Annotated in this window: 51 protein-coding genes (2 of these 51 cut by a window edge); 20 read left to right on the top strand and 31 right to left on the bottom strand. The window is 67.4% G+C overall.

The annotated features are described in order from the left end of the window. A protein-coding gene (locus PV764_RS04245) for a MacB family efflux pump subunit (RefSeq protein ID WP_421116231.1) crosses the window boundary here: on the bottom strand, positions 1-737 show its beginning. 1,234 nt of this gene lie to the left of the window's left edge; the window shows 737 of its 1,971 coding nt (coding positions 1-737); it begins with the start codon at positions 735-737; its stop codon lies off the left edge, out of view. Next, a complete protein-coding gene (locus PV764_RS04240) occupies positions 734-2,002 on the bottom strand; it encodes an efflux RND transporter periplasmic adaptor subunit (protein WP_070427566.1) in 1,269 nt (422 codons plus the stop codon). Before PV764_RS04240 ends, PV764_RS04245 begins: the two co-directional genes overlap by 4 nt. Positions 2,003-2,174: 172 nt before the next feature. Between PV764_RS04240 and PV764_RS04235 the strand changes: the two genes are divergently transcribed. The 3 genes from PV764_RS04235 (at position 2,175) to PV764_RS04225 (ending at position 7,500) form a co-directional block, all read left to right on the top strand. Then, positions 2,175-2,903 (top strand): response regulator, encoded by a 729-nt coding sequence (locus tag PV764_RS04235; protein WP_019185902.1) that lies wholly within the window; start codon positions 2,175-2,177, stop codon positions 2,901-2,903. Further along, a complete protein-coding gene (locus tag PV764_RS04230) occupies positions 2,900-4,318 on the top strand; it encodes a sensor histidine kinase (protein ID WP_421116230.1) in 1,419 nt (472 codons plus the stop codon). The genes PV764_RS04235 and PV764_RS04230 overlap by 4 nt, the downstream gene beginning before the upstream one ends. A 209-nt stretch (positions 4,319-4,527) precedes the next feature. Continuing rightward, positions 4,528-7,500: a ligand-binding sensor domain-containing diguanylate cyclase gene (locus PV764_RS04225; protein WP_343312131.1), complete on the top strand. Its 2,973-nt coding sequence runs from the start codon at positions 4,528-4,530 to the stop codon at positions 7,498-7,500. Between the two features lie 6 nt (positions 7,501-7,506). Here the strand turns inward: PV764_RS04225 and rnt are convergent, their stop codons facing one another. From rnt to PV764_RS04150, 15 genes are all read right to left on the bottom strand, one after another. Continuing rightward, on the bottom strand, positions 7,507-8,094 hold the full coding sequence (rnt, locus tag PV764_RS04220; protein WP_046272216.1) for a ribonuclease T: 588 nt from the start codon (positions 8,092-8,094) through the stop codon (positions 7,507-7,509). 112 nt (positions 8,095-8,206) lie between these two features. Further along, positions 8,207-8,974, bottom strand: a complete 768-nt coding sequence (locus PV764_RS04215; protein ID WP_343312130.1) for a DNA-binding domain-containing protein — start codon at positions 8,972-8,974, stop codon at positions 8,207-8,209. Continuing rightward, a complete protein-coding gene (locus PV764_RS04210; protein ID WP_343312379.1) occupies positions 8,967-9,800 on the bottom strand; it encodes a DUF692 domain-containing protein in 834 nt (277 codons plus the stop codon). Before PV764_RS04210 ends, PV764_RS04215 begins: the two co-directional genes overlap by 8 nt. 25 nt (positions 9,801-9,825) lie before the next feature. After that, on the bottom strand, positions 9,826-10,200 hold the full coding sequence (locus PV764_RS04205) for a hypothetical protein (RefSeq protein ID WP_046272028.1): 375 nt from the start codon (positions 10,198-10,200) through the stop codon (positions 9,826-9,828). Positions 10,201-10,418: 218 nt separating this feature from the next. Further along, positions 10,419-11,126 carry a phosphate signaling complex protein PhoU gene (gene phoU / locus PV764_RS04200; RefSeq protein WP_019185895.1) on the bottom strand — a complete coding sequence of 236 codons (708 nt, stop codon included), beginning with the start codon at positions 11,124-11,126 and terminating at the stop codon, positions 10,419-10,421. Between the two features lie 65 nt (positions 11,127-11,191). Continuing rightward, positions 11,192-12,022, bottom strand: a complete 831-nt coding sequence (gene pstB / locus PV764_RS04195) for a phosphate ABC transporter ATP-binding protein PstB (protein ID WP_019185894.1) — start codon at positions 12,020-12,022, stop codon at positions 11,192-11,194. A gap of 19 nt (positions 12,023-12,041) precedes the next feature. Beyond that, complete coding sequence (pstA, locus tag PV764_RS04190) at positions 12,042-12,917, bottom strand: phosphate ABC transporter permease PstA (RefSeq protein WP_421116229.1); 876 nt, start codon at positions 12,915-12,917, stop codon at positions 12,042-12,044. Next, positions 12,917-13,885 carry a phosphate ABC transporter permease subunit PstC gene (gene pstC / locus PV764_RS04185; protein WP_421116228.1) on the bottom strand — a complete coding sequence of 323 codons (969 nt, stop codon included), beginning with the start codon at positions 13,883-13,885 and terminating at the stop codon, positions 12,917-12,919. The genes pstA and pstC overlap by 1 nt, the downstream gene beginning before the upstream one ends. A gap of 133 nt (positions 13,886-14,018) precedes the next feature. Next, positions 14,019-15,110 carry a phosphate ABC transporter substrate-binding protein PstS gene (gene pstS, locus PV764_RS04180; RefSeq protein WP_046272027.1) on the bottom strand — a complete coding sequence of 364 codons (1,092 nt, stop codon included), beginning with the start codon at positions 15,108-15,110 and terminating at the stop codon, positions 14,019-14,021. A gap of 302 nt (positions 15,111-15,412) precedes the next feature. Beyond that, positions 15,413-16,432 carry a phosphate ABC transporter substrate-binding protein PstS gene (gene pstS, locus PV764_RS04175; protein WP_046272026.1) on the bottom strand — a complete coding sequence of 340 codons (1,020 nt, stop codon included), beginning with the start codon at positions 16,430-16,432 and terminating at the stop codon, positions 15,413-15,415. 123 nt (positions 16,433-16,555) lie between these two features. Further along, positions 16,556-16,867 (bottom strand): hypothetical protein, encoded by a 312-nt coding sequence (locus PV764_RS04170; RefSeq protein WP_343312127.1) that lies wholly within the window; start codon positions 16,865-16,867, stop codon positions 16,556-16,558. Positions 16,868-16,943: 76 nt separating this feature from the next. Continuing rightward, positions 16,944-18,155, bottom strand: coding sequence for an OprO/OprP family phosphate-selective porin (locus PV764_RS04165; protein ID WP_026070196.1), 1,212 nt, complete (start codon positions 18,153-18,155; stop codon positions 16,944-16,946). 180 nt (positions 18,156-18,335) lie between these two features. Next, positions 18,336-19,010: an endonuclease III gene (gene nth, locus PV764_RS04160; RefSeq protein ID WP_070471806.1), complete on the bottom strand. Its 675-nt coding sequence runs from the start codon at positions 19,008-19,010 to the stop codon at positions 18,336-18,338. Further along, complete coding sequence (locus PV764_RS04155; protein ID WP_046272024.1) at positions 19,010-19,372, bottom strand: hypothetical protein; 363 nt, start codon at positions 19,370-19,372, stop codon at positions 19,010-19,012. The genes nth and PV764_RS04155 overlap by 1 nt, the downstream gene beginning before the upstream one ends. A 3-nt stretch (positions 19,373-19,375) precedes the next feature. Then, positions 19,376-20,134, bottom strand: a complete 759-nt coding sequence (locus PV764_RS04150; RefSeq protein WP_390328393.1) for an enoyl-CoA hydratase/isomerase family protein — start codon at positions 20,132-20,134, stop codon at positions 19,376-19,378. Positions 20,135-20,325: 191 nt separating this feature from the next. Here PV764_RS04150 and PV764_RS04145 point away from each other — a divergent pair, with 191 nt between their 5' ends. From PV764_RS04145 to PV764_RS04135, 3 genes are all read left to right on the top strand, one after another. Further along, complete coding sequence (locus PV764_RS04145) at positions 20,326-21,027, top strand: FKBP-type peptidyl-prolyl cis-trans isomerase N-terminal domain-containing protein (protein ID WP_046272022.1); 702 nt, start codon at positions 20,326-20,328, stop codon at positions 21,025-21,027. Between the two features lie 87 nt (positions 21,028-21,114). Then, a complete protein-coding gene (locus tag PV764_RS04140) occupies positions 21,115-21,918 on the top strand; it encodes a CoA pyrophosphatase (RefSeq protein WP_421116227.1) in 804 nt (267 codons plus the stop codon). Continuing rightward, the gene (locus PV764_RS04135; protein WP_421116226.1) at positions 21,915-22,805 is read left to right on the top strand and encodes a sulfurtransferase; all 891 of its coding nucleotides are present in this window, start codon (positions 21,915-21,917) and stop codon (positions 22,803-22,805) included. Before PV764_RS04140 ends, PV764_RS04135 begins: the two co-directional genes overlap by 4 nt. Positions 22,806-22,821: 16 nt before the next feature. On the opposite strand, the gene PV764_RS04130 is transcribed toward PV764_RS04135, so the two are convergent. Further along, complete coding sequence (locus tag PV764_RS04130) at positions 22,822-23,391, bottom strand: N-acetylmuramoyl-L-alanine amidase (protein WP_421116225.1); 570 nt, start codon at positions 23,389-23,391, stop codon at positions 22,822-22,824. A 57-nt stretch (positions 23,392-23,448) separates the two neighbouring features. Here PV764_RS04130 and PV764_RS04125 point away from each other — a divergent pair, with 57 nt between their 5' ends. From PV764_RS04125 to PV764_RS04115, 3 genes are all read left to right on the top strand, one after another. Next, the gene (locus PV764_RS04125) at positions 23,449-23,976 is read left to right on the top strand and encodes an alpha/beta hydrolase (protein WP_019185880.1); all 528 of its coding nucleotides are present in this window, start codon (positions 23,449-23,451) and stop codon (positions 23,974-23,976) included. 109 nt (positions 23,977-24,085) lie between these two features. Continuing rightward, the gene (rlmKL, locus tag PV764_RS04120; RefSeq protein ID WP_026070194.1) at positions 24,086-26,230 is read left to right on the top strand and encodes a bifunctional 23S rRNA (guanine(2069)-N(7))-methyltransferase RlmK/23S rRNA (guanine(2445)-N(2))-methyltransferase RlmL; all 2,145 of its coding nucleotides are present in this window, start codon (positions 24,086-24,088) and stop codon (positions 26,228-26,230) included. A 15-nt stretch (positions 26,231-26,245) separates the two neighbouring features. Further along, on the top strand, positions 26,246-26,782 hold the full coding sequence (locus tag PV764_RS04115; protein ID WP_019185878.1) for a GNAT family N-acetyltransferase: 537 nt from the start codon (positions 26,246-26,248) through the stop codon (positions 26,780-26,782). Positions 26,783-26,877: 95 nt separating this feature from the next. Here the strand turns inward: PV764_RS04115 and PV764_RS04110 are convergent, their stop codons facing one another. The 4 genes from PV764_RS04110 to PV764_RS04095 form a co-directional block, all read right to left on the bottom strand. Beyond that, positions 26,878-27,213 carry a DUF3325 domain-containing protein gene (locus PV764_RS04110; protein ID WP_390328040.1) on the bottom strand — a complete coding sequence of 112 codons (336 nt, stop codon included), beginning with the start codon at positions 27,211-27,213 and terminating at the stop codon, positions 26,878-26,880. Further along, positions 27,210-28,826, bottom strand: a complete 1,617-nt coding sequence (locus PV764_RS04105) for a PepSY-associated TM helix domain-containing protein (RefSeq protein ID WP_421116224.1) — start codon at positions 28,824-28,826, stop codon at positions 27,210-27,212. Before PV764_RS04105 ends, PV764_RS04110 begins: the two co-directional genes overlap by 4 nt. Continuing rightward, positions 28,823-29,182 (bottom strand): DUF3649 domain-containing protein, encoded by a 360-nt coding sequence (locus PV764_RS04100; RefSeq protein WP_235318833.1) that lies wholly within the window; start codon positions 29,180-29,182, stop codon positions 28,823-28,825. The genes PV764_RS04105 and PV764_RS04100 overlap by 4 nt, the downstream gene beginning before the upstream one ends. A gap of 83 nt (positions 29,183-29,265) precedes the next feature. Further along, positions 29,266-31,497, bottom strand: coding sequence for a TonB-dependent siderophore receptor (locus tag PV764_RS04095; protein ID WP_421116223.1), 2,232 nt, complete (start codon positions 31,495-31,497; stop codon positions 29,266-29,268). 390 nt (positions 31,498-31,887) lie between these two features. Here PV764_RS04095 and PV764_RS04090 point away from each other — a divergent pair, with 390 nt between their 5' ends. Next, positions 31,888-34,248 carry a TonB-dependent receptor domain-containing protein gene (locus PV764_RS04090; protein ID WP_019185872.1) on the top strand — a complete coding sequence of 787 codons (2,361 nt, stop codon included), beginning with the start codon at positions 31,888-31,890 and terminating at the stop codon, positions 34,246-34,248. Further along, positions 34,248-35,543 carry an aminotransferase class V-fold PLP-dependent enzyme gene (locus tag PV764_RS04085; RefSeq protein WP_019185871.1) on the top strand — a complete coding sequence of 432 codons (1,296 nt, stop codon included), beginning with the start codon at positions 34,248-34,250 and terminating at the stop codon, positions 35,541-35,543. The genes PV764_RS04090 and PV764_RS04085 overlap by 1 nt, the downstream gene beginning before the upstream one ends. Positions 35,544-35,603: 60 nt before the next feature. Here the strand turns inward: PV764_RS04085 and PV764_RS04080 are convergent, their stop codons facing one another. The 3 genes from PV764_RS04080 to PV764_RS04070 form a co-directional block, all read right to left on the bottom strand. Continuing rightward, a complete protein-coding gene (locus PV764_RS04080; RefSeq protein WP_421116222.1) occupies positions 35,604-36,896 on the bottom strand; it encodes a DUF445 domain-containing protein in 1,293 nt (430 codons plus the stop codon). Between the two features lie 113 nt (positions 36,897-37,009). After that, positions 37,010-37,885 (bottom strand): hypothetical protein, encoded by an 876-nt coding sequence (locus PV764_RS04075; RefSeq protein ID WP_046272016.1) that lies wholly within the window; start codon positions 37,883-37,885, stop codon positions 37,010-37,012. Positions 37,886-37,964: 79 nt separating this feature from the next. Beyond that, the gene (locus tag PV764_RS04070; protein ID WP_046272015.1) at positions 37,965-39,317 is read right to left on the bottom strand and encodes an aminotransferase class III-fold pyridoxal phosphate-dependent enzyme; all 1,353 of its coding nucleotides are present in this window, start codon (positions 39,315-39,317) and stop codon (positions 37,965-37,967) included. A 114-nt stretch (positions 39,318-39,431) separates the two neighbouring features. Between PV764_RS04070 and PV764_RS04065 the strand changes: the two genes are divergently transcribed. Continuing rightward, a complete protein-coding gene (locus PV764_RS04065; protein WP_421116221.1) occupies positions 39,432-40,934 on the top strand; it encodes an aldehyde dehydrogenase in 1,503 nt (500 codons plus the stop codon). 6 nt (positions 40,935-40,940) lie between these two features. Here the strand turns inward: PV764_RS04065 and PV764_RS04060 are convergent, their stop codons facing one another. Continuing rightward, entirely contained in the window at positions 40,941-41,567 is a 627-nt protein-coding gene (locus PV764_RS04060; RefSeq protein ID WP_421116220.1) for a hypothetical protein, read from the bottom strand. A 172-nt stretch (positions 41,568-41,739) separates the two neighbouring features. Here PV764_RS04060 and PV764_RS04055 point away from each other — a divergent pair, with 172 nt between their 5' ends. Beyond that, positions 41,740-43,017 (top strand): MFS transporter, encoded by a 1,278-nt coding sequence (locus tag PV764_RS04055; RefSeq protein ID WP_046272013.1) that lies wholly within the window; start codon positions 41,740-41,742, stop codon positions 43,015-43,017. Here the strand turns inward: PV764_RS04055 and PV764_RS04050 are convergent, their stop codons facing one another. From PV764_RS04050 to PV764_RS04035, 4 genes are all read right to left on the bottom strand, one after another. Beyond that, the gene (locus PV764_RS04050) at positions 43,018-43,479 is read right to left on the bottom strand and encodes a bacteriohemerythrin (RefSeq protein ID WP_019185865.1); all 462 of its coding nucleotides are present in this window, start codon (positions 43,477-43,479) and stop codon (positions 43,018-43,020) included. 70 nt (positions 43,480-43,549) lie between these two features. Next, positions 43,550-44,896 (bottom strand): diguanylate cyclase, encoded by a 1,347-nt coding sequence (locus PV764_RS04045; protein WP_421116219.1) that lies wholly within the window; start codon positions 44,894-44,896, stop codon positions 43,550-43,552. Positions 44,897-45,027: 131 nt separating this feature from the next. Next, positions 45,028-46,605: an MASE1 domain-containing protein gene (locus PV764_RS04040; protein ID WP_421116218.1), complete on the bottom strand. Its 1,578-nt coding sequence runs from the start codon at positions 46,603-46,605 to the stop codon at positions 45,028-45,030. A 185-nt stretch (positions 46,606-46,790) separates the two neighbouring features. Next, positions 46,791-48,077 carry an NAD(P)/FAD-dependent oxidoreductase gene (locus PV764_RS04035; RefSeq protein ID WP_421116217.1) on the bottom strand — a complete coding sequence of 429 codons (1,287 nt, stop codon included), beginning with the start codon at positions 48,075-48,077 and terminating at the stop codon, positions 46,791-46,793. A gap of 196 nt (positions 48,078-48,273) precedes the next feature. On the opposite strand from PV764_RS04035, the gene PV764_RS04030 reads away from it, so the two are divergent. The 7 genes from PV764_RS04030 (at position 48,274) to PV764_RS04000 (ending at position 56,191) form a co-directional block, all read left to right on the top strand. Continuing rightward, positions 48,274-49,032, top strand: a complete 759-nt coding sequence (locus tag PV764_RS04030; RefSeq protein WP_399621443.1) for a gamma-glutamyl-gamma-aminobutyrate hydrolase family protein — start codon at positions 48,274-48,276, stop codon at positions 49,030-49,032. Beyond that, positions 49,029-50,423, top strand: coding sequence for a glutamine synthetase family protein (locus PV764_RS04025; RefSeq protein WP_019185860.1), 1,395 nt, complete (start codon positions 49,029-49,031; stop codon positions 50,421-50,423). The genes PV764_RS04030 and PV764_RS04025 overlap by 4 nt, the downstream gene beginning before the upstream one ends. Positions 50,424-50,555: 132 nt before the next feature. Continuing rightward, entirely contained in the window at positions 50,556-51,662 is a 1,107-nt protein-coding gene (locus PV764_RS04020; protein ID WP_046272012.1) for a polyamine ABC transporter substrate-binding protein, read from the top strand. 164 nt (positions 51,663-51,826) lie between these two features. After that, positions 51,827-52,960, top strand: a complete 1,134-nt coding sequence (locus tag PV764_RS04015) for an ABC transporter ATP-binding protein (RefSeq protein ID WP_019185858.1) — start codon at positions 51,827-51,829, stop codon at positions 52,958-52,960. Beyond that, positions 52,957-53,868, top strand: coding sequence for an ABC transporter permease subunit (locus PV764_RS04010; RefSeq protein ID WP_019185857.1), 912 nt, complete (start codon positions 52,957-52,959; stop codon positions 53,866-53,868). The genes PV764_RS04015 and PV764_RS04010 overlap by 4 nt, the downstream gene beginning before the upstream one ends. Then, positions 53,865-54,710 (top strand): ABC transporter permease subunit, encoded by an 846-nt coding sequence (locus tag PV764_RS04005; RefSeq protein ID WP_019185856.1) that lies wholly within the window; start codon positions 53,865-53,867, stop codon positions 54,708-54,710. The genes PV764_RS04010 and PV764_RS04005 overlap by 4 nt, the downstream gene beginning before the upstream one ends. Positions 54,711-54,826: 116 nt before the next feature. Next, complete coding sequence (locus tag PV764_RS04000) at positions 54,827-56,191, top strand: NAD-dependent succinate-semialdehyde dehydrogenase (protein WP_019185855.1); 1,365 nt, start codon at positions 54,827-54,829, stop codon at positions 56,189-56,191. A gap of 185 nt (positions 56,192-56,376) precedes the next feature. Here PV764_RS04000 and PV764_RS03995 read toward each other — a convergent pair whose 3' ends face one another. Then, positions 56,377-56,705, bottom strand: partial view of a magnesium and cobalt transport protein CorA gene (locus tag PV764_RS03995; protein ID WP_019185854.1) — the 3' portion only. The gene runs 670 nt beyond the window's last position; only the last 329 of its 999 coding nucleotides appear in the window; the start codon falls outside the window, past its right edge; it ends in the stop codon at positions 56,377-56,379.

Genomic DNA, 56,705 nt, shown 5'->3' with positions numbered 1-56,705 from the left:
GTGGGCTGGCGCTGCGCGCGGTAGCGCGGTGCATTCGGATTGGTGCGGTCGGCAATGATCTCGCCGTCGCGGATTTCGATGATGCGCTGGGCGTGTTTGGCCACGCTCATGTCGTGGGTCACGATGATGATGGTGTGGCCTTCGGCATGCAGCTCGCCGAGGATGCCCATCACTTCTTCGCCGGATCGGGTGTCCAGCGCGCCGGTCGGCTCATCGGCCAGGATCACCTCGCCACCGTTCATCAGCGCCCGAGCAATCGACACGCGCTGCTGCTGGCCACCAGACAACTGGCCGGGCTTGTGGTTCATGCGGTCGCCCAGGCCGAGCCGCTGCAGCAGCTGTTCGGCGCGTGCGGTGCGCACCGGGCCGGGGCTGCCGGCGTACACGGCCGGCACGGCGACATTGCCGCGCGCATCCAGATCGCCGAGCAGGTGGTAGCGCTGGAAGATGAAACCGAAATGTTCGCGGCGCAGTTCGGCCAGTTCGTCCGGCTCCATGCGGCCGGTCTCGCGCCCGGCGACCTGGTAACTGCCACGGGTCGGCCGATCCAGGCAGCCGAGGATGTTCATCAGCGTGGACTTGCCCGAACCGGACTGGCCAACGATGGCCACCATCTCGCCGGCGGCGATGTCCAGGTTGACATCGCGCAGCACTGCGATGGTCTCATCGCCCGCCGGAAACTCGCGGCGCAGGTCGCGCAGCCGCAGCAGCGGCGTGCCCGTCGAGGCGCTGCTCATCGGCGCGGCCCGCCCATGCCGGGGCCGCCGATCCGCACCGTGCTGCCGCCGCGGTTGCCGCCACCGGTGCCCTGCAGGCCGCCGCCTTCGCCGACGATCACCTTGTCGCCCTCGGCCAGCCCGGACAGCACCTCGGCATTGGCGCCGTTGTTGATGCCGATCTTGACCTTGCGCGGCGCCGGCATGCCATCGGCATCGGCCACGCGCACCATGTACTGCCCGTCGCGGGTCTTCGGGCCGAGTGCAACGGCCGGGATGATCAGCACGTCCTTGGCCTGCTTGAGCATCACCGAGACCTGCGCGGTCATGTCGATGCGCAGCGTGCCGTCGGGATTTTCCACGTCGAACAGCGCGTTGTAGTACACCGCCGTGCTGGAGCTGGAACTGGACGAGCTGGAGCTGCTCGAGCTGTCGTTGGCGATCGAGGCCGGCGCCGGATTGATCTGGCGCAGCGTGGCGTGGAACTTGCGGTCCGGCTCACCCAGCGTGGTGAAGTACACCGGCATGCCGGCCTTGATCTTGACCACGTCCGCTTCGGAAACTTCGGCATTGACCGTGACCAGGTCCAGGCGGGCCAGCATCACGATGGTCGGCGCGGTCTGGTTGGCGTTGACGGTGCGGCCTTCTTCGGCGACCACGGCGACCACGGTGCCGTCCATCGGCGCGGTGATGCGGGTGTAGGCCAGGTTGGCACGGGCGGTGCCCAGTTCGGTTTCGCGGCCCTTGATCTGTGCATCGAAGGACTGGATCTGGGCACGCGCGGTCCTGAGCTGGGCGTCGGCCGCATCGAACTCGGCGCGCGAAGTGGCCTCGGCGGCGAGCATCTGCTGCTGGCGGGCGAACTCCAGCTCGGCTTCGCGCAGGCTGGCCTGCTGCACCGCGCGCTGCGCCTTGACCTGGTCCAGCGAGGCCTGGGCATTGAGCACCTGGTTCTGCTGGGTGGTGGCGTCGATCTCGGCGATCAGGTCGCCTTCCTTGACCGTATCGCCGAGCTGGACTTTCAATGATTTGATCTGGCCGGAGGCCTGTGCGCCGACACTGACCAGCTTGTAGGCGTCGATCACGCCGGTGGCTTCCACGGTCTGTTCGATGTCGCCGCGGCTGACCGGTGACGTGGCCAGGGTGGGGGCGGCCGGCTTTCGCAGCATCCATGCCACAATCGCGGCGATCAGGATGACGACCACGAGCAACAGCAGCAGACGGGCACGGCGGGTTCTGGGCAATCGGGGCTTCACGATGATCGTCAACTCGGCAGGCCGGTGCATCGGCGTTGTCAGCATTGTGAAGATCGTTCACCGCCGGCTCAATGCTCGCCGTGTACCAAGATGTATCCCTGCGGTGCACAGCGCGTTTCGTTATGTATCTGCATGACCCTTTGAAACAGACGTACGCAAACCAGGAGATGCGGTTCAGCTCCCGACAGGGGATGATCACCGCATGGAGACTGCCAACAGCATGCATAGACTGCTGATCGTCGATGACGACAACGATATCCGCCAGCTGCTCGCCGAGCAGCTCGGCCGCGCCGGTTACCTGGTGAGCACTGCCGGCGATGGCCACGGCATGCGCCAGCTGCTGGAGCGCGAGCACGTGGACCTGATCGTGCTCGACCTCAACCTGCCGCGCGAAGACGGCCTGACCCTGTGCCGGGATCTGCGTGCGCGTTCGAGCACGCCGGTGATCATGTTGACCGCGCGGAGCGAGCCGATCGACCGCGTGCTGGGCCTGGAGATGGGTGCCGACGATTACCTGGCCAAGCCGTTCGAGCCGCGCGAACTGCTTGCCCGCATCCGCAACGTGCTGCGTCGCACCGAGGCGCTGCCGGCCAACCTGGAGCCGCTGGCGATCCGCCGCGCGCGCTTCTCCAGCTGGATATTCGATCTGGAACATCGCCACCTGGTCGATCCCGACGGGCGGGTGGTGGTGCTGTCCGGCGCCGAGTTCCGCCTGCTGCGGGTCTTCGTGGGGCATGCCAACAAGGTGCTGTCCCGCGAGCAGCTGGTCTCGCTGAGCAGCGGCCGCAACTACGAGTCGCAGGACCGTGCGATCGACCTGCAGGTCAGCCGCCTGCGCAACAAGCTGGCCGATGACGGGGGCAGCGATGGCCTGATCAAGACCGTGCGCAACGAAGGCTATGTGCTTGCGGCGGCGGTCACCCTGGAATGACACGCCTGCGCCGTTTCTTTTCCTCGATGGTGGGACGATTGTTCGTCATCCTGCTGCTGGGCATGAGCGTGGCCGCGATCGGCGCGACCATGCTGGCCAGCACCAAGCGCCAGCAGGAATTTGAACGGCAGAACCTCAACCGCATCGCTGATCGCCTGCAGGGCTTCGTGAACCTGCTCGACGGTAATCCGGAACTCCGCGAGCGCCTTCTCGGCAGTGGCGGGCCGAGCGTGCGCCAGTTGCCGGAAGGTGCGCGCATCGGCCGGCCGGACGCGGCGTTGATGGAGATCCTCGATGACCGGCCCGGGCCGGTGGCGAGCAGCCAGGTCGCCTTCACCTCCTTCCGCTCCTGCCTGCCGCGGCTGCCGGAACTGCTGCCGCCGCCGCCGCGCGACAAGGAAAAGATGCGGCATCCGCCGCGTGAGCGTGACCCGTCTTTCATTCCGCCCAAGTGCCGTGTGGTGACCCTGCAGCTGAGCGATGGCACGCCGCTGCGGCTGGCGCTGGATTCCCCGGCGGTTGCGCATAACGGCGTGCTTGCCGTGGACCCGCTGTTCCTGACCCTGCTGGTGGTGGCGATCGCGATCCTTGCCTACATCGTGGCGCGGATGGCCAGTGCACCGCTGCAGCGCTTGGCTGATGCCGCCGCGGCGCTGGGCGATGACCTGCAGGGCGCGCCGATGCCGGTGACCGGCCCGTTCGAGGTCCGCCGCGCCGCGGAGGCGTTCAACGCCATGCAGAAACGCCTGCAGCGCCACCTCGGTGAACGCACCCAGATGCTGGCGGCGATCACCCACGACCTGCAGACCCCGGTGACCCGCCTGCGCCTGCGGCTGGAGAACGTCACCGACGAGACCCTGCGTGAGCGCCTGATCGGCGACCTGGGCGCGATGCAGGCACTGATCCGCGAAGGCCTGGAGCTGGCCCGCAGCGCCGAGAGCGCCGAACAGCGGGCCGCGCTGGACCTGGATTCGCTGCTGGAGAGCATCGTGGAAGATGCCGCCGAGGCCGGTGGGGATGTGCGCTTCGAGCAGCCGAGTGGGGCGGTACTGATGCTGCGGCCGCTGGCGATGCATCGCCTGTTCTCCAACCTGGTCGACAACGCGGTGATGTATGGCCAGACCGCACGGGTGCGCGTGAAGCAATCCGGGCAGGACGTCGAGGTCCGCATCCGCGACAGCGGCCCGGGCCTGGCCGAGGACGAACTGGAAGCCGTGTTCGACCCGTTCGTGCGGTTGGAAACCTCGCGTTCGCGCCAGACCGGCGGGGCCGGGCTGGGGCTGACCATCGCCCGCGCACTGGCCGAGAAGGATGGGGCAAGCCTGCACCTGCGCAACCATCCGCAGGGCGGGCTGGAGGCCATCGTGCGCTGGAGCTCGCCGGCGCGGGCCCCGGCCGGATCCCGCGGCGGCTGACGCCGGCTCCCCCAAAACGCAAGGATTTGCCTACTATGGGCATCTCTTTCCAGCGTCTCCCCCATGAGAGCGTACGACTCTGCCAGCCCCCGCGCTGGTGCACGGCCGTTCCCCCCATGCGCACGGCGCCTGCCCAGGGCTGATCCATACGGATGAGCGATCGGGGGGGCAGGAACCGGTGGCGGCCGGCACAACTGAAGTTCCCGGGCATGCCGACCCTGCAGGCGGCTGCGCTGTGGCTGATGCTGCTGTGCGCGGTCCCGTGGTCGCTCTCGGCCCAGGACGGCCCGCCGCCGCTGCGTGACTATGCGATCGATGTCTGGACCTCGCGCAACGGGCTGCCGCACAACTCGCTGCGCGACATCGCCCAGACCCCGGAAGGGCATCTGTGGTTCGCCACCTGGGAAGGCCTGGTCCGCTACAACGGGCTGGATTTCACGGTATTCGACCGCAGCACCACGCCGGGCCTGCGCGACAACGGCGTCGGCGCGCTGCTGGTGGACCGCAGTGGCGGGCTGTGGATCAGTGATTCGCGCGGCAATGTGACCCGGCGCGGCGCGGACGGCCGCTGGCAGGTCTGGGAGCATCGCCCCGATACCCCGCAGGTGCTGATCCAGGCGATGCAGATGGACAGCCACGGGCGGCTGTGGCTGCTGTACGAAGGCAAGGGCATCGGCAGCCTGGGCCCGGACGGCACGTTCGACTATCAGACGCCGCCGGCCGACGTGCCGATGGCGATGAGTTTCACCAAGCTGGTGGTGGATGCGCAGGACCGGGTCTGGGTTGGCACGCTGGACGGCCTGGTCGTGCGCGACACCGATGGCGTGCAGCGCCGCGCGCCGGACAGCTGGGGACTGGGGCGCGGCCTGGTATGGCCGTACCGCGCGCCCGATGGGGTGATGTGGGTGGTGGCCGGTGAGCGCATCTACCGCATGCAGGATGGCGCGCCGCTGCTGCAGCACCGCCTGCCGGGGGTGACCCACATCACTGCGATGCTGCAGGACCGCCACGGCGACCTGTGGCTGGGCACCGAGAACCAGGGCCTGCTGCGCTTGTCGCGGCACGGGCTGGAGCGGTTGCCGACCGGGCTGTCGCTGCCCGGGGGGCGCGTGGTCAGCCTGCGCGAAGACGCCGAGGGCAGCATCTGGGTGGGCGCCAATGGCGGCCTGTACCGCTTGCGCGAAACCTTGTTCAGCAGCTTCACCGAGCGCGACGGGCTCAGCGGCGACTACGTGCGCACGGTGTTCGAGGATCGCCTGCGCCAGCTCTGGATCGGCAGCGCCAGCGGCCTGGACCGGCGCGACGCGCAGGGGCGCTTCAGCCCGGTGCCGCTGCGCAACAACGTTGGCAAGAGCCCCTCGGTGCTGAGCCTGGCCCAGGATCGTGAGGGCAGGTTGTGGGTGGGCACGTTCGGCGACGGCATCTTCCAGATCAACGAACAGGGCCAGCGCCTGCACGTCTACGGCAACGCCGAAGGGCTGCCGGGCGGCAACATCCGCGCGATCAGCATCGACCGCGACGGGGTGGTCTGGGCCGGGACCCAGAAAGGCGTGATCCGCATCGAGGCCGGCCAGGTCGGGCAGCCGGCGATTCCCGGCATGCCGACCGGGCTGATCACCGCGCTGGCGCATGATGCTGAGGGCGGGCTGTGGATCGGCACCATCGAGGGCATCCGGGTGCTGCGCGGCGACCGGGTGCAGGCCATCGACCTGCAGCGCCTGGGCGGCGGGCGCAGCGTGTTCGGCTTCCAGCAGATCGGCGATGCGATGTGGATCAGCACCGACCGCGGCCTGTACCGCTACCAGCAAGGCACGCTGGCGCGGGTCGGCCTGGAGCAGGGCATGCCGGTGGACACCGTGTTCCAGCTGGTGCCCGACCGGGTCGGCAATGTCTGGATCAGCAGCAACCGCGGCGTGCTGCGCACCGACATGGCGATGCTCAATGCCGTCGCTGACGGGCGCGCCGCGCGGGTGGAGGTCGAGCATTACAACGAGATCGACGGCATGGCCAATTCACAGGCCAACGGCAGCTCCGGGCCATCGGCGATCCTGCGTCAGGACGGCACGTTCTGGGTGGTGACCGCTGGTGGCCTGAGCATGGTCGACCCGCTGCGGCTGCAGCGCTTCCGCGAGCGCCTGGCGCCGCCGGCGGTGATCGAGAGCGTGCAGGTCGACGGGGCGCCGCTGCATTGGCAGGGCAGCGACCATAATTCGATTCCCGGTGGGCGCCGCTTGAGCGTGAGTTACGTCGGGCTGAGCTATCTGCTTTCCGAGCGTATCCGCTACCGCACCCGTCTGGATGGCCTGGACAAAGGCTGGATCGAGCGCGGCCAGCAGCGCAGCGTGGAGTTCATCGGCCTGCCGCCGGGCGACTACACGCTGCACGTGTCCGCTGCGCATCCGGGCGGCGCCTGGAGCGACAGTGAAGCGGTATGGGAATTCACGGTGGAACCGTTCCTGTGGCAACGCCGCAGTGTGCAGCTGGTCGCCGCGCTGTTGTTGCTGGCCGGGCTGATCGCGTTGTACCGGTATCTGATCAACCGTTACAAGGCCAGCAATGTACGGCTGGCACGGATGGTGAAGGAAGCGACGCTGGATCTGCAGACGCAGACGGTGAACCTGCAGGCGCTGAATCTGGAGAAGACCGAACTGGCTGACCGGCTGGCAGTGCAGGCCGAGGCCTTCGAGCGGCAGGCCCGCGAAGACGCCCTGACCGGCCTGCCGAACCGGCGCGCGTTCGATGAAGCGCTGGCACGTGATTTCGCGCGCTCGCAGCGCAGCCACCACCCTCTGTGCCTGGTGGTGCTGGACATCGACCACTTCAAGGAAGTGAACGACCGGCACAGCCATTCGGTGGGCGATGTGGTGCTGGTGGAAGTGGCACGGCTGCTGGCCTCGGCCTGCCGTGATTCGGACATGCCGGCGCGTACCGGCGGCGAAGAATTCGCGCTGCTGCTCAATGACACCCGCCTGGACGAAGCCGCCCAGGTCTGCGCGCGCCTGCGCGGGTTGTTCCATGACCACCCCGACTGGGCAGGCATCCCGGGGCTGACGGTGACCTTCAGCGCCGGCCTGGTCGAACTGGATGCCGCCGACCGCACGCCGATGCTGCTCTACCAGCGCGCCGACCGCGCGCTGTACCGGGCCAAGAGCGAAGGGCGCGACAGAACCGCTATCGGTTGATGCCGCTCAGGGGCGCGGCCAGCTGTTGGCGACCTTGCAGAACAGCTTGGCGGTCTGCTCGGTGTCATACACTGCGCTGTGCGCCTCATCGGCATCCCAGCCCAGCCCGGCTGCGGTGGCCGCGCGCGCCAGCACGGTCTGGCCATAGGCGATGCCGCCGAGGGTGACGGTGTCGAACACGCTGAAGGGGTGGAACGGGTTGCGCTTGTGGCCGGTCCGGTTGACCGCCGCATTGACGAAGCCCAGGTCGAAGTGGGCGTTGTGCCCGACCAGGATCGCGCGCTGGCAGCCGTACTTCTTCATCGCCACCCGGATCGGGGCGAAGATGTGGTCCAGCGCGTCGCGCTCGACCTTGGCCAGCCGGAAGGGGTGGTCCAGGATGATGCCGGTGATCTCCAGCGACTTGGGATCGATCTCCAGGCCTTCGGCGGGTACCACATGGGCGCTGGCGGTCTGGCCGGGATAGAGCAGGCCGGTCTCGTCCATCTCGATCGGCACCGCGGCGATCTCCAGCAGGGCGTGGCGATCCGAGTCGAATCCACCGGTTTCCACGTCCACCGCCACCGGCAGGAAGCCGCGGAAGCGGGTCGCCATCAAGCGCTGGGCGGCAGCGGGCAGTGCGTCGGCAGCAGCCGGCGCGTCGGAGCGGGGGAGGTCGTCAGTCATCGCCCCAGTTTAGCAGAGCGACCTGTATGCCCCCCCGCGCTCAGGCGCTGCGGCGGCCAGCGTCGGGGGCCGGTCCGATCACCCCGCTGTCGTGACATTGCCGCAGCAGGGCGGCGCCTGGCAGCAGCAGGGCATCGGCCGCCATGCCGTGTGCCTGCGCAAGCTGCTGCAGATACGTAGTGCCGGTGCTGCCGGGATGCTGACCGATCAGCTCCAGCAGCTGCGCGGCCATCGGGCTGACCGCGGCGAAGCGGACCTGCCCATCCGGGTCGCGGCGGAGCAGCAACGCGGTCGGCTCGGGGTCGGGCCGCGTCGGCGCGTCATCGGTGCCGAGCCGGTGCACGGGCCAGCGATAGCGCAGCGGCCAGGCCAGCGGTGAGCGCTGCAGCGCCGCGCGCATCGGGTCCAGGCCGGGCGCGGGCGGCAGCGGGGACGCGTCCAACTGGTAGAGAGCCGTTTCCACCCACTCGTAATGGGCCAGTTCGGCCAGTGCCGGATGCGGCAGTGTGGCCTGGCCCTGCAACCACTGCACGAACTCGGCGGCCAGTTCGGTGAACAACGGGGTCTGCGCACGGTGTACTGCGAGATACCGCCGGACCAGGGCGGCCCACGCTGCCTCGCCGAGCAGGCGCACGCAGACCGGGAAGCCGTTGCCCAGCAGCCCGAGCACGTTGTTGAACACCAGCCGCTCATGGAGGCCCAGCCGGCGCGCGTCCAGCCCCGGCGGGGCAGGGACCCGGGCCGGGTCGCGCAGGTGCGCGGTGAGGGCTCGCTGCTGTGCGTGCAGGCGCGCCGGGGCGTCAGTCATGCCGGCCTCCGGCATGAGCGGCCATCCGCTGGCGGATGGTCTGCAGCTCGCCACGCAGTTCGGCATATGGGGGGAAGTTGAAATCGCGTTCCAGCAGGGTCGGGCGGGGCCCGATGCGCGCATAGGTGCGGCCGAGCAGCGCCCAGACCGGATCGATCACCGCGCTGCCGTGGGTATCGATCTTCAGGTCAGGAGCCTCATCGAGGTGACCGGCCACATGCAGGCAGACGATGCGCGCAGCCGGCAGCCCGGCGATGAAGGCATCAGCGTCGTAGCCGTGGTTGCAGGCGTTGACGTAGACGTTGTTGACGTCCAGCAGCAGGTCGCAATCGGCCTCGGCGAGCACCGCCGTGGTGAAGGCCAGTTCGTCCATGACCGGCTCCGGGGCAAGGTAATAGGACACGTTCTCCACCGCGATGCGCCGGCCCAGCAGGTCCTGCACCCGGGCGATACGCGCCGCGGTGTGACGCACTGCTTCCTCGGTGAAGGGAATCGGCAGCAGATCGTAGAGGTGGCCGTCATCGCTGCAGTAGCTCAGGTGTTCGCTGTACAGCGGCACCTTGTGACGCTCCAGGAAGCGGCCCACCTGGTCGAGCAGGGAGGTATCCAGTGGCGCGGTGCTGCCCAGCGAAAGCGACAGCCCATGGCAGGTGAGCGGGTAGCGCGTTGCCAGTTCGGCCAGTGCATCGCCGGCCGGCCCACCGACGCCGATCCAGTTTTCCGGCGCGCATTCGAGGAAGTCGAGATCTCCCGCGGGCGCATCGCGCAGGTCCTGCAGCAGGGCGCGGCGCAAGCCAAGTCCAGTCGCCGCCGCAGGCAGCGGCAACCGGTCCAGCCCAGTGGCGGGAGCGTCAGTGCCTGGCACCGCACTTGCCTTCGCCGCACTTGCCTTCCGCCGCCTTGCTGTCGCCGGCGGTCTTTGCCTTGCCGCCAGCGGCCTTGCCTTTGTCGGCACCGCAATTGCCTTCCCCACACTTGCCTTCGGCGGTCTTGGCACCGGCGGTCGCGGCCTTGTCGCCCGCCGTGCTGCCGGCCTTGTCGCCGTGCGCACCACATTTTCCTTCGCCACACTTGCCTTCGGCCGCCTTGGTCGCCGCTTGGCCGGCCACCAGGTAGCCCTGGGCCAGGTCGGTCATGCTCAACGCGGACGCCGAGGCGGTCACGCCCAGGCCGGCGGCCAGCGTAGCCGCTGCCAACAGGGACTGCGCGCGGGTAGGTGTGCTCATCGGGTGAATCTCCTTGCAAGGGGCCGGGGCCCGGGATGGCGGCGTGGGGGCAGCAGGTGCGGCCATGGTGGACCGGCCCGGCTCATCGAATCCTCACACAGGATTCAACGTTTCGTGAAGTGCAGTGCGTCATTCCCGGAGCGCCCGGACGCTCCGGCCACAAAAAAACCGCCACCCGAAGGCAGCGGCTTTTGCTTTCCGTTTTTTGAAGCACACGCTCAGACGTGATCGGTGCTGCTGGTCTCGTCGCGCTTCTCGCGCGGCGGCAGGGCCTGCTCGCCATGCACCAGGAACCACACGTTCTCGGCGATGTTGGTCGCGTGGTCGCCCACGCGTTCCAGGTTCTTGGCCATGAACAGCAGATGGGTGCACGGGGTGATGTTGCGCGGGTCCTCCATCATGTACGTCAGCAGCTCGCGGAACAGCGCGGTGTACTGCGCGTCCAGGCGGGCATCGTCGTCGCGCAGTTCCAGCGCCGCGGCGGCGTCGTTGTCGCGGTAGGCTTCGATCGCACGGCGTACCTGCTGCGCGGCCAGCCGGCCCAGCGCACGCAGGCCCTGGATCTGCGGCAGCGGCGGCACCTTGCTCAGGGCGATCGAGCGCTTGGCCACGTTGGCGGCGTAATCGCCGATGCGTTCGATGTCGGCAGGAATGCGCAGGCCGGCCAGGATCTCGCGCAGGTCGCGCGCCATCGGCCCGCGCAGCGCCAGGCGCATGACGTCGTGGCTGATGTGCTGCTCGAGCGCATCGATGGCTTCATCGTTGGCGATGATGCGCTGGGCCGCGTTCTCGTCGCGCTTCTCGATGACGTCCATGGACGCCTCCAGCTGGGCGACGGCCATCTCGCCCATGCGCACGATCTCGGCCACCAGGCGCTGCTGTTCTTCGTCGTAGCTCTTGACGATGTGGTCGTTGGGAAGATTCATGGTCTGCAATCCGGGTAGCGCCAGGCCATGCCTGGCTGGGACAGTTGGTGAGGGGACAGCGCCGATCAACCGAAACGACCGGTGATGTAATCCTCGGTCTGCTGCTTGTTGGGCTGCGAGAAGATCACTTCGGTGCGGTCGTGTTCGATCAGGTCGCCCAGGTACATGAAGGCGGTGTAGTCGGAGACGCGCGCGGCCTGCTGCATGTTGTGGGTCACGATCACGATGGTGTAATCGTGCTTGAGCTCTTCCACCAGCTGCTCGATACGGCTGGTGGAGATCGGGTCCAGCGCCGAGGTCGGCTCGTCGAGCAGCAGCACGTCCGGGCGCAGGGCCACGGCGCGGGCGATGCACAGGCGCTGCTGCTGGCCACCGGACAGGCCCAGCGCGCTCTGGTTGAGCTTGTCCTTCACCTCGTCCCACAGCGCGCCCTGGCGCAGGGCCTGCTCGACGCGGTCGGTCATCTCGGACTTGGAGAGCTTCTCGTGGTGGCGGATGCCGTAGGCCACGTTCTCGAAGATGGTCATCGGGAACGGCACCGGCTTCTGGAACACCATGCCGACCTTGCTGCGCAGGCGGTTCATCGGGTACTTCGGCGAGAGGATGTTCTCGCCATCCAGCAGCACTTCACCACGCGCTTCCAGCTTGGGGTACAGCGCGTAGATGCGGTTGAAGATGCGCAGCAGGGTGGACTTGCCGCAACCGGAGGGACCGATCAGCGCGGTGACGCGCTTTTCCGGAATCTCCAGGTCGATGCCCTTCAGCGCATGGAACTTGTCGTAGTAGAAATCCAGACCGCGCGCGGCCAGCTTGATCGGCGCCGGGGTCTGCAGGTTTTCATGCGAGGCCGGGACCACGATGCGCTGCATCGGCACGGCATTGGAGAGATCGTTCATGGCGATGTCCGTGGAAAGGTCAGTCATGGGAGATACGGTTGCGCAGCAGGATGCCGCGCGCGGAAAGGCTGACCAGCAGCACGAACACGGTCAGCACCAGCGCGCCGGCCCAGGCCAGCACCTGCCAGGATTCATACGGGCTGCCGGCGAACTGGTTCATCACCACCGGGACCGAGGCCATCGGCTGGAACACGTTGCTGTTCCAGTACTGGTTGCCGAAGGCGGTGAACAGCAGCGGCGCGGTTTCACCGGAGATGCGGGCCAGCGCCAGCAGGATGCCGGTCACGATGCCGGCGGCGGCGCTGCGGTACAGCACCTGCACGGTCACCTTCCACTGCGGGATACCCAGCGACAGCGCTGCTTCGCGCATCTGCGAGGGCACCAGGCGCAGCATTTCATCGGTGGTACGCACCACCACCGGCAGCACGATGAAGGCCAGCGAGAGCGCGCCGGCGAAGGCCGAGAACTGGCCGCCGGTCTGCATCACATACAGGGTGTAGACGAACAGGCCCAGAACGATCGACGGCGCCGAGAGCAGGATGTCGTTGACGAAACGGACCACCGTGCCGGCCTTGCGGAAGTTGCCGTACTCGGCCAGCCAGGTGCCGGCGAGCACGCCCAGCGGGGTGCCGATCGCGATCGCCAGGCCGCACATCACGGCACTGCCGAAGAATGCATTGGCCAGGCCGCCTTCCTGCATCGGCGGCGGTGTCATCTTGGTAAACAGGTCCAGGTTGATCCCGGCCAGGCCCTTGGAGGCCAGCGTCCACAGGATCCAGCCGAGGAAGAACAGGCCGAACAGCGCGGTCAGGCAGGACATCAGCAGCGCGACCACGTTGACGATGCGGCGGCGCAGGTACAGCGGCTGGGAAGAGTGCGTAGCGACGGTGGACATCAGTTGCCCTCCTTGCGGGACAGACGCATCAGCATCAGGCGGGCGATTGCCAGCACCACGAAGGTGACGATGAAGAGCACGAAGCCGAGCAGCAGCAGCGCGGAGCGGTAGGTTTCGGTAGCTTCACCGAAGTCGTTGGCGATCAGTGCGGCAATGGTGGTGCCCGGTTCCAGCAGCGACGGCGACAGGCGCACGCTGTTGCCGATCACGAAGGCCACCGCCATGGTTTCACCGAGCGCGCGGCCCAGGCCCAGGAAGATGCCGCCGATCACCGCCGAGCGGGTGTAGGGCAGCACGATGTCCCAGCTCACTTCCCACTTGGTGGAGCCCAGCGCGTAGGCCGATTCCTTCAGGCGGGTCGGCACGGTGAGGAACACTTCGCGCATCACCGAGGAGATGAAGGGGATCACCATGATCGCCAGCACGAAGCCGGCGGTGAGCACGCCGATGCCCAGCGGTGGGCCCTGGAACAGCGGGCCGATGATCGGCATCGTGCCCAGGTGGTCGTTGAGGAACGGGGTGACGTACTCGGTCATCACCGGCACCAGCACGAACAGGCCCCACATGCCGTAGATGATCGAGGGGATACCGGCCAGCAGTTCGATGGCGGTACCGACCGGGCCACGCAGCCAGCGCGGGGCGACCTCGGTCAGGAAGAAGGCGATACCAAAGCTCACCGGGACGGCGATGACCATCGCGATCAGGGCGGTGACCAGGGTGCCGTAGATCGGTGCGAGCGCACCGAATTTGTTCTCGACCGGATTCCATTCGGACGAGTAGAAGAAGCTCAGGCCCTGCTCCTGCAGGGCATGGCGGCCGCCCCACAGCATGGAGAGCGCGGCGCAGGCCAGGGCGACCAGCACCAGGATGACGGTGGCGATCAGTACCCAGCGGAACAGTGTGTCGTTGCGGGCATCACGCAGGTCGCGGAGGGACGGTGCGGGAACAGGCTGGGCAATGGCATTCATGGGAAAAGGCGGGGGCCGTAAGAAGAGGGGTAGTGCCGGGCCATGCCCGGCAACACATGTGCAGCGTGGTGCTGCCGGGCAGTGCCCGGCACTACGACCGCTCAGGCCCGCGACGCGCGCGGGCCTGGCTGTTTCACTTGAACTCGGCCGTCCAATAGGCTTCGATCTGGGTGACCAGCTCGGCCGGCAGCGGCACGTAGTGCAGTTCGTTGGCCTGGGACTGGCCCTTCTCGAAGGCCCACTTGAAGAACGCCAGGGTGTCCTTGCTGCGCTGGGCATCCTTGGGCTGCTTGTGCATCAGCATGAAATTGGTGGCGGTGATCGGCCATGCCTGGTCGCCCGGGGCATTGGTGATGACCAGGTTGAAGTCCTTGGCGCTGGCCCAGTCGGCGCTGGCGGCTGCCGCGGCGAAGGTTTCCGCGCTCGGCTGCACCCAGTTGCCGGCGGCGTTCTGCATCGAGGCGTACGGCATGCCGTTCTGCAGCGCGTAGGCCAGTTCGACGTAGCCGATCGAGCCCTTGATCTGCTTCACGTACGAGGCCACGCCTTCGTTGCCCTTGCCACCCACGCCGTCCGGCCACTGCACCGAGGTGCCTTCGCCGACCTTGCTCTTCCAGTCCGGGCTGACCTTGGAGAGGTAGTTGGAGAAGTTGAAGGTGGTGCCCGAGCCATCCGAACGGTGCACCAGGGTGATCTTGCCGTCGGGCAGCTTGACGCCCGGGTTGGCGGCGACGATGGCCGGGTCGTTCCAGGTCTTGACCTTGCCCAGGAAGATATCGGCCAGCAGGGCGCCGCTCAGGCGCAGCTTGCCGGCTTCCAGGCCGTCGATGTTCACCACCGGGACCACGCCACCGATGGCCGACGGGAACTGGCCGAGGCCGGCCTGGGCCAGCTCTTCGCTGCTCAGCGGCTTGTCGGAAGAACCGAAATCAACGGTGCCGGCCTTGATCTGGGCGATGCCACCACCGGAACCGATCGACTGGTAGTTGATCTTGGCGCCGGTGGCGGCGTTGTAGTCGGCCGACCACTTGGACACCAGCGGGAAAATGAAGGATGCACCGGCGCCGGAGATCTCGGCGGTCAGGCGATCGCCAGCGGCCGGAGCGGCAGCGGGCGCATCGGTGGCCGGCGCGGCGGCCTGGCCTTCAGCGCCCGGCTTGCAGGCGGAAAGACCCAGCGCGATGGCCAGGGAAAGGGCGGCAATGCTGGCCGTGTGCAGTTTCATGCGTCACTCCATAGCGGGATAAGGGCCGGTCTTTCCGGCGACGCGACTATGAAATGATGTTTTTGTTACAGCTTGATGACGCCGTGACCTGGCGCACGCAAAGCCTTGTCCCACAAGGGCCGCCCCGTCGGGGGCAGGCAACAAAAAGGCGCGGAACCTTGCGGCCCGCGCCCGATGGCGCCGGAAGGGGGAGAGAGGTCCCTCCGGCGCCATTGCACTGTCCAGTAGTTGCGTCGGGGGCGACGCGTACCGACCAACGGTCGGCACCTACCGGTAGGTCACCACCGTCGGTGGTGGCTTGCTCAATACTTCAGGTTCTGCGACCAGTAGGTCTCGATCTGCTTGACCAGGGTGTCCGGCAGCGGAACGTAGTCGAGCTGCTTGGCCTGCGCATCGCCGCTCTTGTAGATCCAGCGGAAGAACTCCTGGGTGGCCTTGGCGTTGGCGACGTTCTTGGGCTGCTTGCGGACCAGGATGAAGTTGGTGGCGGTGATCGGCCACGCATCGGCGCCCGGGGCGTTGGTCATGACCAGGTAGAAATCCTTCGAACTGGCCCAGTCGGCGCTGGCGGCAGCGGCGGCGAAGGAGGTGTCGCTCGGCAGCACGATCTTGCCCGAGGCGTTCTTCATCGCGGCATAGGACATCTTGTTCTGCAGCGCGTAGGACAGTTCGACGTAGCCGATGCCGCCCTTGATCTGCTTCACATAGGCGGCAACACCTTCGTTGCCCTTGCCACCGATGCCGACCGGCCACTGGACCGAGGTGCCTTCACCGACCTTGGTCTTCCACTCCGGGTTGACCTTGGAGAGGTAGTTGACGAAGTTGAAGGTGGTGCCCGAACCGTCCGAGCGGTGCACGACGGTGATCTTGCCGTCCGGCAGCTTGACGCCCGGGTTCAGCGCGGCGATCGCCGGGTCGTTCCAGGTCTTGATCTTGCCCAGGAAGATGTTGCCCAGGGTCGGGCCGTCGAGCTTCAGCGCGCCCGGGGCGATGCCGGCCACGTTGATCACCGGGACCACGCCGCCGATCACCGACGGGAACTGGGCCAGGCCGGCCGCCGCCAGTTCTTCGGGCTTCAGCGGGGCATCGGAGGAGCCGAAATCAACGGTCGCGGCCTTGATCTGGGCGATACCACCACCGGAACCGATGGACTGGTAGTTGACCTTCTTGCCGGTCGCGGTGCTGTAGTCGGCGGACCACTTGGACATGACCGGATAGATGAACGAGGCGCCCGCGCCGGTCACATCGGCGGCGTTGGCGGCGAACACGGACGACGCGGCGAGGACGGCAACAGCGGCGCGCGATTTGAAGGCGTGGATCACGGGGTGGCTCCTGGGATGGATGAAGGTGCGGGGTGTCCCGCCCGGTGCTCATTCCATAACGGTTCGATGACAGCGCAGCGACTGTCATATGACTGCCTCGTGACACGCTTTCCGGGAGGGGTGTCACAGCGGCTGCAGTGCCTCCGGAACCCCGTAGCGGCTGCCATCGAAGCGCAGCACATGGCGCTCGCCTTCCACCGGCGTGTCCTGGTCGCGGCAGGTGTCGCCATCCATCCAGCTGTGCGTGGTGACCCGGCGTTCGCGCAGAACGAGGTCGGCCAGCCCGTGCCTGCCTTGCGGGCCGACCGCGACGGTGCGCGACACATCGGTGGATTCACCGGCGCAGCGCGTGTCCCATTCGGCCTGGAAGCGACGCAGCACCATCGGTGGGCCGAGCGTGCGCAGCGTGTCTGCCTGCACCGCCAGGAGATGCAATTGTTCTTCGCTGAAAGGAGCACGAAAAAAGGCGCAGCCGAAGCTGCGCCTTTGTGTCACACGCGTACTGCAGGGCTTACCAGAAGAACTGCAGGCGCGCTTCGAGGATGTTCGGATCGTCGTTGACGAACGTACGGGCGGTGGAGCTGTACTTCTTGCTGTCCACCATCACGTAGTTCAGCGCGAACTTGGTGTTGGAGCGCCAGTAGTAGTTCACGCCCACGGTCCAGATGTCCATCTTGCCGCCGAGCACGCCATCGACGATCGGCGGGCGGCCGGCCACCGGATTCGCGTTCAGGTTACCGTCGTTGAGATCCATGTGGTCGTAACGCGCACCCAGCTGCCACATGCCGCGGCCCGGTTCGTCCGGCAGGCCGGTGGTCGGGGTACCGCCCTTGTAGCCCCAGGTCTCGCCGCTGATGTTCCACAGGCCGCTGACGTAGTAGCCGTCGCTGCTGTAGTTGTCGTGCGAGTAACGCTTGGCCTTGCTGGTGTAGTACTCGGCCTGGGCCTTGAACGGGCCACCGATGTACATCGCTTCGGCACCGATCGTGCTGACGCGGTCGGTATCGACCAGGTTGCCGCTGTCGACCAGGCGCGCGGTGGCCAGGTCGGCGTTCGGACGGGCGCGCACGCGCAGGGTGTCGGCGTCGGTGTCGTAGTCCACATAGCTCAGGCCGAAGTGCAGGACCTGGCCCTTGTCATTGATCGGTGCCCAGGTACCACGCGCGCCGTAGCCGCTGCCGTGGGCCAGGTTGCGGGTCAGCTCGCGGCCGAAGGCGCTGGCGGTGACGGACCAGTTGTTGTCACCGATGCTGTAGGCGCCACCCAGGCGGCGGGCCACGGCGTAGGTGTTGGTGACCGCGGCCTTGGAGATGAAGTCGTTGTTCTTGGTGCTGGAGAGTTCTTCCAGGCTGTTGGGCTGCTTGAACTGGCCGAACTGCACGAAGTGGTTGGCGTTGCCGGCCAGCTTGTACTTCAGGTTGGTGTCCAGGAACTTGTCGGCCTTGGCGTCGTAGCCCACCACCCATTCCACGTTGCCCGGGCCCTTGCCCTTGAGCACCAGCTCGGCGCGGCGCAGCTCGAATTCGCTGTTCTTGCCGTTGCCGGCATCACCGCCGTTGAGGTCGGTCACATCGTTGTCGAACCAGTTGCCGTCGGCCTGGACCAGGCCCTCGAACGTGATTTCCGAACCGCCGATCACATCGATGGCCACTTCAGCGTGAGCGGCCGGAACGAACAGCGCAGCCGCCACGGCCGCAGTAAGAAGTTGGCGATGCAGTTTCATGGAAGGAGCCTTGCAGGCAGGTGGGAAGATGCTGCGCAGGCTAATTAGTGAAGATTGCGTAAATGTGACAGTTTCAGACAAACCGTCATCGCCCGCATCCCAAGCGGCGTCAGGGGCTGCTATTGATGCCCGGCGCAGATGACCGCCGGGTTGCGCCCATATGGCAGTCGCGTGCCCCGTTCAGGCGGCGGTTTTTTCCTTGAATCGGCACAGGTCGCGGATCACGCATTGCGGGCAATCCGGCTTGCGTGCCTTGCACACATAGCGGCCGTGCAGGATCAGCCAGTGGTGCGCATCGAGCAGGAACTCGGCGGGGATCACCTTGACCAGCAGATCCTCCACCGCGCGCACATCCTTACCCGGTGCCAGGCCGGTGCGGTTGGACACGCGGAAGATGTGGGTGTCCACCGCCATCACCGGCTCACCGAAGGCGGTGTTGAGCACCACGTTGGCGGTCTTGCGACCGACACCGGGCAGCGCTTCGAGTGCGGCACGATCACGCGGCACCTCGCCGCCGTGCTGGCTGACCAGCATCGCGCAGGCGGCGATCACGTTCTTGGCTTTCGCGTTGTACAGGCCGATCGTGGCGATGTACTTCTTCAGGCCGTCCTCACCGAGCGCCAGGATCGCCTGCGGCGTGTTGGCGATCGGAAACAGCTTGCGCGTGGCTTTGTTGACGCCCACGTCGGTGGCCTGCGCGGACAGCGTCACCGCCACCAGCAGTTCGAACGGGGTGCTGTACTCCAGTTCGGTCTTTGGGTGCGGGTTGAGTTCGCGCAGGCGCGTGAACATTTCGATCACGTCGGCCTTGGGCATGCGTGCGGTGCGTGCGGCGGTTTTCTTCATCGTTGCCATCAGGACGTGCGGCCAGCGGCCTTGGCCTTGGCGCGCGCGAGGATCGCGGCGGCGGCAGAGGGCAGGGCGGGCTTCTGGATCTCGGGAGTGGGGGGCGGTGCACGGCGCGCATCGCGTTCGGCGGCACGGCGCGCGAGCCGCTGCTGGCGCTGACGGTAGCGTTCGCGTGCGGCCCAGGCCCGTTGCAGCTGCTGCTGCGCCTGCTGCAGGCGCTGCGGCAGGTCGGGATGACCGGGCAGCAGCTGTGCGTCGCCCGGGTGTGGAACGTAGTCCATCAGCCCGGCGTCCAGCGCGGCGTCCCAGTGATCATCGAGCACGAGCGCCAGCAACTGCGCCGGCGAAACGGTAGGGGGAGGCGACATGGCTCAGCGGTTCTGGAATACCGGTGGGCGGCGCGCCAGGAATGCGTTGGTCCCTTCGCGCATGTCCTCGGTGGCGAACATCAGGCCGAACTGCGCGCTCTCGTACTCCAGGCCCTCGCCCAGCGGGCACTCACCGCCGATGTGGATCGCATCCAGGATGCCGCGCAGTGCCAGCGGCGCGGCCGAGGCCAACTGCGACGCGATGGTCTGGACCCGCGCATCGAGCTCCGCGGCGGGGACGACCTCGTTGACGATGCCCAGTTGCGCGGCACGGGCCGCAGTGATCGGGGTGCCCAGCAGGCACAGCTCCAGCGCGGCAGCGCGGCCGCACAGGCGCAGCAGCCGCTGGCTGCCGCCGAAACCGGGAATCAGGCCCAGGTTGACCTCCGGCTGGCCGACCTTGGCGGTCTCCGCCGCCACCCGCAGGTGGCAGGCCATGGCCAGTTCCAGGCCGCCGCCCAGCGCAAATCCGTTGATCTTGCCGATCACCGGCTTGGGCATGCGCTCGATGCGGCGCATCAGCCCTTGGCCGAGCAGGGAGAAATCACGACCCTGAACCGCGCTCAGGCCGTTCATTTCGGCGATGTCGGCACCGGCGACGAACGCCTTGGGACCGGCGCCGGTCAGCACCACCACCCGCACCGCAGGGTCGGCAGCGGCCTCGGCGAAAGCCGTATCCAGGGCTTCCAGCGTCGCCCGGTTGAGGGCGTTGAGTTTGTCCGGGCGGTTGACCGTCACAGTGCGTACGGCACCATCGTCCATAATCGCGATAAGGGCGTCGGCCACGGCAGGACTCCTGAAAACGTTAAAAAAAAGTGATGTTGAACTCTTGAAACGAAGTCAGGTCAGAGCCTGCGTCGTTAGTGGCGGTTCAACGTTGCGGCGGCTATCCTAACCCGTCGCCTCAGGGCGGCCCAACGCGTCCTGAGTTACCACCCCTGGAGAAAAGTTTGATGAAGTTGCGTTCTATCGCGGTCGCCGTCGCGGCCCTGGCCCTGACGGGCAATGCCTTCGCCCAGGACACCTCGTCCGAAAAGGGCAAGCTGAGCTATTACTTCGGTTACGACTACGGCAACAACCTGGCTGAACTCACCGCACGCGGCGAGCAGCTGGACATCAACTCGGTGGTGAAGGGCCTGCAGGATGCCTACGCCAAGAAGCAGCCGTCGATCACGGCCGAGCAGTTGAAGCCCGCCGTCGAAGCCTTCCAGAAGCGTGAGCAGGGTCGTGCGCAGGCCGCCAAGGCCGAGTACGACAAGGCTGCCGCCGAGAACAAGACCAAGAGCACCCAGTTCCTGGCCACCAACAAGGCCAAGGCCGGCGTGCAGTCGCTTCCGAGCGGCGTGCAGTACCGCGTGATCGAAGCCGGCAAGGGCGCCAAGCCGACCCAGGCCAGCACCGTGCAGCTGGAAGTGGCCGGTCCGTACCCGTTCGGCACCCGTCCGGCCGAAGCGCGTCCGGCCCAGCAGATCCCGGGCATCAAGGTCAGCGAAGTCGAAATGAAGGCCATGCGTGAAGCCCTGCTGCAGATGCCGGCCGGCTCCAAGTGGGAAGTGACGCTGCCGCCGGAACAGGCCTATGGTGCCGATCCGCGCACGCCGTTCCCGCCGAACGTTGCGGTGCAGTTCGAAATCAAGCTCGTCAGCGTCAAGTAATTTCCGCAACATCAAGAACGCGCCGGTGGCAACACCGGCGCGTTTTTCGTTTCCGTGCATTCGCGCTACTGTTGACCGGTGCAATCGATGGAACACTCCCCGCATGCCGTGCTCACTCCCTGCATCGGAATCTGCGCGCTGGATCGCGCCGGTGTCTGCACGGGCTGCCTGCGCACCGTGGATGAAATCACCCGCTGGCGAACCATGAGCCGACCCGAACAGCAACACGTCATGCAGCACACGCTGCCCCTGCGCGAACAACTGCGGCAATCGCTGCAAGGTTCGCTGGCCGAACACGAACGCCTGATGCGCGCGCTGCATCCGCTGGACCGGCCGCCGCCCGGCGATGGCTGGAACCGCAGCGAGCTGGTCGATCTTCTTCCACCCGGCCCGCCGGTTGAAGCGGCCGTGCTGGCCGGCATCATTCCGCGCGAAGGCGGTGCCCAGGTGCTGCTGACCCGGCGTACCGATACGTTGCGTCATCATGGTGGCCAGGTCGGTTTCCCGGGGGGGCGCATGGAACCGGACGACCGCGATGCGGTGGCCGCCGCGATCCGCGAGAGCGATGAGGAAATCGCCCTCAAGCAGGATCAGGTGCAGGTACTGGGATACCTGGATCCGTTCGTGACGATTACCGGTTATCGGGTCATGCCGGTCGTGGCCGTGATCGATCCCGCATTCGTGGCCGTGCCCGAACCGGGCGAGGTCGCCGAAGTCTTCGAAGTTCCGCTCGCGTACCTGATGGATCCGGCCAACCTGCACCACGTCGAGATCGATCACCGCGGGCGCATCCGCCACGTGCTCGAGTATGGCTGGCCGGGGCAACGGATCTGGGGCGCGACCGCCGCCATTCTCTACAACCTGCGTCGCCGCCTGGAGCAGACCGCATGACCACGCCGCTGATCGATGTCACCGCCCTCGCACAGGCCCTGGAAGAGGGCGCCACGCGCCTGATGGATGCACGCGCGACGGCCAGTGCCGCAGCGCCGCTGCGCGTGGTGGATGCCCGTTTCTCGTTGGCCGACCCGCAGTCCGGTGCGCAGTTGTACGCACGGGGCCATCTGCCCGGCGCGCTGTACGCCGATCTCAACCGGGATCTGTCCGATCTGGGCCGCACCGGCCATGGCCGTCACCCACTGCCGGACAGCGAGGCGTTCGCCGCACGCCTGGGCGAGTGGGGCATCGGGCCCGATACCCGGGTGGTGGTCTATGACGCCGGCGATGGCAGCATGGCCGCCGCGCGCCTGTGGTGGCTGTTGCGGTTGATCGGGCATGCGCACGTGCGTGTCCTCGATGGCGGCTTCGCGGCCTGGCAGGCGGCCGGCCTGCCGGTTACTACCGAGCTGCCGCAGGTGACCGGGCTGCCGCCGTACCCCGGTCACTTCGACCGCAGCCAGATCGCCTCGGTCGAGCAGGTGCAGGCGCGTCTCAAGCATGCTCCGGGCTGGCTGATCGATGCGCGGGCCGGCGAGCGTTTCCGGGGCGAAGTGGAGCCGTTGGACCCGGTCGCCGGCCATGTGCCAGGTGCGGTGAATCGTCCGTTTGCGTTGAACGTGCAGGACGGGCGGTTGCGCCCTGCGGACGATCTGCGCGCGGCGCTGCAGCCGCTGCTCGGCACGCATGCACCGGAGGAGGTGGTCCTGATGTGCGGCTCCGGCGTGACCGCCTGCCATCTGCTGCTGGCAATGGAAGCGGCCGGCCTGGAAGGCGCGCGGATCTATGCCGATTCGTGGAGCGGCTGGGTCAGCGATCCGTCGCGCCCGGTGGCCACCGGCTGATCATCGGCACACCTGCTCACCCACGCAGTTCCTGCAACGGCACCGCCGCGAGCACGCGCGGCCACGGGAACAACGGGCCCGGGTCGCGCTTGCGCGGCACGCGCCGCTCCGGATCGTCACTGGCCACTTCTTCACGTGTATCGAGCCACTCGTGGCCGGCGATATGCGCCAGCGCCGGCAGCGTGCCGCACAGGTGCTGCAGCAGATCGATCAGCGCCGCGATCTGCGCATCCGGGTAGGGCTCGTCCATCGCCTGGTGGCGGGAATCCCACCAGTGCGGGTAACGCCCGGTGTTGACCAGTTCGATGCCGATCGAGCGCGGATTGAAACCCGTGACCTGATGCGCGATGCGGTCCAATGACACGTACTGGACAATGCACCCGTCGCGGTCGATGTAGTAGTGCCCGCTGTTGCCCGTGCCGCTCTCATACAGCACGCGCTCGCCGTACTCGCGCGCCATCGCCAGGTCTGGCAGTTCGGTGCAGTGGATGACCACCAGATCGATGTCGTCGTGGGTGCGGGGCAGCAGCCTGTCCTGGTAGGGCAGGGGCTGTGCATCGATGGCGGGCGGGGCGCGGTCGGGCATGCGGCGATGCTAGCATTCGGGCATGAACGCTCCTATCGATTCCCGCCCGGTGTGTGCATGAGCCGCGGCCACTGCATTCTCTCCCACGGCTTTGAAAGCGGCCCGGACGCCATCAAGGTGACCGCCCTGGCCGAGGTGGCCGAGCGCCTGGGCTGGACCCACGAGCGCCCGGACTACACCGACCTGGACGCCCAGCGCGAGGTCAGCAGCCTCGGCGATGTGCGTGCCCGCCTGCAGCGTCTGGTCACCCTGGCCACCGCCCGCGCCGCGCAGGGCCCGGTGGTGCTGGCCGGTTCCAGCCTGGGCTCGTACATCTCGGCCATCGCCTCGCTGCAGGTGCCGGTCCGCGGGCTGTTCCTGATGGTGCCGCCGACCCGCATGGGGCCGATGCCGGCGCTGGATGCGGCGCGGGTGCCGACCAGCGTGGTGCATGCCTGGCACGACGAACTGATCCCGCCCGCCGAGGTCATCGCCTGGGCCCAGGCCCGCTCGGCGCGCCTGCTGATGGTGGACGACGGGCACCGCCTGGCCAACCACGTGGAGGCGTCGACCCGGGCCTTCGAGGAATTGCTGGCCTCGCTGTAAGCCGGGCGATCCAGCCCGCCTCACGTACAATGGCCCCCCGGGACCCCGTGCCCGGCTGCTTGCCGTGCCCGTGGGCACCCCCTCTCCGCTGACCTGCGATACCGATTCCGTGAAATTCTTTGTTTCCTGCGCCAAGGGCCTGGAGTATCTGCTCGCCGACGAACTGTTGGCGCTCGGCCTGGACAAGGCCACCGCCACCATTTCCGGCGTCAACGCCGAGGGCGAGCTGGCGCAGGCACAGCGCGTGGTGCTGTGGTCGCGCCTGGCCAGCCGGGTGCTGTGGCCGCTGGCCGAGTTCGAGTGCCCGGATGAGGGCTCGCTCTACCAGGGCGTGTCGGCGATGGCGTGGGAGCAGCACATCAGCCCCGAGCTGACCCTGTCGGTGGACGCGCATGTGTCCGGCACCGAGATCACCCACGCGCGCTTCGCCGCGCAGCGGGTCAAGGATGGCGTGGTCGACAGCCTGCGCGCGCAGGGCCTGGAACGGCCGTCGGTGAACGTGGAGTTCCCGGATGTGCGCATCAACCTGTCGCTGCGCAAGGGCCGCGCCACGATCTCGATCGATCTGGGCGGTGGCCCGATGCACCGCCGTGGCTGGCGCATGGCGCAGAACGAGGCGCCGCTGAAGGAAAACCTGGCCGCTGCGGTATTGCTGCGCGCCAACTGGCCGAAGATCCACAGCGAAGGCGGTGGCCTGCTCGACCCTATGTGCGGCAGCGGCACGCTGCTGATCGAAGGCGCGCTGATGGCCGCCGACGTCGCCCCGGGCCTGCAGCGACACGGCAGCATCCCGCCGAGCCGCTGGCTGGGCTTCGACCGCGAGAGCTGGAACACCCTGATGGCCGAAGCGCGTACGCGCGAGGAAGCCGGCCGCGGTGCGCTCAAGCAGGTCATCCACGGCAGCGATATCGACCCGCATGCGATCCGCGCGGCCAAGGAAAATGCCGAGACCGCTGGCGTCTCGCACGCTATCTGGTTCGGCGTTCGCGACGTGGCCGATGTGCAGGTGCCGCCGCAGGAAACCGGCTGCGTGGTCTGCAATCCGCCCTATGACGAGCGCCTGGCCGCCGATGCGCTGCTGTACCGCCGCCTCGGCGACGCGCTCAAGCGCGCGGTGCCGCAGTGGCGTGCCAGCCTGCTGTGCGGCAGTGCGGACCTGGCGTTTGCCACCGGCCTGCGCGCCAACAAGAAGTACCAGCTGTTCAACGGCGCCATCGAGTGCGCGCTGATCGTCTGCGACCCGATCGCCGTGCCGCAGCGTGAGAACACCGGCCAACCGCGCGAGCTCAGCGAAGGCGCGCAGATGGTGGCCAACCGCCTGCGCAAGAACATCAAGAAATTCAAGACCTGGCGGGCGCGCGAGAGTATCACCTGCTACCGCGTCTACGATGCCGATCTGCCCGAATACGCCGCCGCCATCGACGTCTACGAAGAAGACGGCGGTGCCCGTCGCACCTTCCTGCATGTGCAGGAATACGCGGCCCCGGCGACGATTCCGGATGTCGATGTGCGTCGCCGCCGCAACGAGCTGCTGTCGGCCGCACGCGAGGTGTTCCAGGTGCCGGCCGAGCAGGTCGCACTGAAGTCGCGCGAACGCGGCAAGGGCGGCAGCAAGTACGGCCGCTTCGAGCAGCGCGGCGAGTTCGTGCTGGTACGCGAGAACGACGCGCTGCTGCGCGTGAACCTGTTCGATTACCTGGACACCGGCCTGTTCCTGGACCACCGCCCGCTGCGCTGGCACATGGCGCAGGAAGCCCAGGGCAAGCGCTTCCTCAACCTGTTCTGCTACACCGGTGTGGCCAGCGTGCAGGCGGCGGTGGCGGGTGCGGCATCGACCACCAGCGTGGACCTGTCCGGCACCTATCTGCAGTGGTGTGCCGACAACCTGGCCTTGAACGGCAAGGGCGGCAGCCAGCACCAGCTGATCCAGGCCGATGCACTGGCGTGGCTGGAGGCCGAGCGCCACCGCTTCGACGTGATCTTCTGCGATCCGCCGACCTTCTCCAACTCGGCCCGCGCCGATGACTTCGACATCCAGCGCGAACACGTGCGCCTGCTGCGCGCGGCCGTGGCCCGCCTGAGCCCGGAAGGCGTGCTGTACTTCTCCAACAACTTCCGCCGCTTCAAGCTGGACGACGAAGCGATCAAGGAATTCGCGGAGTGCAAAGAGATTTCGCCCGAGACCATCGGGGCGGACTTCGAACGCAACCCGCGCATCCACCGCGCGTGGGAACTGCGCCGCTACGGCGCCTGACCGATGGCGGCTGGCATGGACGACAGCCCGCTCATCGCCGACGGACTGCTGCTGCGTCCGTTCCAGGATGCCGACGCCGCCCCGTTTGTGGCGGCGGTGCGTGAATCGGCCGAGGGCATGCAGCGCTGGATGCCGTGGAGCTCGGCGGACTACAGCGTCGCGCAGGCGCTGCAGTGGTTCCAGGCCTGCCGCGACGGCTGGGCGGCAGGCTCGGCCTGCGAGTACGGGATATTCGAGCAGGACACGGCGGCGTTTGTCGGCGGCGCGGGACTGAACAAGATCCAGCACGATCCCCGGTTCTGCAACCTGGGCTACTGGGTACGGCAGTCGTGCCGTGGCCAGGGCGTGGCGCCCCGCGTTGTCCGGGCACTGGCTGCCCAGGCGTTCGGGCCGCTGGGCCTGCAACGGGTGGAGATCGTGGTGGCGGTGGGCAACCTCGCCAGCGAACGGGTGGCGGAGAAGGCCGGCGCGCTTCGCGAGGGCGTGGCACGCAACCGACTGGTCATCGACGGCCGTCCCGCCGACGCGCACATGTTTTCACTGGTGCCCTGACCGGCGATCGCGATGCGGCGACGCCCGTGAGGGTGCGGCGGGTGCACCGCAGGGATCGATCTGAAGGTAGAGCCACGCCATGCGTGGCTGCTCCCTCAACGCCCGACCAGCGCCACCGCCAGCCCCACCACCGGCAACGCCCATGCCAATGGCGCAATCCAGCGCGGCCGATACGGGTACAGCCCGAACGCAATCAGCAGGCCGCTGATCGTCAGCGCGCCCAGCCACAGCACCGGGCCGATCGCCCAGCCGTGATCCAGCACGCACAATGCGAAGGCGACGGTCAGCAACGTCCAGCCCACCCAGCGCCACACCCGCATGCGCGATGCGCTGGCGCCGGCTTTGCCGTGCAGATCCAGCTGGTGTTTGTCCATGGCCAGCGACAGCGCCGTGAACGCCGAAAAGCTCAGCGTGATCGCGAGCAGCATCATGCCGTGGCCCCCGCAGCAGCGGCCTGCTGGCGACGCTTCTTCTCGGCGGCGCTCAACGGTGGCTGCCAACGCTGCATGCGATGGCCGCAGTAGGCCAGCATCGCGCCGAAGGCGAGCATGGTCAGATCGAAGCCGGCCAGCACCCAGTCACCGGTACGCAGGGTCACGCCCAGATGCGCGTGCGTGGTCAATGCGTTGACCACCGGGATCAGGGTGAACAGCGCGCCGCCCAGATATAGCTGCCAGGTCCACATCATCCGTTTGGGCCAGATGAAACCGGCCAGCAATGCGGCGGCCCAGGCGTAGAAGAAGGTATTGACCTCGGCCGCGGAGCGCTCGGCCATCTGCACCGGCAGCAGGCGGTTGGCCAGGAAGTAGGTGGCGAAGGCAATCGGCAGGCCGGCCACTGCGCCGATGTTCAGCGCGTCGACCAGGCGCAGGCCGAAGCCGGTCTTGCCGGACTTGGCATGCTTGGGGCGTTCCTTGACCGCCCACAGCACCACGCCGCTGGCGACCATCAGGCAGCCGATCAGGCCCGAGAGGAAGAACAGGGCACGCAGGCCCCAATCGGCGAAGCGCGCCAGGTGCAGCCCGTACATCACGCCGCGGGTCTGGGTCGCACCACCGGAGGCCGGGCTGGCCTCGAGCAATTGCCCGGTGACGGCATTGAAGCGCAGCGACGGGGTATCCACCGACAGGCGCTTTCCATCGCGCTGGGTGATATCCACGATCGCATTCGCTGCGCCCGGGTGGTACAGGGTAAAGCCGGCGACATCGGCCCCCTTCCATTCGGCGCGGGCGCTGTCCAGCAGCTGCTGGATCGGCAGCGGCGTGGCGCGCCCTTCGGCGGGGGTCTCGATCTCGGCCAGGCGCGCGAAAGCCTCGCTGAAGAACGCCTCCTCATCCTTGGGGTAGGCCACGCTCACGCCCCACGGCAGGTACATGAACATCAAGGTGACGATGCCGGTGTAGGTGATCATCGCGTGGTACGGCAGCGCCATCACGGCGCTGACGTTATGGAAATCCAGCCACGAGCGCAGGCCCTTCTCCGGGCGGAAGGTGAAGAAGTCCTTGAAGATCTTCTTGTGCGTGATCACGCCGGTGATGATCGCCACCAGCATGAACATCGCGCAGAAACCGACCAGGTAACGCGCCCAGTACACCGGGATGTAGTGCAGGTCGAAATGCAGGCGGTAGAAGAAGTCGCCACCGCGGGTTTCGCGTGCGGCGATTTCCTCGCCGGTGTTCGGATCCACGGTGGCATCGCCGAAACGGCCACCGCCGCGCCGGCGGCGCTCGCCTTCCACCGGCGGCTTGACCATTGATTCGGGGTTGCGCCAGAACATGCGCATCGCCGGGTTGCGCGGGTCGGGGAGGGTGACGTTCCAGCTCTCGGCCTGCGGCGCCTTGTGCTGCAGGAAGGTCAGCGCACGCTCGGCGGCCACATCGGCGGTGACGCTGCTGCGCGGCAGCTCCGGGCGCATCCAGCGGCTGATTTCCTCACGGTAGTAGCTGGCGGTGCCGGCCATGAAAATCAGCAGCAGCAGCCAGCCGACCAGCAGGCCGGTCCAGGTGTGCAGCCACGCCATCGACTGGCGGAATCCGTTCTTCATGCGGCCCCCTGCAGCAGGCGGGTGCCCACCCAGAACAGCACGGTGGGTATCAGGATGCCGACCCAGGCGCGCAGGGCGGTGCGGGTAGCGAACGCCCACAGCGCCGCGCAGGCGCACAGCACGATCGCCACCATCATGCCGGTCAGCACGGCCTGCCCGCGCGCGATCGGCAGGGCGACCGCGAAGAACATCGAGCAGGTCGCGGCCAGCGCATAGCCGCCGAAGATCGCCGCGAGCGAACGTGACAACACACCCAGCCAGGGGCGGGTGAAGAAGGAACCAAGACGGTTGAACCTGGCGCTGGCGTGCGGCGTGCTGTCCACGGAAACCTGCTGATCGATCGGGGAAACGGGCATCACCGGCCGCAGCCGGTGATGAAGGATAGTGGCCATCCGTGGCCGTGTTCACTGCGCGTCGCAGTGGTCCCTTGGAGCCGGTGTCAGAGCTTCCAGCGCAGGTTCAACATCACGTTGCGCGGTTCGCCCCAGTACACGCCGTTGTAGAAACCGACGTTGCTGAAGTACTTCTTGTCGAGCAGGTTGTTGACGTTGAGCTGCGCGGAGAAGTTGTCGTTGAAGCGGTAGCCGGCGAACACATTCACCAGGTAGAACGCGTCCTGGGTGATGAACGCCGATTCGGTACGGCCGCTGGTCGCGTAATCCGCGCGCGGCTTGGTGCTGGTGCGGTAGATCCGGCTCTGCCAGGTCACGCCACCGCCCAGCGACAGGCGGTTCCACTCACCGCTCGGGCGCCAGCTGGTGTTGAGGCGGAAGGTGTCCACCGGGTTGGTGGTGTTCTGCGCCACGCCGGCCTGGTTGCGGATGGTGGTGTGCGCGAAACCGGCCGAGAGGTTCCAGTTCTCGGTCAGGCTGCCCTGGGCTTCCAGTTCCCAGCCCTTGACCTTGTTGCCCTTGCCGGTGGAACGGTAGGCGCTGCTGCCATCGGGCAGCGAGGCGGCCGGCACCGAGTCATCGAGCTCGGCGACATTGTCCTTCTCGCCCTTGAACACTGCGGCGGAGGTGTTCAGGCGTCCACCGAAGAATTCACCCTTCAGGCCGGCCTCCCACATGTCGCCGACCACCGGCTCCAGGTAGTCGTTGTTCTTGTCGCGGTAGTCCTGCGGCTGGAAGATGTCGGTGTAGCTGGCGTAGGCGCTGAACTGCCTGCTGAAATCGTAGACCAGGCCGAAGTACGGGGTCAGCGAATCGTCCGGCTTGTAGCCGCCGCGGGTGGTGCCGGTACGGTTGCCGGCAGCATCGTGGGTGTAGCGCCAGCTACGGGTTTCCCAGCTGCCGTAGCGCGCGCCGAGCACGGCCAGCAACGGATCGGCCAGCTGCAGGCGGGCGGCCACGTAGGCGGCCTTCTGCGTCAGCTCGTTCTCCGAGGCCAGCCAGTCATGCCGGGTGAGCGGCAACGGGGCGACATCCCCGGTCCAGTGGCGCCAGTCCGGCACGACGTCATAGCCCGGCGGCTGCGTGAACGCCGAGGCAGGCGATTCGCCCTTGCGCACGGATTGGCCGACGCCAGCCACCAGCTCGTGTTCACGGCCGAACAGCTGGAACGGGCCGCTGGTGTTGAGGTCGAACACATTCATTTCGCTGCGCTCGGCGAAATGCGAGAGATAGGCGCGCACCCCGGTGCCGTCCGGTGCCGGATACCCCTGCGCGCCATACCAGACGTCGCCATCGGTGTTGCGCTTGGCGCGGGTCGCGCTGGCCTTCAGCGACCAGCCGTTGCCGAGCTGCTGCTCCAGGCGCACGAAGGTGGTCTTCTCCACGATCGGCCAGCTGCTCCAGCGTGCCGAGAGGTTGGTTGAGCGGGGCAGGTTGGCCGGCTTGCCGTCCGGGCCCCAGTACGGCACCACGCCCCAGGTCACGCCCTTGGTTTCCGGGGACTGGTAGTCATAGCCGACTTCGAACAGGGTGCTGTCGGTCAGGTCGGCCTGCACGATGCCGTAGAACACGTCCTTGTCCAGACGGTACACATCGCGGAAGGAATCGCTCTGCTGCTTGGCGGCCACGAAGCGCGCACGCACGCGGCCATCCAGCGCGATCGGGCCGCCGATGTCCGCTTCCAGACGCTGGTTGCCCCAGCGGCCCAGGGTCAGCCCGGCGCTCATCGCCATCTCCTGGGTCGGTCGCTTGCGGACCATGTTGATCGTGCCCGACGGATCACCGGCGCCGGTGGTCAGGCCGGTGGCGCCGCGGACCACTTCGATGCGCTCGTAGATCGCGCTGTCGGTGTTGGTCTTGAGCGAGCCACCAAACGTGTTGAGCATCCCGTCGATCTGGAAATTGGTGATGCTGTAGCCACGCGAGATGTAGTTGATGCGCTCCGAATCGGTGACCGACACATGCACGCCGGTGACCTGGCCCATCACATCGGACAGGGCGTACAGGCCCATGTCGTCCAGACGCTGGCGGGTCAGCACGGTGACCGACTGGGGGGTGTGGCGCAGCGACAGGTTCAACTTGGTGGCGGTGCTGGCCTGCTTGACCGTGTAGGAATTCGGGATCTCGCCATCGGCGGTCACCTTGACCGTGTCCAGCGTGGTTGCCTCATTCGGCCCGGCCTCGGCAAAGGCGGGCAGCGCCGGCCCGGCGAGGGCAGCAACAAGCGCGAGGGTCAACAACGATGGCCGGGACAACGGTGACGCGGACGAACGGGTCATGGCAACACTTCCAATGTGGGAAAACGGCAGCACGCGCGCAGTGACGCTGCCGGGGGCAGCAGGGCAGGCGAGGCAGCGGATCAGGAGGTGTACACGGGGCGTTGCGCAGGGAAGGCGTGAGGCATCCGGGCGCCGGTTGGCTAGGCGTACAGCCGATCAGTGAATGATAGTCATTATCATTTCGTTAGACAAGCGTCATGGCGGTGTCGAAATCAGGAAAACGCCGTGCGCGGGCGTATGTGCGGGGGCGGCAACGACGGTCGCCTGCGTGTCACCGCCGGGCAATATCGCGTCAACACACTGTGAGGATGTCGTGACACGCCGTCACGGCGAACCCCCACCTGTTCGTACGCGGAGTCGTCAGTGAATCGTTGTGTGCTTGCTGTAGCGGTGTCGTCCGTCCTTACCTTCGCCCTGGCCGCCGATGCGCGTGCCGAGGCCGCCCCGGCAGGGAATGCCGCGGCCCCCGCCACCCTGGACACGATGATCGTCACCGGCACGCGCGGCAGCAACCGCACGCAGTTCGACACGCTGGCCCCGGTGGACGTGTTCTCGCAGGAAGAAATCCAGGCGATCGAATCCTCCGACCTCAACGATGTGCTGGCCCAACTGGTGCCGTCGTTCGTGGTCCAGCGCATGCCGATGAATGATGGCCTGGTGTTCGTGCGGCCGGCCACGCTGCGCGGCCTCTCGCCGGACCAGACCCTGGTGCTGGTCAATGGTCGCCGCTTCCACCGCTCGGCGCTGCTGGGCGCACGCGGTGCGCAGGGTCCGGACCTGGCCCAGATTCCGGTGCATGCGATCCAGCGCATCGAAGTGCTGCGCGACGGCGCGTCCGCGCAGTACGGCTCGGACGCGATCGCCGGTGTCATCAACATCATCCTGGATGACCGGGTCGGCGGCGAACTGTCGCTGGGGCTCTCCGAGTACAGCGAGGGCGATGGCCTGGGCCGCAAGATCGGGGGCCGCCACGGCTTCGCGCTGGGCGACAAGGGCAGCCTGTCGCTGTTCGCCGACTGGGACAAATCCGATGCGACCTCGCGCAGCCGTCAGCGCGCCGATGCGATCGCCTTCCAGAACGCCCACCCCGATCTGGCCGTGCCCGATCCGGTGCAGCGCTGGGGACAGCCGGACCTGGAAAACCGCCACTTCGGCTTCAACCTCAACCTGGCCTTGAACGACAGCGTCGACCTCTACGGCTTCGGTCTGTACGGCCACAGCGAGGGTGTCAGCGATTTCAACTGGCGCAACCCCGATGGCACCGCCTCGGTCTACAACCGCAGCCGCGTGTTCCCCGGCTGGGACGCACGCAGCCTGTACCCGACCGGCTTCAGCCCGAAATACGGCAACGAGCAGGACGATCTGCAGGGCGTGCTCGGTCTGCGTGGTTACTGGGGCGAGCGCTGGCGCTGGGATGTGAGCGGCTCCTACGGGCGCAACCGCATCGACTACACGCTGGGCAACTCGATCAATGCCTCGCTCGGCCCGGACAGCCCCACCTCGTTCTACCTTGGGCGCCTCTCGCAGGAAGAGAAGAACCTCAACGCGGATATCGTCTATTCGCTGCCGGTCAGCGCGCTGGCCGCGCCGATCAACATCGCCTTCGGTGCGGAGACGCGCGAGGAAACCTACCGCGTGGATGCCGGTGATCCGGCGTCGTATGCGATCGGCCCGGGCGCGGTGACCGGCCTGGCCGGGGGCGCCAACGGTGCGCCGGGGTTCAGCGCGGCCAATGCCGGGCGCTGGAGCCAGCGCAGCCGCGCGGCCTACATCGATGTCGAAGCGCCGTTGACCGCCCGCTGGACCGTGGGCGCGGCGACCCGCTATGAACACTTCTCCGCGTTCGGTGAGAGCGTGGACGGCAAGCTCTCCAGCCGCTTCGAGTTCACCCCGGACCTGGCGCTGCGCGGCTCCGTCTCCACCGGCTTCCGTGCGCCCACGCCTGGCCAGCTCTACACCCAGAGCACCCAGCAGGGCCTGGATACCGTGACCTTGCAGGTGTTCACCACCGGCCGCCTGTCGCCCAGCGATCCGCTGGCGATCCAGCTGGGGGCCAAACCGCTCAAGCCGGAGCAATCGCGCACCGCCTCGCTCGGTCTGACCTGGAAGAATGAGCTGGGCTTCTCCGGCTCGGTGGACCTGTACGACATCAAGGTCACCGATCGCTTCAGCCAGTCGGCCTCGTTCGCGGTGCCGGCCGGGGTACCCAACCCGCTGGCGTACACCTCGGTGAGCTTCTACACCAACGATTTCGACACCACCACGCGCGGTGTCGACGTGGTGGCCAGCCACACCACCGCACTCGGCGCGGGGCGCCTGAGCACCACGCTGGGCTACAACTACAACCAGACCCAGGTGGACAGCGGTGCCACAGGCGTGGCCACCAATGAAAGCCAGCGCCGCATCTTCGAAGAGCGCCTGCCGCGGCAGAAGGCCACCCTCAGCAGTACCTATGCGTGGGGCCGCTTCAGCGTGCTCGGCAAGCTGCGATACTACGGGGCATGGACAGACTCTTCGGGCAATGCCACCGGCGACATCTTCCAGCGCTTCGGGGCGATGAGCTTCGTCGATCTGGCGGTGAGCTGGAACGTCACCGAGCAGCAGACGCTGCGGATCGGCGCGGACAACCTCTTCAACCGCTACCCGGACGAGGCCAGCTTCCAGGCCAGCCGTGGCCTGATCTACTCGCGGAACGCGCCGTATGACACTGACGGCCGCAACCTCTACGCCGAATACCGGATCCGCTACTGATGGACCGGCAACGACGACATCTGCTGCGTGGCGCGCTGGCCCTGCCACTTGCCACGGCGCTGTCCGGTGCGACCGCCATGGGCACTGAGCCGATGGCGCTGCCGGCGGTGGGCACACGCACGCCGGCCGAGCTGGCCGGTGATGAAGGCTGGTGGGACCAGGTCCGTGCACTGTATGACCTCACCGACGAGGTCGTGATGCTGGACAACGGCTACTGGGGCGCGATGGCGCGCCCGGTGCTGCAGGCCTACCAGCAGGCCACCGCCACGGTGAATGCCGGCAACGCCTGGTTCGGGCGGCTCGCGTTTCCACCGCTGTTTGAACAGGCCCGCGTCCGTCTGGCGCAGGTGCTGGGCGTGGAGACCGACGAGATCGTGCTCACCCGCGGTGCCACCGAGGCGATGCAGGTGCTGATCGGCAGCTACCGCGGGCTGTCGCCGGGCGATGCGGTGATGTACGCCGACACCGACTACGACAGCATGATCAGCGCGATGCAGTGGCTGCAGGCGCGGCGCGGCGTGCAGCCGGTGGCGATCACGCTGCCCGAGCCGTTCGACCATGACAGCATCGTGGAGACCTACCGCCGCGCGCTGGCGGCCAACCCGCGCGTACGCCTGCTGCTGCTGACCCACGTCAACCACCGCAACGGCATGCTGCTGCCGGTGGCCGAGATCACCGCACTGGCCAAGGCGGCCGGCGTGGAGGTGGTGCTCGATGCAGCGCATGGCATCGGCCAGGTGGACACGCCGCTGCGCGCGTTGGGCGTGGATTTCATCGGGATCAACCTGCACAAGTGGATCGGCGCGCCGGTCGGTGTCGGGGCGGTATATGTCCGCCGCGGGCGGGTGCGTGACCTGGATCCGTACATGGGTGAGCAGGACCACGACGACATTCGCACCCGCGTGCACACCGGTACGGTCAATTTCGCCGCTTACATGGCGCTGCCGGCCGCACTGGACCTGCACGAGCGCATCGGCGTGGCCAACAAGCGTGCGCGCCTGCTGCGCCTGCGCGCTCAGTGGATGGACGCATTGCGGGACGATGCGCGCATCCAGTTGCTGGGGTCGGACGACCCGCGCCTGTCCAGTGCGATCACCTCGTTTCGGCTGCGCGGGCAGACCACGATGCGCGACAACACCGCCACCTCGCAGCGGATGGTGAAGCAGTCGGGGGTGTTCGTGGTGCCACGCGAAGGGCTCGCCTCCGGAGCCTGCCTGCGGGTGACGCCGGGCATCTTCAGCACGCCGGCGCAGATGGACGCGCTGGTGGCGGCGGTCCGGGCGGTCGCTGGCTGAGTCATCCCACGACGCTGGCAGCGATCCTGCCAGCGTCGCCGGGCGCGCATGCTTCCGGTATTACCAGTGGAACCAGACGGTCAGCGCGTGCAGGATCACGCCGATCAGGCCGCCCACCAGGGTGCCATTGAAACGGATGAACTGCAGGTCGCGGCCCACGCTCAATTCCAGCTGCTCGACCAGGTGGCGTTCGTCCCACCCTTTGACGGTCTGCGCGATGTGCTCGGTCACGCCGCTGCGCAGGCGCGTGGTCAGGCGTTCGGCACCGTCCATCAGGTGCTGGTTGAGTGCTTCGCGCAGCGACGGGTCCGCCTGCAGCGCCTCACCCACCGAGGCCAGGCTGCGGCGCAGATGGCCGGCCAGCGCGGAGTCCTCGCTGGCCAGGTCGGCACGCAGGCTGGCGTGGATCCGCGCCCACAGGCCCTGCACGTACTCCTGCACGGCCGGGTGGTCGATCACCTGCTGTTTGAGCTGCTCGACCTTCTCGGCCAGGGCCGGGTCCTCGCGCAGCCGCTGGATGTAGTCGCTCAGCCAGGTTTCGTAATCGCGCCGCAGGGGGTGTTCGGGCTGGGCCAGGATCTGCTGCAGTTCTTCCAGCACCGCGTGTGCCAGGCGCTCGGCGAGGGTGTCACCGATCTCGTCGATCGGCTTGACCCAGTTGACCGTGCTGGCCAGCTTGGGCCACTCGCGCTGGATGTAGCCCACGATCAGGGTGGAGGCGCGGTCCTTGACCGTCTCGTTGCCCAGCCATTCGCTGATGCGGGTCAGGCCTTCATCCAGCACGCGCTGGTGGCGGTTGTCGGCGGTAAGCAGGCCAAGCAGTTCGCCAGCGGTGGCGGCTGCGTTCCATTGCCGCAGCTGCTGGATCACAAAGCCCTGGATGCTGCGCCGGACCGCCGCTTCATCAAGGAAATCCAGCGCCTGCAGGGCCCAGCCGCGGGCCATGTCGGCCAGCATGCGGGCCCGCGCCGGCTCGGCCAGCCAGCTGCCCAGGCGGCTGGCCGGATCGAACACCTGCAGCCTCGCCAGCAGCGCCTGGGGTTCCAGGAACTGGTCGCGGACGAACAGCGCCAGGCTGTCGGCGATGCGGTCCTTGCTGCGCGGGATGATCGCGGTATGCGGGATCGGCAGCCCCAGCGGACGCCGGAACAGCGCGACCACCGCGAACCAGTCGGCCAGGGCGCCGACGGCAGCGGCTTCGCAGAACGCCGAGACCCAGGCCCAGATGCCGCGTTCGCCGTGCCAATGGCTGACCGCGAAGCCGGCCAGCATCGCCACCAGCATGGCCAGGGCGATCAGTTTGAGCCGTCGCAACTGGGCACGGCGCGGGTCAGGAGGGGAGAGGGGCGTCATCCCGGCAGTCTAACGACCGAAGGATGATTGCGAGGTAGTGCCGGCCGCTGGCCGGCAACCAGGCTCCCCACCCGAAGGTCAATCGCGTTGCCGGCCAGCGGCCGGCACTACCCTCAGAGGTCCGCCACCTGCTTGCGCAGCGCGGCCAGCTGCAGGCGCAGGGTGTCGTTCTCCAGGGTCAGCGCGATGATGCGCTGGCGCAGCTCGGCCGGGCCTTCGCCCAGTGCGTTGAGCGCATCGGCGATCTCGGCGGCGCGGCTGGGGTCGACCTCGGCGTCGCCATCGGCGCTGTGCAGCACCTCCTGGGCCGGCTTGCGCGGCTTGCGCTTGGACTCGCGCACACGCTTGGCGGCCTGCTTGAGCTCGTCCTTGCCGGCAGCGGCTGCGGCACGCTGTTCGTCTTCCGGCAGGTCGGCCACGGCGGCCGCGGCGCTGATCGAGATCACCCCGGTCTTGACCGCTTCCACCAGTTCCGGCGCGGCCCGCTTGTGGATACGCTCGATCATCGTCACCTGGCTGCTGCTCAGGCGCGCTTCGCGGGCCATGTCCGCGCGGCTGACCTTCGGTGCGGCGGCCCACGGCGGGCTGTCTTCGTCAGCGGCCTCGGTCGGCCCGCTGATCTCGCCGTCGCTTTCCTTCTGCAGCTGGGCCTGATCGGCGCGATGGCGCTCAGCCAGGATGTCGCGCTTGCGCAGCGCCAGCACGCCACGCTGGAAGTCGGAGACGCTGCGGCGGCCCAGGTGCTGCTCGATCATCCACAGATGGACGTCGTCCATCGACTGGAATCGCGTGTTCTGGATCGTCTGGAACGGCAGGCCGTGCTTCTGGCAGATGCCGTAGCGGTTGTGGCCATCCACCAGCACCTCGCCCCACAGCACCAGCGCGTCGCGGCAGCCTTCGGCGAGGATGCTGCGCTCCAGGGCGTCGTGCTCGTCCGGGGTCAGCGGGTCGATATAGGCCTTGAGTTCTTCTTTGACGACAATGTCCATGCAATCCGGTACGCGAGCGAAACGTGACCGACCATTGTAAGGATCGCGGGGGCCGGCGTCGTCGCCGGCGGATTCAGGCTCAGCCGGTGGCGCGGATCATCTCGCCCAGCACCTCCACGATGCGGTCGATGTGGCTGCGCTCCAGGATCAGCGGGGGCGACAGCGCGATCACATCGCCGGTGCAGCGCACCAGCAACTCACCATCGCGGAAGCAGCGCTCGAATACTTCATAGCCGCGCGCGCCGGGGGCGTCCTTGCGCGGCATCAGCTCGACTGCGCCGATCAACCCGAAGTTGCGGATGTCCACCACATGCGGCAGCCCGCGCAGGCTGTGCAGTCGCTCCTGCCAGTAATCACCCAGTTCCAGGGCGCGCTCGAAAAGATGCTCCTCGGCGTAGGTATCCAGCGCGGCCAGCGCAGCCGCACACGCCAGCGGGTGACCGGAATAGGTATAGCCGTGGAAAAATTCGATGGCGGCCGCCGGGCCCTGCATGAAGGCGCCGTGGATCGCATCGCTGGCCAGCACCGCGCCCATCGGCACCGCGCCGTTGGTCAGGCCCTTGGCCAGGGTCAGCAGGTCCGGGGTGACCCCGAAGCGCTGGGCGGCGAAGGCGTGGCCGACCCGGCCGAAACCGGTGATCACCTCGTCGAACACCAGCAGAATGCCGTGCTGGTCGCAGATCTCGCGCAGGCGCTGCAGATAGCCCGGCGCAGGCAGGATCACCCCGGCCGAACCGGCGATCGGCTCGACGAACACCGCAGCGATGGTGGAGGCATCGTGCAGCGCGATCAGGCGCTCCAGATCCTCGGCCAGTTCGGCCCCGTGGCGGGGCAGGCCAGGGCTGAAGGCATTGCGCTCCAGATCGAGCGTATGGCGCAGGAAATCGCTACCGGGCAACAACGGCCCGAACGTCTTGCGGTTGTTGGGCAGGCCACCGATCGACATGCCGCCGAAGCCGACGCCGTGATACGCCTTCTCCCGCCCGATGAAGCGGGTGCGGTGACCCTCGCCGCGCAGGCGATGGTAGGCCAGCGCGATCTTCATCGCGGTATCCACCGCCTCGGAGCCGGAGTTGGTGAAGAACACATGGTTCAAGCTGGCCGGTGCCAGTGCGGCCAGCCGTTGCGCCAGCACGAACGGCAACGGCGAGCCCATCTGGAACGGTGGCGCGAAATCCAGCGTGGCAGCCTGCTGCTGGATCGCCTGGACGATCCGCGGCCGCGCATGCCCCGCGTTGCAGCACCACAGGCCGGCCGCGCCATCCAGGATCGGGCGGTCGTCGACGTCGTGGTAGTACATGCCCTCGGCGCGTACCAGCAGGCGCGGCGCAGCCTTGAACTGGCGGTTGGCGGTGAATGGCATCCAGTAGGCGTCCAGCTCTGCGGGCGCTTGTCCGGCCAGGGTGGACAACGACAACTCGGGACGAGGCATGGGGCACTCCGCAGGGTCGCGACGGTCACGACTTTATCGCACCCGCATCACGTCACTCCGTGATGGCCGCGGGTATAACCGCTTTACCCGACTCACTGAACGAGGACGACGCCGATGAACGCCGCACGCACCCGTGAGGACTGGCAGCGCCAGGCCGATGCACTGACCTTCCAAGGCCAGGCCTTCATCGATGGGCGCTACGTGGACGCCGCCAGTGGCGCGCGCTATGACTGCATCAGCCCGATCGATGGCCGCGTGCTGGTGCAGGTAGCCGACGCCGATACGACAGACGTTGACCGTGCGGTCGCCGCGGCGCGTCGCAGTTTCGATGCGGGCGACTGGTCGCGGGCGGCACCCTCGCACCGCAAGCAGGTGCTGCTGCGGCTGGCCGATCTGGTCGAGCAGCACGCCGATGCGCTCGCGTTGCTGGAAGCCCTGGACATGGGCAAGCCGGTCCGCGACGCACGCGAAGGCGATCTGGCCGGCGTCGTGCGGTGCCTGCGCTGGACCGCCGAGGCGGTGGACAAGGTATATGGCGAAGTCGCCCCCACAGCGCTCGACACGCTGGGCCTGATCATCCGCGAGCCGGTCGGCGTTGTCGCGGTGATCGTGCCGTGGAATTTCCCGCTGTTGATGGCGTCGTGGAAGATCGCCCCGGCGCTGGCGGCAGGCAATTCCGTGGTCCTCAAACCCTCCGAACGCTCGCCGTTGAGCGCGATCCGCCTGGCCGCACTGGTGGCCAAGGCCGGTGTGCCCGACGGCGTGTTCAACGTGCTGCCTGGCCACGGCGAGCGCACCGGTGAGCCGCTGGCGCTGCACATGGACGTGGATGCGCTGGCCTTCACCGGTTCCACCGCGGTGGGCCGCCGGTTGCTGCAATGCGCGGGCAGATCGAATCTCAAGCGCACCTGGCTGGAGTGCGGTGGCAAGAGCCCGAACCTCGTGTTCGCCGATGCGCCCGATCTGGACAAGGCCGCCCAGGCCGCCGCCACGGCGATCTTCTACAACCAGGGCGAGGTGTGCACCGCCGGCTCGCGCCTGCTGGTCCAGCGCTCGATCAAGGATGCCTTCGTGGCCCGGGTCCTGGCGCATGGGCGGCACATGCAGCCACAGCACCCGTTCGAGCCGGAGGCGGCGATGGGCGCGCTGGTCGACGACGCGCACGCCGGCCGCGTGCTGGACTACGTGGCCCGCGGCGAGGCCGAGGGCGCGCGCCTGCTGCTGGGTGGCAAGCGCTTGGAGGTGGTGCCGGGTGGCAGCTATGTCGAGCCGACCGTCTTCGACGAGGTCGATCCGCAGCACACGATCGCCCGCGAGGAAATCTTCGGGCCGGTCCTCTCGGTGCTCACGTTCGATCACGAGGCGGACGCGCTGCGCATGGCCAATGATTCGATCTACGGGCTGGCCGCTGGCGTATGGACGCGCGACCTGGGCCGCGCGCACCGGGTGGCACGCGGCCTGCGTGCCGGCAGCGTCTGGGTCAACCAGTGGGATGGCGGGGACATGACCGCCCCGTTCGGTGGCTACAAGCAGTCCGGCATCGGCCGCGACAAATCCCTGCACGCCTTCGACAAGTACACCGAACTCAAGGCGACCTGGATCCACCTGGGCGGCTGACCTCGCTCAGCAGTCCTGGCTGTGGCGGACCAGCGACTCGCGCAGCAGGTCGCGATCCCGTTCATCCACGGCGCTGCGCAGGTAGTCGATCTGCTGCCGGGTCAGGCGGCACTGGTCCACCGTGTAGCCGGGGGGCCAGGCACCGATCAGCTGGAAAATGCCCTGCACGATCTGCTCCGGCGACATTCCGGCGTTCATGCGGAAGCGCTCGCGCCGCGGTTGGAAGGCCGCGTGCACCTCACGGGCGCCCAGCACGCGCGGGGCCAGTGAGGCCGCTTCGATGCCGCTGCCGGTCAGCGACGATGGCACGCTCAGGTCAAGCGGGGCGGTCACTTCCGGCAGAGCCGGCGCGGCGTCGGCTGCGGCGACCGGCACGACCACGGCCGGCGCAGGCAGGCGCTGCGATGCGGGGGCCTGCCGTGTGCGGGGCGTCGTGGCACTAGGCGGTGGCGAAACCGGTACCGGCAACGGGCGAGGCAGCCAGTACACCTGCAGGCGCTCATCCGCGAAGGCATCACCCGGGCCGGGTGAACGCAGCAGCACGCCCAGCATCAGCCCGTGTACGGCCATCACCACCGCGATGGCGCTGGGCTGGGTCCAGCGCGAGCGGGCACGCTTCCTTGAGCCTGACATCCGGAACCTTCCTGGCGGGTGACCGCGGTCAGACCCGGTGAGCGGGTGGAAGTTCCTGGCTGGCACGCAGCCTGTGGACCCGGTCACTGGCTGACAGTCTCGTCTGCAACCATCGCGGCAGGCGCGGGAAGGCCGTGGCAGAATCCGGCAGCTGCCCTTTTCTGCGTACCCGATGTCCACACCTGCTGTCGCACCCGTCGTGAACTCCCCCCGCCGCATCCTGCTGGCGAGCCTGATCGGCACCACCATCGAGTTCTTCGATTTCTACATCTACGCCACCGCGGCGGTGCTGGTGTTTCCGCACCTGTTCTTCCCCGAGAGCAGCGATGGCGCGGCGATGCTGCAGTCGCTGGCGACCTTCGCCGTGGCCTTCATCGCGCGGCCGGTCGGCTCGGCGGTGTTCGGTCACTACGGCGACCGCATCGGGCGCAAGGCCACGCTGGTGGCGGCATTGCTGACGATGGGGGTTTCCACGGTGGCCATCGGCCTGCTGCCCACGCATGCCAGCATCGGCCTGGTCGCACCGGCACTGCTGGCGTTGTGCCGTTTCGGGCAAGGCCTGGGGCTGGGGGGAGAGTGGGGTGGTGCGGTGCTGCTGGCCACCGAGAATGCACCGCCCGGCAAGCGCGCCTGGTACGGCATGTTCCCGCAGCTGGGTGCTCCGCTGGGCTTCCTGCTCTCGGCCGGTATCTTCCTGCTGCTCGGCCGCGCGATGAGCGAAGCAGATTTCCTGCAATGGGGGTGGCGCGTGCCGTTCCTGGCCAGTTCGCTGCTGGTCGGCATCGGCCTGTGGGTGCGCTTGAACATCCACGAGACCCCGCAGTTCCAGGCCGCACTGGACCGCAACGAGCGGGTCAGGCTGCCGATGTGGAGCGTGCTGCGCGACCACCCGTTGACGCTGGTACTGGGCACGCTGGGAGCGTTCGCCACCTTCGTGCTGTTCTACCTGATGACGGTGTTCACTCTCGGCCATGGCACTACCGTGCTGGGCTACTCGCGCGAGCAGTTCCTGCTGCTGCAGATGGTCGGCATCCTGTTCTTCGCGGCGGGCATTCCCATTTCCGCGCTGTACGGCGACCGCTGGGGCACGCGCCGCACGATGATCGTGGCCAGCGGCCTGATCCTCGCCTTCGGCGTGGCGTTCGCGCCGCTGTTCCAGGCCGGCAGCCCGTGGCTGGTGCTGGGGTTCCTGGCGCTGGGCCTGTTCCTGATGGGCCTGACCTACGGCCCGTGCGGCACCTTCCTGGCCGAGATCTATCCGGTGCAGGTGCGCTACACCGGCGCCTCGCTCTCGTTCAACCTGGCCGGCATTCTCGGTGCGGCCCCGGCGCCGTACGTGGCCACCTGGCTGGCCGAACGCTATGGCCTGGTCGCCGTCGGCTACTACCTCTGCGTGACGGCGCTGATCACCATCGTGGCCCTGCTGGCGATGGGCCGGCGCGGGCGCTGATCAGCGGAAGAAGCGCTTGAGCGTGCGGCCCAGCCAACTGCCCTGCTGGTGCTCGCGCGCGAACTGGTTGAGGTGTTGTTTGACCTGCGGCGCGTACGCCTTGTCATCGCCCCGGATGTGGTTGAACAGCCAGCGCGACAACATCGTGCGCAGCTCTTCGGTGATGTCCTCACCGGCCTGGAAACGCAGCCGGTACTCGCCCACGCGCTTGCCGAAGATCTCATGCACGCGCTTGTGCGCCGAACAGAACGGATAGCCGGCTTCCTCCATCAGCTCTTCTTCGAAGGCGAAATGGGACATCGTGTAATCCACCAGCTCGTCGATCACCTCGGCCACGGCCAGCCGCTCCAGGCTCTTCTGGGCGACATGCAGGTGGTTGAGCATCTCCACGATGCGCATGTGCTGGTGATCGATGACATCGATACCGATGTTCAGATCGTCCTGCCAGACCAGAAGTGCCATGGTGCGTTCCCCGCGCTGTTCAACTGGGGGCGACTCTAGGCAGTCGCGGCCGGGGCCGCGTTGATCTCGATCAAGGCACCAGGGCAGGCTCGCGCTGGCGTGGGCCGGTGGCCACGGTGGCGCAGTGGACCCGGTTGCGGCCGCCGGCCTTGGCCAGGTACAGCTGGCGGTCGGCCTCGGAAATCAGCCGGTGCAGCGAGTCGCGCTGCGGGCGCAGGCAGCACAGCCCGATACTCACCGTCATGCGCAGCGTGGTGTGGCCCAGGTCGACCTCCAGCGCGGCGATGGCCTGGCGCAGTTCGTCGAAGTAGTGCACGGCCTGCTCTTCATCCATGCCGGGCACCAGCAGGCAGAACTCCTCGCCACCGAAGCGCGCGATCAGGTCTTCCTGGCGCGCGTGCTGGGCGACCGCCGCGGCCACCGCGCGCAGCGCGTCATCGCCGGCCTCATGGCCGTGGGTATCGTTGATGTGCTTGAAGTGGTCGATGTCGATCATCGCCACCGCCACCTTCTCGCCATCCAGGTGCAGCTGCGGCAGCTGGCGCTGGCTCTGTTCCAGGAAGCAGCGGCGATTGGGCAGGCCGGTCAGGAAATCACGGGTGGCCAGGTCCTGCAGGGTGCCGATCAGCTCCAGCTGGTCCACGTTCTGCGAGACGCGGCAGAAGAACTCCTCGCGCGAGAAGGGCTTGCGCAGGAAGTCGTTGGCGCCGTTCTTGAGGAAGCGGGGGATCAGCGATGGGTCGGTATTGCCGGAGATCCCGATCACCGCCAGCTTGTCGCGTGAGCGCATCGTGCGCAGGCGGCGGGTGAACTCCACCCCCTCCATGCCCGGCATCTCCTGGTCGACCACGGCCAGCCGGATCGCCGGGTGCGCTTCGATCGCCTTCAGCCCTTCGGCACCGTCGGCCGCCTCGTAGACATCATGCCCGTACATGCGCAGCAGCGAGGCGGCGTACATCCGTGCCGACATCGAATCATCCACCACCACCGCGGCGATCCGCCGGTTGCGCTCCAGCCGCTGTACCAGCCACACCAGGTAATCGATGCTGCCCGGCGTGTTCTTCAGCACGTAATCGATGATCTGCTGCTGCAGCACCCGTTTGCGCAAGTCTTCGTCGTAGACGCCGCTGACCACCACCGTGGGCAACCCGCGTGAGAGGAAGTAGTCCACCACGGTATCGCGGTCACCATCGGCCAGCACCAGGCCGGTCAGGACCAGGAACCAACCCTGTTCCTCGTCCAGCAACCGCCCGGCCTCGGCCAGGCTGGTCGCGACCGACACCGGCAGCTCCAGCCGCTGCTCGATCGCTTCGCGCAGCATGCTGGTGAACGTGCGCGAGTTTTCCACCAGCAGGATCCGCTGGGGCAGGGCATCACCGGGGTCGCTGAGGACAGCGCCCTGCAACAGTGCCGGCATGAGGCGTACGCTCGGTTCCGAGTGGGTCGGGACTGGTAGCGGCGGTTTCACGCGTAACTTTAGGGGTGGTCGACGCGTTCCGTCCGTGCTCGCCGAAGGCCTGGACATTCCGTCGCCCGCTCAGGCAGGCGCTATGCGCAACCCGTGCGCAGCAGCGTTTCACTCCGTTGCGGGACGGGGAGGGCGGTCTCCCTCAGCAGAATCCTGATGCGATTGTGGCGGCAATGCACTCTCCCGCCGTGGGCAAGCACGCGTGCCGTCAGCTGCTCACGCGCCAGGTCCGTCGTTGCCCACGAGAGCGCGCGGCCTCTGTCCAGCAGTGCCACCACCATGACGATTCCGCGCTGCTCCCGCACGCGGCCGCAACGTGTCTGGATACTGAGCTGACCGGTTTCCTGCCCCAGCAGAAGAGACACAGCATCACTCAACGTCCGATAGGCCGCCAATTGCAGTTCCACACTCAAATGACAGGGATTGCCGGCGAGGCGTGGACGGGTTACGCGATGCGTTTCTTCCCAGGCCTGGCGAAGACCGCCAGTCTGCATGGTCAGATAAAGGCCGAGCTGCTCAAGCGAGGTTGGATAGAGGAGGCTGGTCTGTTCGCGGAACTGTCGTGCGTGCTTCGCCGATGCACGTAGCAGGTCAGTGGCGGTGTCGTGGTGACCGTGCGACTGAAGCCATGTCATCACCTGGCTGAGTGAAGCATCGATTCCATCGCCGATTTCCCTCAGATGAAGCGCGCGCTCTTTGAGGTGCATTTCCGTGGAGATCTGAGACGTTCTGGCTAGCGCCCGGGCCGCTTCTTCGGCCAGCGCGCGGGCCCTGTACTGCTGGCGGTAATAGCTGATGCTCGAGCCCAGCGCCAGGAGCGCGATGCTGAGCACTGCCATGCTCTGCTGCGTGGCGAAGGTCTCCGCGTCGAAGGATTCCGGATGGCCGGAACTGGGCGTCGTCATGTGGATGATCAGGTTCAGCAGCGGAACGCCGATGGCGGCTCCGCGCCATCCATGCATGCACGTGAGCGCAATCGCAGGCAGCGCCATCAACAGCAGCACGCTGGCCTTGGCACCAGCGGTTTCCGGTGCCATCACGGTGGCCGACAGTCCGAGCAGAAGGGTCAGCCCGATGGCGGCCAGGGTGGGCACCGTGAAGCGCCTCGACCACTCTGGTTCACTCCGCCGACGTGTCCAGAGCAGCGCAGGCAACGCGACGGTCAAGATGGCAATGAAATCGCCCAGAAACATGCGGGCTGCGCCGCTAAGCGGCGGAATGGAGGGGGGTACCGGCCATAGCAGGTGCGATGCTGTGATATTGATCGTAGTGGCTGCAGCGGCGGAAGCGATCGCGACGGACACCAGCCAGATGTCGGTAGTACCTGCCATCATCCTGCGGTGTAGACGAACGATCATCGCCACGGCGGGCATGAGGAACGCCGAACCAAGGACGACCCATAGCCAGCCATACTTACCGATCATCGGAACGCGCATCTGCGCAAAGTAGGCGTACTCCCCAAGGAGGAGGTAAGGCCACAGTCGCGGTGGGCAGATCAGCAGTGCGGCAACGCGCACGCCGGCCGGCAGGTAAAACTGGTCGAGGGATATTTTCCGAGCGCCCCAGCAGGCCACGGCGTACACCACCGCAAGGATCCATCCGGCCGGTTGGATACGTAGATTCAGATGAAAACCTTCGTTCGACCACTGCAGTCCCACGACCCCCTCCCATCTCGCCGGTGGGAAATCCCAGGGCGAGTGCCGATTCCGCACGAGCATCCGTTCCATGCTGACGGTATCGACAGAAGGCCGATCGTGCAATTGCGGGATCGCGGCCGGATCTCAGGCACCGGTTCGCGCCAGTTCAGTTTCTGTAACACGCAGGATGCCGGCCCCTTGAACCCTTACCACAACGCATCGCGCAGCTTGTACCAGGACATCGCCGCCACCAGCAGCGGCGTCCGCAGCAGGCGCCCGCCGGGGAAAGGGCGGTGCGGGATACGCTCGAACACGTCCAGCCGCTCCGCCTGCCCGGCAATCGCCTCGGCCAGCACTTGGCCTGCCAGGCCCGCAGCGGCAACACCGTGGCCGGAAAAGCCCTGCGCGAAATAGACATTCGGGGTCAGCCGGCCCCAGTGCGGGGCACGGTTGCGGGTGATGTCGACATAACCGCCCCACACGTACTCCAGCTCCACGTCGGCCAGCTGCGGGAACACCGCGCGCATGCGCCGGGTCATCACCCCGCGCAGGCCGGGCGGGGGCAGGGCGGAGTAGCTGGCCTGGCCGCCGAACAGCAGGCGGTGGTCGCGGCTCAGTCGGAAATAGTCCAGCGCCCAGCTGACATCGGCCACGGCCATGTCGTTGCGGATCAATGATTGCGCCCGCGCCTGCCCGAGGACCGCGCTGGCGCCGATGTAGGTGCCGACCGGCATGATCCGCGATTCCAGCTCGGGCGCGATGCCCTCCAGCCAGGCGTTGCCGGCGATCACCACGTGATCGGCGCTGACCGTGCCGTGCGCGGTACGCAGTTGCGGCCGGGTCCCCCGGATCAACTGCAGTACCGGCGACTGCTCGTGGATCACCGCCCCGGCTGCCTCGGCGGCACGGGCCAGGCCCTGTGCGTAGGCCAGCGGATGCAGATGGCCGCTGTGAGGATCGAACATGGCCCCGCGATAGCGCGGACTGTCCAGTTGCCCGCGCAGCTGGGCGCGGTCCCACCACTCCAGGGGATAGTCGTAGCGCTGGGCCAGATCGATCAGCCCGGCGCGCAGCATGCGCTCCTGGCGGGGCTTGATCGGCACGCTGGCGTGGCCGTCGCGCCAGTCGCAGTCGATCTGGTGGCGGGCGATGCGGTCGCGCAGCAGGCGCATGCCGTCGCGCGAGAACTCGAACAGCGCCCGCGCATCTTCGGCGCCGACCAGATGCTCGAGCGTGTCCACCTCGCAGCCGTAGCCGACGATGGCCTGGCCGCCGTTGCGCCCTGAGGCCCCCCAGCCGACCCGGTGGGCCTCCAGCAGCACGACGCGATACCCGCGTTCGGCGAGGGTGAGCGCGGCGGAGAGGCCGGTGTAACCGGCGCCGAGCACGCAGACGTCGGCGTTCAGATCGCCGGCCAGTGGCCCACGCAGCGGGGCATCAGCCACGCTGTCGGCGTACCAGCTGGGTGCGTGCGCCTCGCCGGCGGTGGTCATGCCGGGCTCCGGCGGGCGATGGACAGGTCAGGAATCATGGACAAAGGATGCCAGCAACCGAGGCGCGTAACAGCGGGCAGTCTGTCGCAGCGTCTGCCCCCGGCGTGTGAGGGGGCGCGCGCCGACGAGGCGGCGCTGAGTTGCGCGGGATCTGCGCGCAGGGGTAACGTGGCTGCAGGTCATCCGAGCATGACGCATGGTCTCGCCCCCTTGGGTCGGCCTGCCCACCGACAGCACGATGCTGGGCCATCACCGCTTCGCGGCGGCCGGTGAAAAGTACATCCGAGCGCTGGTCGAGGCGGCCGGCGTCACCCCGGTGCTGTTGCCCAGCCTGCAACCGCCGCTGCCGGCCGCGCCTTGGCTGGACCGGCTGCAGGGCCTGCTGCTGACCGGCGCGGTAAGCAACATCGAGCCGCATCTGTATGGGGGACCGCCGAGCTGGCCGGGCAATCGGCATGACCCGGCGCGCGATGCGAACGCGCTGTCCTTGTTGCATGAAGCGCTGGCCCGCGATCTGCCGGTGCTGGCGATCTGTCGCGGTTTCCAGGAATTGAACGTGGCGCTCGGCGGCAGCCTGCATCCGCGCGTGCACGAGGTGCCGGGCCTGGGCGATCATCGCGAAGACCCGCAGGCGGCGGTCGAGGTGCAGTATGGTCCTGCACATGCGGTGCAGCTGTCCGAAGGCGGTTGGCTGGCCGGCTGGGCCGGGGCGCCCACGGTAACGGTCAATTCCGTGCACGGGCAGGGCATCGACCGGTTGGCCGACGGGCTGCGGGTCGAGGCCACCGCCGCGGATGGGCTGATCGAAGCGGCGCGCAGTACCGCGCACCGTTTCGTGCTCGGGGTGCAGTGGCATCCTGAGTGGCGGGTGGCCGACAATCGGTTCTATCACAGCATTTTTCACGCTTTCGGCGATGCTTGTCGCCGCAACTCTCTTACAGCAGACCGGTCATGACCACCCGAACGCGTTCGCGCAAAGCCGCCCCCAAGCCTGTTCCGCAGGAGAGCACGCTGCTGCGCTGGCTCAAGGACCGGCGCATCACGGAGGTGGAGTGCCTGGTGCCGGACATCACCGGCAACGCGCGCGGCAAGATCATTCCGGCCGACAAGTTCTCGCACGATTACGGCACGCGCCTGCCGGAGGGCATCTTCGCCACCACCGTCACCGGCGAATTCCCGGACGACTACTACGAGCTGACCTCGCCCTCGGACTCGGACATGATCCTGCGCCCGGATGCCGACACCGTCCGCATGGTGCCATGGGCGACCGATCCCACCGCGCAGGTCATCCACGACTGTTTCACCAAGACCGGCGAGCCGCACGAGCTGGCCCCACGCAACGTGCTGCGCCGGGTGCTCAACGCCTATGCCGAGCTCGGCCTGCGCCCGGTGGTGGCCCCGGAGCTGGAGTTCTTCCTGGTCCAGAAAAACACCGACCCGGATTTCCCACTCTTGCCGCCGGCCGGCCGTTCCGGTCGCCCGGAGACGGCGCGCCAGTCGTACTCGATCGACGCGGTCAACGAGTTCGATCCGATCCTCGATCTGATGTATGACTACTGCGACGCGATGAAGCTGGACGTGGACACGCTCATCCACGAATCCGGCGCCGCGCAGCTGGAGGTCAACTTCACCCACGCCAATGCGATGGACCTGGCCGACCAGGTGTTCCTGTTCAAGCGCACCATGCGCGAGTCGGCGATGCGCCACGGCATCTATGCCACCTTCCTGGCCAAGCCGATGGAGAACGAGCCGGGCAGTGCGATGCACATCCACCAGAGCCTGCTGCGGATCAGCGATGGCAGCAATGTGTTCAGCGGTGAGCACGGCGGTGAGGATTTCAGTCCGCTGTTCGGCCATTACCTGGCCGGCCTGCAGAAGTACGTGCCGGCGGCGATGGCGTTCTTCGCGCCGAACGTGAACTCCTACCGCCGGCTGATGTTCGGCGAGGTCTCCCCGAGCAACGTGCACTGGGGCTTCGACAACCGCACCTGCGGGCTGCGGGTGCCGCTGGATACGCCGGAGAACATGCGGGTGGAAAGCCGGTTCGCCGGTTCGGACGCCAATCCTTACCTGGCCATCGCCGCGACCCTGGCCGCCGGGCTGCTGGGCATCCGCGAGCAGGGCTCGCCGACCGCCCCGATCAGCGGCAGCGCCAAGGAGCTGGGCTACGACCTGCCACGCTCGCTGGGCGAGGCGCTGGACGGGCTGGAAGGCTGCCCGGCGCTGCGCGAGATGCTCGGCGAGCGCTTCTGCCGCGCCTATGTGTCGGTCAAGCGCAAGGAATACGAGACCTTCTTCCGGGTCATCAGCTCCTGGGAACGCGAGTTCCTGCTGCTCAACGTCTGACCCCACGCACCACATCCGGCATGGCCGTGAGGGCCGTGTGCTGGGAAAATGGGGGCATGCCCGGTAGGCTGGCACCCGTTGCGCCGGTCCGGCCGGTTCCCCCCAACTCGCACCTGACCTGTGGAGAGTCCGATGAAGCTGCGAATCCTCACCCTCGGCATTGCCGTATCCGTGCTGACCGCCTGTGGCGGCGGTGACAAGCAGGACGACGCCAAGGTGCTGAACGTCTACAACTACAGCGACTACATCGCGGAAGACACCATCCCGAACTTCGAGAAGGCCACCGGCACCAAGGTGACCTATGACGTGTTCGACAGCGATGAGATGGTCGAAACCAAGCTGCTGGCCGGCAACAGCGGCTACGACGTGGTCGTGCCGACGCTGAATTTCTTCGGCCGCCAGATCAAGGCCGGCGTGTTCCTGCCGCTGGACAAGAGCAAGATCCCGAACCTGGCCAATCTCGACCCGAGTGTGATGAAGCGCATCGCGCAGCAGGACCCGGGCAACGAATACGGCGTGCCGTACATGATCGGCACCACCGGCATCGGCTACAACGTGGAACTGCTCAAGCAGCGCTTCGGCGGCAGCACCGAGATCGCCAACAGCTGGGACCTGATCTTCAAGCCCGAAAACATCGCCAAGATGAAGGACTGCGGGATCACGATCCTGGATACGCCGTCGGACATGATCCCCATCGCGCTGCATTACCTGGGCGAGGATCCGCACAGCCAGGATCCGGCCACGTTGGAGAAGGCCGCCGCGCTGCTCAAGACCATCCGCCCGTACGTGCAGAACTTCCACTCCTCGCAGTACGTGGGCTCGCTGGCCAACGGCGGCACCTGCCTGGTGGTGGGCTGGTCCGGTGACATCATCCAGGCCCGCGACCGCGCGGCCGAGGCCTCCAACGGCGTGACCGTGGCCTACTCGATCCCGCGCGAAGGCGCCCCGCAGTGGTTCGACATGCTGGCCATCCCCAAGGATGCCAAGCACCCGGAGGCCGCCTACGCCTTCATCAACTACCTGCTCGAGCCCAAGGTCGCCGCGGCCAACACCAACTTCATCCATTACGCCAACCCGGTGACCACGGCCACGCCGCTGGTGGACGAGGCGATCCGCACCGATCCGACCATCTACCCGCCGGCCGATGTGGCGGCCAAGATGTTCACCTACTCGATCAACACGCCGGAGGTGGACAAGCTCTACACCCGGCTGTGGACCGAGGTGAAAACCGGGCGCTGAGTGCCCCCTGCGACGCCGGCCCCGCGCCGGCGTCGTCGTTTCGGGGGCCGCGTGCGTCCGGGGCCGGCAACGCGGGCCGCCCCGCCGGGTAGCACATGACGCGGCCACCACCGGTAAAATGGGATGCTCCCCCCGTCCTGCCGCCGCTCCTGGAGCCGCCCCCCATGCCATTTGAAGCCAAGCCGGAAGGCGCGGTCCTCCCGGTCCTGGAACCGGGTTACCTGTCCATCCGCGCGCTGCGCAAGGAGTTCGACGGCTTCGTCGCGCTCGACGACGTCACCCTGGACGTGCGCAAGGGCGAGATCTTCGCGCTGCTGGGTGGCTCGGGCAGCGGCAAATCGACGCTGCTGCGCTGCCTGGGCGGCTTCGAGACCCCCACCCAGGGCACCATCGACCTGGACGGCCAGCGCATCAACGCGCTGCCGCCGTACCAGCGCCCGATCAACATGATGTTCCAGTCCTATGCGCTGTTCCCGCACATGACGGTGGAGCAGAACATCGCCTTCGGCCTGAAGCAGGACGGCATGGCCCGCGATGCGATCAATCGCCGTGTCGGCGAGATGCTGGAGCTGGTGCAGTTGACCAAGCTGGCCAAGCGCAAGCCGCACCAGCTCTCCGGTGGCCAGCAGCAGCGCGTGGCGCTGGCGCGGTCGCTGGCCAAGGGCCCGAAGCTGCTGTTGCTGGATGAGCCGATGGGCGCGCTGGACAAGAAGCTGCGCTCGCAGATGCAGCTGGAGCTGGTCAACATCATCGAGACCACCGGGGTGACCTGCGTGATGGTCACCCACGATCAGGAAGAAGCCATGACCATGGCCACCCGGATCGCGGTGATGGATGCCGGCTGGATCCAGCAGGTCGGCAAGCCGGATGAAATCTACGAACAGCCGGCCAACCGGTTCGTGGCCGAGTTCATCGGTTCGGTGAACCTGTTCGACGGGGTGCTCGATGAGGACCTGCCCGAATACGTCACGGTGCGCACGCCGCTGTTCCCTGCGCCGATCTACGTCGCCCACGGCATCACCGGCTACGAAGGCCAGCCGGTAGCCTTCGCGCTGCGCCCGGAGAAGGTGATGATCGGCAAGGACGAACCGGCCGGCGACACCAACAAGGCGCAGGGCGTGATCGAGGAGATCGCCTACTTCGGCAGCCACTCGGTATTCCATGTGCGCCTGCCGAGCGGGGCCAAGGTGCTGTCCAACTTCGCCAATTCGCAGCGCTGGGCCAGCGATGGCCTGACCTGGGGCGATACCGTCTGGGTGCACTGGCGCGACAACGACGGCGTGGTGTTGACCTCATGAGCGCGACCGGCTGGAAGCGCTGGCTCCCGGGCACGCGCGCCGGCGTGATCGCCGCGCCGTACCTGTGGCTGCTGCTGTTCTTCGCGGTGCCGTTCGTGATCATCCTGATGATCTCCTTCGCGCGCACCCAGGTCGGCTCACCGCCGTACACCTGGCTGCTGGAGTACGTGGACGGCGCCTTCTCGCTCAAGCTCAACCTGGGCAGCTATGCGGCCCTGGTCAAGGACAACCAGTACCTGTTGGCCTACCTGAGCTCGATCAAGATCGCGGTCATCTCGACCCTGCTCACGCTGTTGATCGGCTATCCGATGGCGTATGTGATCTCGCGGATGAGCCCGGCCGCGCGCAACGTGGCGATGATGCTGGTGGTGCTGCCCTCGTGGACCTCGTTCCTGATCCGCGTATATGCGTGGATCGGCATCCTGGACCGCAACGGCCTGCTCAACCAGCTGCTGCTCAAGCTGGGCCTGATCGATGCACCGCTGCAGATCCTGTACACCCCGACCGCAGCCTACATCGGCATCGTGTACTGCTACCTGCCGTTCATGGTGCTGCCGCTGTACGCCAACCTGGTCAAGCTGGACAACCGCCTGCTCGAGGCCGCCTACGACCTCGGCGCCAAGCCGTGGCAGGCCTTCCTGCGGATCACGCTGCCGCTCTCGCGCACCGGCATCATCGCCGGCTGCATGCTGGTGATGATCCCGGCCGTGGGTGAATTCGTGATCCCGGAAATGCTGGGCGGGCCGGACACGCTGATGATCGGCCGCGTGCTGTGGGGCGAGTTCTTCAACAACCGCGACTGGCCGACGGCCTCGGCGGTGGCGATCGTGATGCTGGCCCTGCTGCTGGTGCCGATCCTGCTGTTCAACCGCATGCAGCAGCGCGAGCTGGAAGGAAAGCTGGCATGAGCATGGTGCGCAGCAACCGCTGGTTGGGCTGGAGCCTGCTCGGGCTGGGCTTCGCCTTCCTGTACCTGCCGATCCTGTTGTTGATGGTGTATTCCTTCAACGCCTCCAAGCTGGCCACGGTCTGGTCGGGCTTCTCCACGCGCTGGTACGGTGAGCTGTTCAACAACCGCCAGATCCTGGATGCGCTGTGGATCAGCCTGAAGGTCGCATTCTGGACGGCCTGCGCGGCCACCGTGCTCGGCACGATGGCCGCGATGGTGATGACCCGCATGCGCCGCTTCCCGGGCAAGACCCTGTTCGGGGCGTTGATCACCGCACCGCTGGTGATGCCCGAAGTGATCCTGGGCTTCTCGCTGATGACCCTGCTGGTGGCGATGGGCGGCATCCCCGGCTTTCCCAGCCGCGGCGTGACCAGCATTTGGATCGCGCACGTCACCTTCACTCTGTCCTTCGTGACCGTGGTGGTGTCTTCGCGGCTGCAGGAGCTGGACCGCTCGCTGGAGGAGGCCGCCATGGATCTCGGCGCGAGCCGGCTCAAGGTGTTCTTCCAGATCACCCTGCCGATCATCGCCCCGGCGCTGGTGGCCGGCTGGCTGCTGGCGTTCACGCTATCCCTTGATGACGTGGTGATCGCCAGCTTCGTGGCCGGGCCGAACTCCACGACCTTGCCGATGAAGGTGTTCTCTTCGGTGCGGATGGGCATCAAGCCGGAGATCAATGCGTTGGCCACCCTGATGGTGCTGGCGGTGTCGATCGCGGCGGTGGTCGGCTGGTACATCACCGCCCGGGCGGAAAAGCGCCGCCAGCGTGACATGCAGATGGCACTGCAGGACCCCAGCTGAACGGTGCCGGGGCAGGGCGCTGCTGCGACGCTGTGTCGCGGCGTTCACCCTGATCCGGCAACATCCGGCTCACGAGGCCGGGCGCACAATGCGGGTCTGACTTTCGGAGACCCGCGATGACCGCTGACATCATCAATCCCGCGACCGGCCAGGTCACGTATCGCCATGAACTGCTCACCGCCAAGGAGGTCGAGCAGCGCCTGGCGGCAGCTGCCGGGGCGTTCCCGGCCTGGGCGGCGCGTTCGCTGCAGGAGCGCGGGGCGATCCTGCGCGCGATTGCCGCCCAGCTGCGCCAACGCAAGGGCGACATCCAGCACGCGATGACCACCGAGATGGGCAAGCTCAAGGTGGAGGCGCTGGGTGAGATCGAAAAATGCGCCGAGGCCTGCGAGTTCTACGCCGACCACGCCGCTGACTACCTCAAGCCGCAGCTGATCGATACCGAAGCCCAGCGCAGCTACGTGCGCTATGAGCCGATCGGCTGCGTGTTCGCGGTGATGCCGTGGAACTTCCCGATCTGGCAGGTGTTCCGCTTCCTCGCGCCGGCGTTCATGGCCGGCAACGTGGCCCTGCTCAAGCACGCCAGCAACGTGCCGCAGTGCGCCGACCTGATCCTGGCGGTGTGCCGCGACGGCGGCCTGCCCGAAGGCGTGTTCGATGTGCTGCACATCGACAACGACCAGGCCGCCGAAGTGCTGCGCGACAAGCGGGTCAAGGCGGTGACGCTGACCGGCAGCGAGCGCGCCGGGCGCTCCATCGCGGCCAACGCCGGCGACCAGCTCAAGAAGTGCGTGATGGAACTGGGCGGCAGCGATGCCTTCGTGGTGCTGGACGATGCCGATCTCGAAAAGACGGTGGCTGCAGCAGTGAAGTCACGCTTCGACAACAGCGGACAGACCTGCATCGCGGCCAAGCGGTTCATCGTGGTCGATGCGATCGCCGATGCGTTCGTGGAGAAGTTCGTCGCCGCTGCAGGCAAGCGCGTCTACGGGGATCCGCAGGACGAGAACACCACGCTTGCCCCGATGGCACGCGCGGACCTGCGCGATGAGCTGCACAAGCAGGTGCAGGACAGCATCGCCAAAGGCGCGAAGCTGCTGCTGGGTGGCGAGCCGGTGGCTGGTTCGCATGCCGGTTATCCAGCGACCATTCTGGACAACGTCACCCCCGGCATGCCGGCGTATGACGAAGAACTGTTCGGCCCGGCCGCCGCGATCCTGCGCGTCACCGATGACGCCGAAGCACTGCGCGTGGCCAATGACACCACCTTCGGCCTGGGCGGCAGCGTGTGGACCACCGATGCGGCCCGTGGCGAAGCCATCGCCCAGCAGCTGGAATGTGGTGCCGCCTTCGTCAACGCCATCGTCAAGAGCGACGTGCGGCTGCCCTTCGGCGGCAGCAAACGTTCCGGCTTCGGCCGCGAACTCGCCGAGCATGGCATCCATGAGTTCATGAACATCAAGACCGTTTACGTCGCCTGACGCCATGAACCCGGTAGTGCCGGCCGCTGGCCGGCTCACGCCCATGCCCCGGACGGCCGCGAACATCAGATGAGGGTCATGCCACCGGAGGAGCCGGCCAGCGGCCGGCACTACCCACCGTCGTGGCCAGCCGTCGCCCGCCGTAGCGAGCAACGGTCACCACCGTAGCGACCAACGGTCGCTGCCTACAGCCAGCGCGCGCGCTTGAACAACCGGTACAGGCCCACGCACACCGCACCCACGCCGATGATCATCGCCGGGTACGCCCATGGCTTGTCGAGCTCGGGCATGTGCGTGAAGTTCATGCCGTACCAGCTGGTGATCAGGGTCGGGGCGGCCAGCAGCGCCGCCCACGCACCCAGGCGCTTGACCGTCTCGCCCTGGGCCAGGGTGACCAGCGAGAGATTCACGCTCAGCGCGGTGCCCAGCATTTCGCGCAGGGTGTCGATCACATCGCTGATCCGTACCGCGTGGTCGTGCACGTCGCGCAGGTACAGCTTCACTTCGTCCGGCA

Origin of the sequence: Stenotrophomonas sp. AS1 (assembly GCF_048957655.1) — a bacterium.
Taxonomy (GTDB): domain Bacteria; phylum Pseudomonadota; class Gammaproteobacteria; order Xanthomonadales; family Xanthomonadaceae; genus Stenotrophomonas; species Stenotrophomonas bentonitica_A.
The sequence above is the reverse complement of the archived record's forward strand: the minus strand, read 5'-3'. Positions and strand labels throughout refer to the sequence as shown.

Excerpts from the sequence above, each read along its gene's own strand:
- pstB (WP_019185894.1), bottom strand. The coding sequence starts at position 12,022 with ATGAACGATCTCTCCAATGCCGTGCCGATGCAGCGCATCGTGGTCCCG.
- PV764_RS04005 (WP_019185856.1), top strand. The coding sequence starts at position 53,865 with ATGAGCATGGTGCGCAGCAACCGCTGGTTGGGCTGGAGCCTGCTCGGG.
- PV764_RS04060 (WP_421116220.1), bottom strand. The coding sequence starts at position 41,567 with ATGTCAGGCTCAAGGAAGCGTGCCCGCTCGCGCTGGACCCAGCCCAGC.
- PV764_RS04095 (WP_421116223.1), bottom strand. The coding sequence starts at position 31,497 with ATGACCCGTTCGTCCGCGTCACCGTTGTCCCGGCCATCGTTGTTGACC.
- PV764_RS04225 (WP_343312131.1), top strand. The coding sequence starts at position 4,528 with ATGCCGACCCTGCAGGCGGCTGCGCTGTGGCTGATGCTGCTGTGCGCG.
- PV764_RS04065 (WP_421116221.1), top strand. The coding sequence starts at position 39,432 with ATGAACGCCGCACGCACCCGTGAGGACTGGCAGCGCCAGGCCGATGCA.
- PV764_RS04230 (WP_421116230.1), top strand. The coding sequence starts at position 2,900 with ATGACACGCCTGCGCCGTTTCTTTTCCTCGATGGTGGGACGATTGTTC.
- PV764_RS04025 (WP_019185860.1), top strand. The coding sequence starts at position 49,029 with ATGACCACCCGAACGCGTTCGCGCAAAGCCGCCCCCAAGCCTGTTCCG.
- PV764_RS04145 (WP_046272022.1), top strand. The coding sequence starts at position 20,326 with ATGAAGTTGCGTTCTATCGCGGTCGCCGTCGCGGCCCTGGCCCTGACG.
- pstC (WP_421116228.1), bottom strand. The coding sequence starts at position 13,885 with ATGAATGCCATTGCCCAGCCTGTTCCCGCACCGTCCCTCCGCGACCTG.
- PV764_RS04125 (WP_019185880.1), top strand. The coding sequence starts at position 23,449 with ATGAGCCGCGGCCACTGCATTCTCTCCCACGGCTTTGAAAGCGGCCCG.
- PV764_RS04205 (WP_046272028.1), bottom strand. The coding sequence starts at position 10,200 with ATGAGCACACCTACCCGCGCGCAGTCCCTGTTGGCAGCGGCTACGCTG.
- PV764_RS04135 (WP_421116226.1), top strand. The coding sequence starts at position 21,915 with ATGACCACGCCGCTGATCGATGTCACCGCCCTCGCACAGGCCCTGGAA.
- PV764_RS04110 (WP_390328040.1), bottom strand. The coding sequence starts at position 27,213 with ATGATGCTGCTCGCGATCACGCTGAGCTTTTCGGCGTTCACGGCGCTG.
- PV764_RS04150 (WP_390328393.1), bottom strand. The coding sequence starts at position 20,134 with ATGGACGATGGTGCCGTACGCACTGTGACGGTCAACCGCCCGGACAAA.
- PV764_RS04155 (WP_046272024.1), bottom strand. The coding sequence starts at position 19,372 with ATGTCGCCTCCCCCTACCGTTTCGCCGGCGCAGTTGCTGGCGCTCGTG.
- PV764_RS04050 (WP_019185865.1), bottom strand. The coding sequence starts at position 43,479 with ATGGCACTTCTGGTCTGGCAGGACGATCTGAACATCGGTATCGATGTC.
- PV764_RS04010 (WP_019185857.1), top strand. The coding sequence starts at position 52,957 with ATGAGCGCGACCGGCTGGAAGCGCTGGCTCCCGGGCACGCGCGCCGGC.
- PV764_RS04085 (WP_019185871.1), top strand. The coding sequence starts at position 34,248 with ATGGACCGGCAACGACGACATCTGCTGCGTGGCGCGCTGGCCCTGCCA.
- PV764_RS04165 (WP_026070196.1), bottom strand. The coding sequence starts at position 18,155 with ATGAAACTGCATCGCCAACTTCTTACTGCGGCCGTGGCGGCTGCGCTG.
- rnt (WP_046272216.1), bottom strand. The coding sequence starts at position 8,094 with ATGGCGACCCGCTTCCGCGGCTTCCTGCCGGTGGCGGTGGACGTGGAA.
- PV764_RS04070 (WP_046272015.1), bottom strand. The coding sequence starts at position 39,317 with ATGCCTCGTCCCGAGTTGTCGTTGTCCACCCTGGCCGGACAAGCGCCC.
- PV764_RS04020 (WP_046272012.1), top strand. The coding sequence starts at position 50,556 with ATGAAGCTGCGAATCCTCACCCTCGGCATTGCCGTATCCGTGCTGACC.
- PV764_RS04100 (WP_235318833.1), bottom strand. The coding sequence starts at position 29,182 with ATGCCCGTTTCCCCGATCGATCAGCAGGTTTCCGTGGACAGCACGCCG.
- PV764_RS04055 (WP_046272013.1), top strand. The coding sequence starts at position 41,740 with ATGTCCACACCTGCTGTCGCACCCGTCGTGAACTCCCCCCGCCGCATC.
- PV764_RS04105 (WP_421116224.1), bottom strand. The coding sequence starts at position 28,826 with ATGAAGAACGGATTCCGCCAGTCGATGGCGTGGCTGCACACCTGGACC.
- PV764_RS04035 (WP_421116217.1), bottom strand. The coding sequence starts at position 48,077 with ATGACCACCGCCGGCGAGGCGCACGCACCCAGCTGGTACGCCGACAGC.
- phoU (WP_019185895.1), bottom strand. The coding sequence starts at position 11,126 with ATGAATCTTCCCAACGACCACATCGTCAAGAGCTACGACGAAGAACAG.
- pstS (WP_046272027.1), bottom strand. The coding sequence starts at position 15,110 with ATGAAACTGCACACGGCCAGCATTGCCGCCCTTTCCCTGGCCATCGCG.
- PV764_RS04075 (WP_046272016.1), bottom strand. The coding sequence starts at position 37,885 with ATGGACATTGTCGTCAAAGAAGAACTCAAGGCCTATATCGACCCGCTG.
- pstA (WP_421116229.1), bottom strand. The coding sequence starts at position 12,917 with ATGTCCACCGTCGCTACGCACTCTTCCCAGCCGCTGTACCTGCGCCGC.
- PV764_RS04215 (WP_343312130.1), bottom strand. The coding sequence starts at position 8,974 with ATGACTGACGCCCCGGCGCGCCTGCACGCACAGCAGCGAGCCCTCACC.
- PV764_RS04045 (WP_421116219.1), bottom strand. The coding sequence starts at position 44,896 with ATGCCGGCACTGTTGCAGGGCGCTGTCCTCAGCGACCCCGGTGATGCC.
- PV764_RS04130 (WP_421116225.1), bottom strand. The coding sequence starts at position 23,391 with ATGCCCGACCGCGCCCCGCCCGCCATCGATGCACAGCCCCTGCCCTAC.
- PV764_RS04080 (WP_421116222.1), bottom strand. The coding sequence starts at position 36,896 with ATGACGCCCCTCTCCCCTCCTGACCCGCGCCGTGCCCAGTTGCGACGG.
- nth (WP_070471806.1), bottom strand. The coding sequence starts at position 19,010 with ATGGCAACGATGAAGAAAACCGCCGCACGCACCGCACGCATGCCCAAG.
- PV764_RS04235 (WP_019185902.1), top strand. The coding sequence starts at position 2,175 with ATGGAGACTGCCAACAGCATGCATAGACTGCTGATCGTCGATGACGAC.
- PV764_RS04015 (WP_019185858.1), top strand. The coding sequence starts at position 51,827 with ATGCCATTTGAAGCCAAGCCGGAAGGCGCGGTCCTCCCGGTCCTGGAA.
- PV764_RS04240 (WP_070427566.1), bottom strand. The coding sequence starts at position 2,002 with ATGCACCGGCCTGCCGAGTTGACGATCATCGTGAAGCCCCGATTGCCC.
- PV764_RS04030 (WP_399621443.1), top strand. The coding sequence starts at position 48,274 with ATGGTCTCGCCCCCTTGGGTCGGCCTGCCCACCGACAGCACGATGCTG.
- PV764_RS04000 (WP_019185855.1), top strand. The coding sequence starts at position 54,827 with ATGACCGCTGACATCATCAATCCCGCGACCGGCCAGGTCACGTATCGC.
- PV764_RS04115 (WP_019185878.1), top strand. The coding sequence starts at position 26,246 with ATGGACGACAGCCCGCTCATCGCCGACGGACTGCTGCTGCGTCCGTTC.
- PV764_RS04140 (WP_421116227.1), top strand. The coding sequence starts at position 21,115 with ATGGAACACTCCCCGCATGCCGTGCTCACTCCCTGCATCGGAATCTGC.